The sequence below is a fragment of the Candidatus Symbiopectobacterium sp. NZEC135 genome (assembly GCF_025962695.1).
Window position 1 is genome coordinate 1 of record NZ_JAGFPF010000008.1, and the last position, 57671, is coordinate 57671.

40 protein-coding genes (1 of these 40 running past the window's edge) are annotated in these 57671 nt (G+C 53.5%); 17 read left to right on the forward strand and 23 right to left on the reverse strand.

The features are described 5' to 3' along the window. Positions 1 to 48 precede the first annotated feature (48 nt). Positions 49 to 1605 carry a ShlB/FhaC/HecB family hemolysin secretion/activation protein gene (locus J5224_RS06635; protein ID WP_264624609.1) on the reverse strand — a complete coding sequence of 519 codons (1557 nt, stop codon included), beginning with the start codon at positions 1603 to 1605 and terminating at the stop codon, positions 49 to 51. A gap of 406 nt (positions 1606 to 2011) precedes the next feature. Between J5224_RS06635 and J5224_RS06640 the strand changes: the two genes are divergently transcribed. Then, a complete protein-coding gene (locus J5224_RS06640) occupies positions 2012 to 3178 on the forward strand; it encodes a dienelactone hydrolase family protein (protein ID WP_264624610.1) in 1167 nt (388 codons plus the stop codon). Positions 3179 to 3221: 43 nt separating this feature from the next. Here the strand turns inward: J5224_RS06640 and J5224_RS06645 are convergent, their stop codons facing one another. Both J5224_RS06645 and J5224_RS06650 read right to left on the reverse strand, forming a co-directional pair. After that, positions 3222 to 4553, reverse strand: coding sequence for an MmgE/PrpD family protein (locus tag J5224_RS06645; protein ID WP_264624611.1), 1332 nt, complete (start codon positions 4551 to 4553; stop codon positions 3222 to 3224). Between the two features lie 368 nt (positions 4554 to 4921). Further along, positions 4922 to 5902: a helix-turn-helix domain-containing protein gene (locus tag J5224_RS06650; protein ID WP_264624612.1), complete on the reverse strand. Its 981-nt coding sequence runs from the start codon at positions 5900 to 5902 to the stop codon at positions 4922 to 4924. Between the two features lie 382 nt (positions 5903 to 6284). Here J5224_RS06650 and J5224_RS06655 point away from each other — a divergent pair, with 382 nt between their 5' ends. Next, a complete protein-coding gene (locus J5224_RS06655; RefSeq protein WP_264624613.1) occupies positions 6285 to 8555 on the forward strand; it encodes a TonB-dependent siderophore receptor in 2271 nt (756 codons plus the stop codon). Positions 8556 to 8629: 74 nt separating this feature from the next. Here J5224_RS06655 and J5224_RS06660 read toward each other — a convergent pair whose 3' ends face one another. Next, a complete protein-coding gene (locus tag J5224_RS06660) occupies positions 8630 to 10240 on the reverse strand; it encodes a methyl-accepting chemotaxis protein (RefSeq protein WP_264624614.1) in 1611 nt (536 codons plus the stop codon). A 586-nt stretch (positions 10241 to 10826) separates the two neighbouring features. On the opposite strand from J5224_RS06660, the gene acnB reads away from it, so the two are divergent. Together acnB and yacL are read left to right on the forward strand one after the other, a co-directional pair. Continuing rightward, entirely contained in the window at positions 10827 to 13424 is a 2598-nt protein-coding gene (gene acnB / locus J5224_RS06665) for a bifunctional aconitate hydratase 2/2-methylisocitrate dehydratase (protein ID WP_264624615.1), read from the forward strand. Positions 13425 to 13957: 533 nt separating this feature from the next. After that, positions 13958 to 14323 carry a protein YacL gene (gene yacL, locus J5224_RS06670; protein WP_264624616.1) on the forward strand — a complete coding sequence of 122 codons (366 nt, stop codon included), beginning with the start codon at positions 13958 to 13960 and terminating at the stop codon, positions 14321 to 14323. A 79-nt stretch (positions 14324 to 14402) separates the two neighbouring features. Here yacL and J5224_RS06675 read toward each other — a convergent pair whose 3' ends face one another. From J5224_RS06675 to J5224_RS06715, 9 genes are all read right to left on the reverse strand, one after another. After that, the gene (locus J5224_RS06675) at positions 14403 to 16040 is read right to left on the reverse strand and encodes an ABC transporter substrate-binding protein (protein WP_264624617.1); all 1638 of its coding nucleotides are present in this window, start codon (positions 16038 to 16040) and stop codon (positions 14403 to 14405) included. A 29-nt stretch (positions 16041 to 16069) separates the two neighbouring features. Further along, positions 16070 to 17767: a hydantoinase B/oxoprolinase family protein gene (locus J5224_RS06680; protein WP_264624618.1), complete on the reverse strand. Its 1698-nt coding sequence runs from the start codon at positions 17765 to 17767 to the stop codon at positions 16070 to 16072. Continuing rightward, entirely contained in the window at positions 17760 to 19925 is a 2166-nt protein-coding gene (locus J5224_RS06685) for a hydantoinase/oxoprolinase family protein (RefSeq protein ID WP_264624619.1), read from the reverse strand. The genes J5224_RS06680 and J5224_RS06685 overlap by 8 nt, the downstream gene beginning before the upstream one ends. A gap of 223 nt (positions 19926 to 20148) precedes the next feature. After that, complete coding sequence (locus tag J5224_RS06690) at positions 20149 to 20838, reverse strand: SDR family NAD(P)-dependent oxidoreductase (RefSeq protein WP_264624620.1); 690 nt, start codon at positions 20836 to 20838, stop codon at positions 20149 to 20151. Positions 20839 to 20870: 32 nt separating this feature from the next. Next, the gene (locus J5224_RS06695; protein WP_264624621.1) at positions 20871 to 21347 is read right to left on the reverse strand and encodes a YhcH/YjgK/YiaL family protein; all 477 of its coding nucleotides are present in this window, start codon (positions 21345 to 21347) and stop codon (positions 20871 to 20873) included. A gap of 52 nt (positions 21348 to 21399) precedes the next feature. Next, positions 21400 to 22578: a sialidase family protein gene (locus J5224_RS06700; RefSeq protein WP_264624622.1), complete on the reverse strand. Its 1179-nt coding sequence runs from the start codon at positions 22576 to 22578 to the stop codon at positions 21400 to 21402. A 6-nt stretch (positions 22579 to 22584) separates the two neighbouring features. Next, a complete protein-coding gene (locus tag J5224_RS06705) occupies positions 22585 to 24003 on the reverse strand; it encodes a sodium:solute symporter family protein (RefSeq protein WP_264624623.1) in 1419 nt (472 codons plus the stop codon). Between the two features lie 67 nt (positions 24004 to 24070). Further along, positions 24071 to 24952 carry a dihydrodipicolinate synthase family protein gene (locus J5224_RS06710; RefSeq protein ID WP_264624624.1) on the reverse strand — a complete coding sequence of 294 codons (882 nt, stop codon included), beginning with the start codon at positions 24950 to 24952 and terminating at the stop codon, positions 24071 to 24073. Between the two features lie 49 nt (positions 24953 to 25001). Then, positions 25002 to 26138: an iron-containing alcohol dehydrogenase gene (locus tag J5224_RS06715; protein WP_264624625.1), complete on the reverse strand. Its 1137-nt coding sequence runs from the start codon at positions 26136 to 26138 to the stop codon at positions 25002 to 25004. Positions 26139 to 26368: 230 nt separating this feature from the next. On the opposite strand from J5224_RS06715, the gene dtnK reads away from it, so the two are divergent. From dtnK to J5224_RS06730, 3 genes are read left to right on the forward strand one after another with little or no spacing between them, the layout of a single operon-like run. Continuing rightward, entirely contained in the window at positions 26369 to 27679 is a 1311-nt protein-coding gene (gene dtnK, locus J5224_RS06720; RefSeq protein WP_264624626.1) for a D-threonate kinase, read from the forward strand. After that, positions 27672 to 28652, forward strand: a complete 981-nt coding sequence (locus J5224_RS06725) for a D-threonate 4-phosphate dehydrogenase (RefSeq protein ID WP_264624627.1) — start codon at positions 27672 to 27674, stop codon at positions 28650 to 28652. The genes dtnK and J5224_RS06725 overlap by 8 nt, the downstream gene beginning before the upstream one ends. A 20-nt stretch (positions 28653 to 28672) precedes the next feature. Next, positions 28673 to 29488, forward strand: a complete 816-nt coding sequence (locus J5224_RS06730) for a DeoR/GlpR family DNA-binding transcription regulator (protein WP_264624628.1) — start codon at positions 28673 to 28675, stop codon at positions 29486 to 29488. Here the strand turns inward: J5224_RS06730 and J5224_RS06735 are convergent. From J5224_RS06735 to J5224_RS06745, 3 genes are all read right to left on the reverse strand, one after another. Further along, on the reverse strand, positions 29485 to 30471 hold the full coding sequence (locus J5224_RS06735; RefSeq protein ID WP_264624629.1) for a hypothetical protein: 987 nt from the start codon (positions 30469 to 30471) through the stop codon (positions 29485 to 29487). The genes J5224_RS06730 and J5224_RS06735 overlap by 4 nt on opposite strands. An 81-nt stretch (positions 30472 to 30552) precedes the next feature. Continuing rightward, complete coding sequence (locus J5224_RS06740; RefSeq protein ID WP_264624630.1) at positions 30553 to 31542, reverse strand: LacI family DNA-binding transcriptional regulator; 990 nt, start codon at positions 31540 to 31542, stop codon at positions 30553 to 30555. Between the two features lie 69 nt (positions 31543 to 31611). Continuing rightward, the gene (locus tag J5224_RS06745; protein ID WP_264624631.1) at positions 31612 to 32532 is read right to left on the reverse strand and encodes an ROK family protein; all 921 of its coding nucleotides are present in this window, start codon (positions 32530 to 32532) and stop codon (positions 31612 to 31614) included. Positions 32533 to 32857: 325 nt separating this feature from the next. Here J5224_RS06745 and J5224_RS06750 point away from each other — a divergent pair, with 325 nt between their 5' ends. The 5 genes from J5224_RS06750 to J5224_RS06770 all read left to right on the forward strand — a co-directional run bounded on the left by J5224_RS06750 (position 32858) and on the right by J5224_RS06770 (position 40457). Next, positions 32858 to 35995: an alpha-mannosidase gene (locus J5224_RS06750; RefSeq protein ID WP_264624632.1), complete on the forward strand. Its 3138-nt coding sequence runs from the start codon at positions 32858 to 32860 to the stop codon at positions 35993 to 35995. Positions 35996 to 36177: 182 nt separating this feature from the next. Continuing rightward, positions 36178 to 37464, forward strand: coding sequence for an ABC transporter substrate-binding protein (locus J5224_RS06755; protein WP_264624633.1), 1287 nt, complete (start codon positions 36178 to 36180; stop codon positions 37462 to 37464). Between the two features lie 67 nt (positions 37465 to 37531). Then, a complete protein-coding gene (locus J5224_RS06760; RefSeq protein ID WP_264624634.1) occupies positions 37532 to 38416 on the forward strand; it encodes a carbohydrate ABC transporter permease in 885 nt (294 codons plus the stop codon). 27 nt (positions 38417 to 38443) lie between these two features. Beyond that, positions 38444 to 39283 (forward strand): carbohydrate ABC transporter permease, encoded by an 840-nt coding sequence (locus tag J5224_RS06765; RefSeq protein ID WP_264624635.1) that lies wholly within the window; start codon positions 38444 to 38446, stop codon positions 39281 to 39283. Between the two features lie 91 nt (positions 39284 to 39374). Further along, positions 39375 to 40457, forward strand: a complete 1083-nt coding sequence (locus J5224_RS06770) for an ABC transporter ATP-binding protein (RefSeq protein WP_264624636.1) — start codon at positions 39375 to 39377, stop codon at positions 40455 to 40457. Here the strand turns inward: J5224_RS06770 and J5224_RS06775 are convergent. Next, positions 40454 to 42046 (reverse strand): EAL domain-containing protein, encoded by a 1593-nt coding sequence (locus tag J5224_RS06775; protein ID WP_264624637.1) that lies wholly within the window; start codon positions 42044 to 42046, stop codon positions 40454 to 40456. The genes J5224_RS06770 and J5224_RS06775 overlap by 4 nt on opposite strands. Positions 42047 to 42500: 454 nt before the next feature. Between J5224_RS06775 and J5224_RS06780 the strand changes: the two genes are divergently transcribed. After that, complete coding sequence (locus J5224_RS06780) at positions 42501 to 43832, forward strand: D-serine ammonia-lyase (RefSeq protein ID WP_264624638.1); 1332 nt, start codon at positions 42501 to 42503, stop codon at positions 43830 to 43832. Positions 43833 to 43853: 21 nt separating this feature from the next. Here J5224_RS06780 and J5224_RS06785 read toward each other — a convergent pair whose 3' ends face one another. From J5224_RS06785 to J5224_RS06795, 3 genes are read right to left on the reverse strand one after another with little or no spacing between them, the layout of a single operon-like run. Further along, on the reverse strand, positions 43854 to 44732 hold the full coding sequence (locus J5224_RS06785; protein ID WP_264624639.1) for a metal ABC transporter substrate-binding protein: 879 nt from the start codon (positions 44730 to 44732) through the stop codon (positions 43854 to 43856). A gap of 30 nt (positions 44733 to 44762) precedes the next feature. Beyond that, positions 44763 to 45614 carry a metal ABC transporter permease gene (locus J5224_RS06790; RefSeq protein ID WP_264624640.1) on the reverse strand — a complete coding sequence of 284 codons (852 nt, stop codon included), beginning with the start codon at positions 45612 to 45614 and terminating at the stop codon, positions 44763 to 44765. After that, positions 45611 to 46318 carry a metal ABC transporter ATP-binding protein gene (locus tag J5224_RS06795; RefSeq protein WP_264624724.1) on the reverse strand — a complete coding sequence of 236 codons (708 nt, stop codon included), beginning with the start codon at positions 46316 to 46318 and terminating at the stop codon, positions 45611 to 45613. Before J5224_RS06795 ends, J5224_RS06790 begins: the two co-directional genes overlap by 4 nt. 348 nt (positions 46319 to 46666) lie before the next feature. On the opposite strand from J5224_RS06795, the gene J5224_RS06800 reads away from it, so the two are divergent. Continuing rightward, positions 46667 to 47713: a LacI family DNA-binding transcriptional regulator gene (locus tag J5224_RS06800; RefSeq protein ID WP_264624641.1), complete on the forward strand. Its 1047-nt coding sequence runs from the start codon at positions 46667 to 46669 to the stop codon at positions 47711 to 47713. Positions 47714 to 48000: 287 nt separating this feature from the next. After that, positions 48001 to 48525 (forward strand): hypothetical protein, encoded by a 525-nt coding sequence (locus tag J5224_RS06805; RefSeq protein ID WP_264624642.1) that lies wholly within the window; start codon positions 48001 to 48003, stop codon positions 48523 to 48525. Positions 48526 to 48628: 103 nt separating this feature from the next. On the opposite strand, the gene J5224_RS06810 is transcribed toward J5224_RS06805, so the two are convergent. Continuing rightward, positions 48629 to 49171: a single-stranded DNA-binding protein gene (locus J5224_RS06810; RefSeq protein WP_264624643.1), complete on the reverse strand. Its 543-nt coding sequence runs from the start codon at positions 49169 to 49171 to the stop codon at positions 48629 to 48631. A 307-nt stretch (positions 49172 to 49478) separates the two neighbouring features. Between J5224_RS06810 and uvrA the strand changes: the two genes are divergently transcribed. Further along, positions 49479 to 52310, forward strand: a complete 2832-nt coding sequence (gene uvrA / locus J5224_RS06815; protein WP_264624644.1) for an excinuclease ABC subunit UvrA — start codon at positions 49479 to 49481, stop codon at positions 52308 to 52310. 828 nt (positions 52311 to 53138) lie between these two features. Beyond that, positions 53139 to 54815 carry a methyl-accepting chemotaxis protein gene (locus tag J5224_RS06820; RefSeq protein ID WP_264624645.1) on the forward strand — a complete coding sequence of 559 codons (1677 nt, stop codon included), beginning with the start codon at positions 53139 to 53141 and terminating at the stop codon, positions 54813 to 54815. Positions 54816 to 55033: 218 nt separating this feature from the next. Here the strand turns inward: J5224_RS06820 and J5224_RS06825 are convergent, their stop codons facing one another. Both J5224_RS06825 and J5224_RS06830 read right to left on the reverse strand, forming a co-directional pair. Continuing rightward, positions 55034 to 56650 (reverse strand): sensor domain-containing diguanylate cyclase, encoded by a 1617-nt coding sequence (locus J5224_RS06825; protein WP_264624646.1) that lies wholly within the window; start codon positions 56648 to 56650, stop codon positions 55034 to 55036. A gap of 353 nt (positions 56651 to 57003) precedes the next feature. Beyond that, on the reverse strand, positions 57004 to 57671 hold the 3' portion of the coding sequence (locus J5224_RS06830) for an aromatic amino acid transaminase (protein WP_264624647.1). Its footprint extends 526 nt past the window's final position; only the last 668 of its 1194 coding nucleotides appear in the window; the start codon falls outside the window, past its right edge — the gene reads right to left on this strand; it ends in the stop codon at positions 57004 to 57006.

Below are 57671 nucleotides of genomic sequence, written 5' to 3' on the forward strand. Positions count from 1 at the left end.
CCTTTCAGTGTTGTCCATGTTGTGTCGGGTTGACGTAACCTGTTGAAACTAGAAAGCGAGTGTGGTTTGCCAGTAAAATGCCCAGCGATCGGGGGCTAACGTATCGGGGTAGAGCAGGGGTTTACCCAGCGTGACGCTGTGAGATAAATGGCGTGCATTGAGCGTCAGACCTACTGCGGCACCAGCGATGCTGCCGCCCTCGGTGCGGCCACGCTGTTTTTTCACCCAACCAGCGTCAAGCGCGGCAATCAGCGTCATATCGCCCAGCGCGGGGAAGAGGCCCGGTTGCCAGTTGATCTCGTTACGCCAGTAAGCACCCTGTACGCCGTTTAGCGATTGCGCTTTAAATCCACGCACCGAGTAATGGCCGCCAACCGCAATCTGCTCGTTGATAAAAAGGTTATGCGGTGAGGTCTGAGCATAGGCGGTGGTGAGGTAATAGAGGGAGGGGGCGAGGGGATAGAGATAGCTGGCACTGAGGCTGTATTTAAGGAACTGACTGCGCGGGACATCCTGTGCGTGCGGTCGATCTCTTGTGGCACCCAGACCGCGCAACCCCCAGCTCACGGTGGGATTAAACGTGGCATACCCCTGGCCGATTCGGCGGCTGTAATGTGGGCCGAGGGTGAGGCTGTTGACCAAGGCGCTGCTGTTAGTCAATACCTGTTTGGAGAGCCGATTTTCTGTGCGTCTGCGGGTAAACGCGATATCCAATGCCAGCTTCTGATGCCCATCGCGAAACAACGTGCGGTTGATACCAAAACGCTGTGACTGTGATTTACCCTGATAATGCCAGAGGCTGCTGGGAATGGGCTGATGAAAATCATTCCAGTGATTTTGATAGCTAAACAGCCAATAGCCATAAGGCAATGTGACGCCGCCGGTGAGGGTACGATTCCATTTTTCTCGCTGAAATGCCGTATCGTGCGCGGCTGAGAGGTTCCAGCGTTCGGCAAGCTGGAGCGGGTTATCCAGCGTGAGTGAGCTACTCATCAGCGTGGCACAGGTACATCCACTGTTGTCGGCACTGAAATTGATACTGGCGGGAAAGGCTTTTCCCTTGTTCACAATCTGTATTCGCGAGTAGCCGGGTTGATGACCGGGTTGGATGTCGATCGTCACCGGTTGTGATGTCAGGCGATTAAGCTGTTCCAATCCCTGTTCGAGATCGCGCAGGTTTAACAGACGTCCCTGACTGCCGGGAAAAACCATCGCCAGCGAATGCGGTGTTTTTCCCTGCTGAGTAATCGATTCGATACGGCCTTCGGTAATAGCAATGCGTAAGACGCCAGTGGAAACATCCTGTTCCGGTAACCACGCCTGAGAGGTGACATAGCCGCGTTCCAGATACTGTTGAGATACAGCGCGCACCAGTTGGCGCATGTGAGAGACGGTCAGACAGCGATGCTGCCAGGGCGCAACGATGGTTTTTTGGGTTCGCAGAGAAAGAACGGAACTTCCCTCTAAGGCGATGTGGCGCACATTGTGGCATACACCGTCATCGTCTGTGGGCAGCGCTTCTGGTGCTGAAAGAGGCTGCTGCCGTTGCAGTGATTCACGCTGCTGTTCTGCCTGCTCTAACAGCGCTTTTTGCTGCTGCTCCACCTCTGTTCTGTTAATAGGTAAGGGCTCTGCGGCGAAGAGCGCCGATCCGTAAACACTTGTGACTAATACCACCCATATCCGTGATGTTCTGCTCAAAATGCGCAACTCCCTTGCATCGGCTTACATTTTGAACAGTGTACTCATGGCTAATTTTCAGTCTTTAATATGATTGACTTGTATATTTATGGTTTAAAATATTGCAAATAATGATCATTATGAGATTTGTTATCGATTCTTTCGAATGTGTTGTATGTGACGTAACAGTGCGCCTAATACAACATATTCGCCTGCGAAGAGATGCTCGAAGCAATTGCTCATAGTGTGGCGAGCGCACATTTATTTTTCTTCCAGCGCCTTACAATAAATTTTCAAAAAGAAACGGTGTTTTATTTTAAGGGCTATTATCATGCGCATTCCGGTACGCTTCTGCGCTGCGCTTATGGCGGCGTGTTTGTGTAGTGCTTCAGCGATGGCGAACGACATGACTTACCAAACGTCTGCGGTAACCGAAGAAGGGTTGCCAGTGTTCTATCCCGAACTCAAACAGCAGCTCACCTATCCGGGCTCTTGGTTGTCAGGTAACGTGAAGGATTTTGCCGTTTGGAAAAGCGAGGCGCGTCAGAAACTGCGTGCGATGTTGCTGACGCCGGATTCACACCGTGATTTTGCGCCAGTGACCATTGAGCGCGAAGAGCGGGATGGCTATGTCGCCGAGAAGGTGGCATTCAATATCACCGATCAAAGCCGGGTGGCAGGGCTGCTGTTAACACCTAAAACACCGGGTCCGCATCCGGCGATTATCCTGTTGCACGATCACGGCTCGAAATTCGATATCGGCAAAGAGAAGATGATCAAGCCGTGGGGCAACGCGGAGAAACTAGCATCGGCACAGGCGTGGGCCGATAAATTTTTCACCGGGCGTTTTGTCGGTGATGAGTTGGCGAAACGCGGCTATGTGGTGTTGGCGGTAGATGCTATCGGTTGGGGCGATCGCGGCCCACTGAAGTATGAGCAGCAACAGGCGCTGGCGAGCAACTTCTTTAATCTGGGGCGCTCACTGGCGGGCGAGATGGCGTATGAAGATATGCGCGCTACCGATTTTCTCGCGTCGCTCAAGCAGGTGGATGCCAAACGTGTTGGCGTCGTCGGGTTCTCGATGGGCGCTTACCGCGCCTGGCAGTTGGCGGCGCTGTCCGACAAGGTAGCAGCAACGGCCGCTGTTTCGTGGATTGGCACCTATGACGGACTCATGACACCGGGCAATAACGTGCTGCGTGGTCAGTCTGCCTTCTATATGTTGCACCCCGGTTTGCCTGCGCAATTTGATTTCCCCGATGTGGCAAGTGTCGCGGCACCTAATCCGATGCTGTTCTTTAACGGTGGCAAAGATAAGCTGTTCCCTGAAAGCGCGGTACAAGGTGCCTACGATAAGATGCACCGCGTGTGGAAATCACAAAATGCTGACAACAAGCTGGAAACTAAAATATGGCCTGAGCTAGGACATGTGTTCTATCAGGAACAGCAGGCGGAAGTGTTTAATTGGCTGGATCGTTACTTAATGCCAAAACCGTAATATCGCAGGCGCGGGGGATATCACCGCGCCTGTGCTTTCGCGGTTAGTTGAGCAAAAGTCGATTCAGATAAGCGATATCGCCCGGTGTGTTCAGTGCGCAGCTTGCCTGAATCCGCGCAACCTCCAACTGCGGCAGCGACTGGATGTTTTGTCGCAGCTTGGCATTCAGGTCTGTTTTGTGGGCCACAGTCTGTTGGCGCGTGACCGTCACGGTAAGGCTTTCACCGTCGGTCAGGTGCAGCGTTACACGGTGGAAGCGCGCGTCAGGGTTCAATTCATCCGGCGGTGCGCTGGCATCCGGCTGACGTTTCACTTTATCTGCCAGCGCTGCGATAGCGTCATCAACCGGGCCTTCAGCAAAGCGCGCCAGCGTCAATTCGCCTTCCAGCAGACCCGCCGCAATCACATACTCCAGGCTAAAACGCCCTTCCATACCGGTGGTGGCTTTATGAATAAACGGCGCAACATCTCCGCCGGGGGGAAACGCTACCGTAATGCTCTCAACGCGAGCGATCAGCGAAGGAATATCACCGTGCTGCGCCAGCCATTGCTGGCGTAGTGCAAAAGCGGCTTCCCCGGCGCTGTGTGTGCCGCCACAGGTGGGATAGCTTTTAAATTCCAGACCGGGCGTGACAATGCGCCAGGGCGCGCCCCAGTTTTCACTCAATTTCTCCGGGTGCTGCTGCCCATCGCCGTGTGATGACAGAAAATCATCCAGTACCTGCGTGGTGTTTCCACTAAACCCCGCCAATGTCAGCTTGGTGGCGGTTAACCCGGCACGGGCAGCCAGCCCGGCGTGCAGCGGTTTTACTGCCGATCCAAACTGTGCGCGCAGCCCTGCGGCCTGCGTTGCCGCCAGTCCGAGGATGTTCTGTGTTTGTGTCACCGAGGCACCGAGCAAACGTGCCGCCGCCGCCGCCGCGGCAATCGCACCCAGCGTCGCGGTGTTGTGATAGCCGAGGCCGTAGTGACGTGCGCCCGCCGCGAGCCCGATGCGCCCGGCAACTTCTACGCCAATCACATAGGCGGCGAGAAAATCCGCTTCATGCAAACCCGTGTCTTCGGCGCTCAGCGCAAATAGCGCAGGCAGAATCACCGTGCTCGGATGGCCGCGAAAGGCGGGATGATAATCATCAAAATCGAGCGCGTGCCCCACATAGCCCAATATTACACTGCGCGTCAGGCTATCTGATGCGGAAAATACCTGACGCAGTGGTGCCAGATTGCTGTCGTGAATGGCGCCTTGAGCAATGGGGAGGGCGGTGGCGACAAAATCCATCACGCCGTCGCGTGCGGCGTCGAGTGCGGCAGTATCCGGTGTGGTATTAACGATGTGATGAGCGAGTGTAGCGGTAATATCCTGCGATGTGGTCATGTGAAAAGGCAATCAAGTAAATGCATGAATGCCTATAGGTATAATTGAAAGCACCGTACGCTGTATAGCGCAAATTTTGCATTATACCCGTCATACTTCAAGTTGCAGGTGCGTTGGCTGCCCTCGTTATTCGGCCCATCCCTGGGCCTCACCTCTTACGAGGCCGCCGCACACGGCGTTCAAATCTGCTCCCGGCAGATTTGTCACCCGAATCACTTACCTGAGTAAGCTCATCGGGATTCATTCGCTTGCCGCGTTACGAGACTCATAAATGAGCCTCGCCCTAAAGGGCCAGCGCACGCGCTGTTCAAAACGTAAACGTTTTGTCCTGCAACTCGAATTATTTTGGGTATAGCAGTGCATCACCGTCAGAAACGGTCTTTGAGCTGTCCCGGCGTGATGCCAAAGGCGCGGCGAAATGCCGTCGAGAAGTTCGCCGGGCTGTTGTAGCCTGCAATATGGGCGGCCTGCGCAATACCCAGTCCCTCTTTTTGCATGGCGACCATGGCGCGTTGCAGTCGATTGCGGCGCAGGTACTCAAACACGCTCATGCTAAACGCCTGGCGAAAATGGCGCTGTAAGGTGCTTTCACTCATGTTGACCTGCTTGGCGATCTCTTCCATCGACAACTGATCCGCAGCTCCACTTTCCAACATATCGCGAACTTCCTGTACCCGATGGTAGATGCGCAGCGGTACACGCGCATTTTTTTCCTGCGCGGTGCTCAGCAAAGCGCTGAAGGCTTCAACGATCAGGCTCAGGCATTGGGATTCCAATTGCAAACGCTGCAACGGCGTGGAGCAGGGATCTGAATTGAGGATCTGCATAGCGATCGCCATTGCCTGACGCGACGGCATCCAGTGGTGCACCGCTAAATGCGTTTGGGTGAAATCATAGAGGGGGCGCCACTCATCAACGGAGTCCAAAAGATTACCGTACAACCACTCGCGGCTAAAGGTGAGCGACAGGGTGCGTTCGTACTCGTCACGCTTACCGATGCGGGTAAATAACACCGGAGACATCAGCGACACCAGCGAGGCGGGCTGTGCCTTGTTGAGATGCAACTGCTGGTGGTCATAGCTGACCTGTGCCTGCCCATTGACCACGATAGCCAGTTTGATCGCATCTTCCAACTGACCCTGGGTTTTCATGTTGTGCAAATTGATCACATCAGCGGTGTGCAAAATCAGGTGGCGATTGAGCGGCATCACGCTAAAGCTGCCGTACAGCACCGGTGTTTCATCAATCAATCGCGGCCCGACAAAGCGGTACTGGTTAGAGACCAGACTGGATTGTTGAACGATATGATCTTTGTAAATCGCCTTGGAGGATGGAACGCTGCTGTGCACGAGTCTCTATCACCTATGGTTAACGTGGTTTTTTACCATCCATATTGGCGCTTATGCAAAAGACTTTGCGTCTGGCGCAAACCCTTTCCAGAAGCACAAATGTAACAATGTCGGCGTCAAATTGGTAATGCAAATACTTCTCAGTAGCATTTTTCGTCTTTATGATGTCGGATTACAGCAACGAGAGTGGCGCATGCCTGACAAGCGGAGAGGGTAACGCCATACAGAAGACCATGACGCACTGCGCACCTTCCCGATAAACCGCCGCTCCCGCCGGTTTTCTCTCCGACTTCGACAACTATTTTCCGATGCCACCCATGAGCACATTTGCCATGGTTGAGGGCATTTTTCTTACTTATGACAGCATTACAGGGCGACTCTGATGAAAAAACGATTTTCCCGCCATACTCTGGCGACCTTGATCGGTGCCAGCTGTGGCGCTGCGTCTTTGCTGGTTTCAGCGCAGGCGGCAATTCCCACTGAAGCAGAACAGAACAGCGGCGACACCATGGTAGTGACGGCGGCGGAACAAACGCGTCAGGCACCGGGCGTGTCGGTCATCACCCAGGAAGATATCCAGCGTCGTCCGCCGGCGAACGACCTCTCCGAGATCATCCGTACCATGCCGGGCGTGAACCTGACCGGTAACTCTACCAGTGGCTCTCGCGGTAACAACCGCCAGATCGACATTCGCGGCATGGGGCCGGAGAACACCCTGATTCTGATCGATGGCAAACCGGTTTCCAGCCGTTCGTCAGTGCGTTACGGCTGGCGCGGTGAGCGCGATACGCGTGGTGACACCAACTGGGTGCCGAGCAACATGGTTGAACGCATCGAAGTACTGCGTGGCCCGGCAGCGGCGCGCTACGGCAACGGTGCGGCGGGTGGCGTGGTGAATATCATCACCAAGCAGCCTACCGGTGAGTGGCACGGCGGGTGGAACAGCTATATGAGCTTCCCCGAGCACAAATCGGAAGCGGCCACCAAGCGTACCGATTTTAACCTGATGGGCGGCCTGACCGATACATTGAGCATGCGTCTGTACGGTAACTACAGTAAAACGCAGGCCGATGCCTGGGATATTAATAATGGTCACCAGTTGTCTCCCAATGCTGCTATTCCGGCAGGGCGCGAAGGGGTGCGTAACAAAGATATTAACGGCCTGTTGCGCTGGGAGTTTATGCCGCAGCAGACGCTGGAATTTGAAATGGGTGCCAGCCGTCAGGGTAATATTTATGCGGGCGACACTGAGAACAACAATGGTAATACGGATACCCGAGCACTGTTTGGGCAAGAAACCAACCGTATGTATCGCCAGAAGTATGCGTTAACCCATCGCGGTTACTGGGACAGCGGTGTGAGCGCGTTGTCCTACTTCCAATATGAAAGAACCGACAACTCACGCATCTTCGAACAGTTGGCTGGAGGCCCTGCTGGACGCCCAACGGGAAATTATTATACCAATATCAAACTGGATGCCTACACGGCTCACAGTGAAGTCAATATTCCGTTTGAGGCGTTGTTTAACCAAACGGCGACTATTGGTGCGGAATGGGTAGAGCAGAAGATGCACGATCCTTCTTCCAATACCCAAACCACAACGGAAGCAGGCAGCATTGGCTCGATCGCGGATACTAATCGCAGCCAGGATATTTCTGCGCGTATCGCCTCTGTGTTTGTAGAAGACAATATTGAAGTGACGGACAGCACCATGCTGACGCCAGCGCTGCGTGTGGATAACCACAGTGTTGTTGGTACCAATTGGAGTCCGTCACTCAACCTGTCACAACAGTTAGGTGATGATTTTACCTTGAAGATGGGGATTGCACAGGCTTATAAAGCACCAAACCTTTACCAGTTGAACCCGAACTATCTGCTCTATAGCCGTGGTAACGGTTGCTATGGCGGTGGTGCCTGTTATCTGATGGGTAATGATGACCTCAAAGCTGAAACCAGTGTTAATAAAGAAGTTGGCATTGAATTCAAGCGTGATGGTTATCAGGCGGGTGTGACTTACTTCCGCAATGATTATCGCAATAAGATTGAATCCGGTTGGGTTAAAACGGGCAATGCGAGTGGCGGGAGTAATGCAAGTTATGCTAATGCCAATGTCTACCAATGGGAAAATGTCCCCAAAGCGCTGGTAGAAGGACTTGAAGGTTCTCTGACGGTACCCGTAACAGATACGATCAACTGGAATAACAACATTACCTGGATGTTGCGCTCCGAAAATAAAACCACCGGCGATTATCTGTCTATTACGCCAGAGTTTACGCTGAATTCTTCCGTTAGTTGGCAGGCGACCGAAGATCTTTCTTTCCTTGGAACGATGACTTGGTATGGCCGTCAAAAACCGAAGAAATACAACTATCAGGGCACACCAGTGGCATCAATACCTCTCAGTGCTGCCTATGATACTCATGAAGTAAGTCCGTATGCGGTGTTTGGTTTAAGTTCAACCTATAAAGTTAACAAAAATCTGAGCATCACCGGTGGGGTAGATAACCTGCTTGATAAACGTCAGTTCCGTGCTGGCAACGCTCAATCGTTATTAAATACGGCAGGAACGGCGGTTTCGTCTTACGGCGCAGGCGCAGCCACCTTTAACGAACCGGGTCGTACGTTCTATGTAAGCGTCAACACCTCGTTCTAAGTGGTATGAAAGACCAAACCCGGCACAGGTTGACTGCGCCGGGTTTTTAATTGCATTACATATCGTGTTTTGTTTCAGGAAGAGGCCGCCAGACGGGGAATAAACGCCGCTGCTTGCTCCTGATAGCGTGGTACATCGTTGACCTGGAAAATTGCCACCGCCTGCGTAAGCTGGCGTGCCTGTTCTTCCAGTGAAGCCGCTGCGGCCGCGGATTGTTGCACCAGCGCGGCGTTTTGTTGCGTAACGCCATCGATATCATTAATTGCCTGACTGACCTGATGAATGCCCTGACTTTGTTCATCGGACGCGGTGGCAATCTCTTCGATCAACGCATTTACCTGACCGATGGCCTCAATAATGCTATCCATCACATCGCCGGTGCGGGTGACGTGCCGCGCACCGGCATCGACGCGCTCGACGGATTCGGCTATCAGGGTTTCGATGTCTTTGGCGGCCTGCGCGCTTTTCTGCGCCAGATTGCGCACTTCACTGGCAACCACGGCAAAACCGCGCCCTTGTTCACCGGCGCGTGCCGCTTCGACCGCCGCGTTCAGCGCGAGAATATTGGTCTGGAACGCGATGCTGTTGATCATGCTGGTGATGTCAGTGATTTTATGCGAACTGGCGGCGATGCTGTCCATAATACCACCCAGCTCTTTGCCCATTTCCCAGCCCTGTTTCGCCACGCCGGTGGCTTTTTCTGCCAGACGCGTGGCTTGATGGACATTGTCGGTGTTGTGCTTGAGCGTGGTGCCCAGCTGTTCCATGCTGGCCGCCGTTTGTTGCAGAGCCGCCGCCTGCTGCTCGGTACGGCTGGAGAGATCGTTATTGCCCGCGTAGATCTCCGACGTCCCCACATAGATGGCATCGGCGCTGCCGCGAATGGCAATAACGGTCGCCTTCAGGCTGTCCTGCATTTCCCGTAAATAGGGCACTAACTGCCCGGCATCGTTGCGACCAAAGCCGTCCAGATTCTTCTCTAGCTTGCCTTCGGTCAGGGTGCGGAAGTGGTGGCGGATTGCCGTGAGTGGCTTGATGACGCAGCCGACCAGGTAGCGATCGGTGAGCAGCAGGATCACCGCCCCGGCCAGCAGTGCCATCATCAGGATGTTTTTACACCATGACACCAGACGATCGATGGTTTGCACCGTCTGGTTATCGGCGGCGACCGCTTGATAGCCATTGACGGCCGCAATGAACTTTTCATTCAACGGATGAAAATCATCGCGGAATACGCGCCGATATTCGGCAAATTTTTTCTCTTGCAGCGCGCTCATCATTGGTTGCAGGCCCTGTTGCAGGACGTTCTGCCAGTTTTGCACGGTTTCATCGACCGTTTGCTGTGTAACCTGCGGGTGAGGCATGACTTTGAAGGCCTCCAGACTGGCGGCACTGTTTTTATATTCATCAACAGCTTGCGCCAGCGTGGCATCCACATCGGTCAGTTTGCCGCTTTGCATGAGCGTCACCACCTGATTCAAGCGGATTGCGGTGTTCATGGATTGATTCGCGCCTTTGGTCAGCGTGTTCAATCCTTCCACCTGGGTATTACCCACGATCAAATAGTGCGTTGCTTGATTAAGGGCGGAGAGCGTAAACCACGCCACCCCCCCCCACAGCAAAAGAAACAGCGTCAACACCATCAGCAGCACCTTCCTGATGGTCATATTGCGTAAAAAAGACATGATGATACCTATCCATTTTCCAACCCCTGGTGATGTTAAGCTACGGCAAGATACGGGAATTCTTACATACGTCTTTTTTATAGGTCGAGGGCAGTATAACAAGCTGAAATTGTTGAAAGTTACCCAATGTAAACCCCAAACGCGCACAGGGGATATGTCGACAAGGGGCGCTCGTGGTATGCTCAAGTAAAAAACGCTTATTCCCATATCATGGTTTACAGGGTGTGTGCCCTTGCGCGACCAGCAATGTTGCATTATTTATGTTGATTTTATGTAAACGGAATTAACAAAACGTTCAAAAATTGATATGCTGGAGTGCATAACGATCTTACTGCCGGGTACGCCACCCTACATTTTCACAGGCGAAGGACACATCGCCTAACGCGTAACCGGGTATATACCCGTCATACTTCACGTTGCAGGTGCGTTGGCTGCGCTCACTCACCCCAGTCACTTACCTGAGTAAGCTCCTGGGGATTCGATCCCTTGCCGCCTTCCTGCAACTCGAATTATTTTGGGTATGGATATCACAACCGGGAGCGAGAGCGCCGGACATAACGAAGACAATGAGAGCGAGGAGAGAATCGTGCTAGAAGAATATCGCAAGCACGTGGCCGACCGGGCTGCACAGGGCATCGTACCCAAGCCGTTAGACGCTTCACAGATGGCCGCGCTGGTGGATGCGCTGAAGAAACCGCCTGTTGGCGAAGAAGAGGTGTTGCTGGATCTGCTGGTAAACCGCGTGCCGCCGGGCGTTGATGAAGCCGCCTACGTAAAAGCCGGTTTTCTGGCGGCGGTCGCGAAAGGGGAAGCCCATTCTCCGTTGGTCAGCCCTGAAAAAGCCGTTGAACTGCTTGGCACCATGCAAGGCGGTTATAACATTCATCCGCTAATTGACGCGCTGGACAATGAGGCGCTGGCTCCCATCGCGGCCGATGCGCTGTCGCACACGCTGCTGATGTTCGATAACTTCTACGATGTGGAAGAGAAGGCCAAAGCGGGTAATGTACACGCCAAACGCGTAGTGCAATCCTGGGCTGATGCCGAATGGTTCCTGTCTCGTCCTAAACTGGCGGAGAAAATTACCGTCACTGTTTTCAAAGTCACCGGTGAAACCAATACCGATGATCTCTCTCCGGCACCCGATGCCTGGTCTCGCCCTGATATCCCACTGCATGCATTGGCGATGTTGAAAAACGCCCGCGATGGCATTACGCCGGATCAACCCGGTGCCGTTGGCCCGATCAAACAGATCGAAGCCCTCAGCCAGAAAGGCTACCCGTTGGCCTACGTGGGTGACGTGGTGGGAACCGGTTCTTCGCGTAAATCCGCCACCAACTCGGTGCTGTGGTTTATGGGGGACGATATCCCTCACGTGCCGAACAAGCGCGGTGGTGGCGTGGTGCTGGGCGGCAAAATTGCACCTATCTTCTTCAACACCATGGAAGATGCGGGCGCGTTGCCGATCGAAGTCGATGTAAACGAACTCAACATGGGCGATGTGATCGACATCTACCCCTACAAAGGCGAAGTTCGCCTGCACGACAGCGATACCGTGCTGGCAACCTTTGCACTAAAAACCGACGTACTGCTCGATGAAGTGCGTGCCGGTGGCCGTATCCCGTTGATCATTGGTCGCGGTCTGACCACCAAAGCGCGCGAAGCGCTGGGCCTGCCTGCGAGCGATGTCTTCCGTCAGGCGAAGGATGTGGTGCAGAGCACGCGCGGTTTCTCGCTGGCGCAGAAGATGGTAGGTCGCGCCTGTGGCGTTGCTGGGATTCGCCCGGATCAGTATTGCGAACCCAAGATGACCTCCGTCGGTTCTCAGGACACCACCGGTCCGATGACCCGTGACGAACTGAAAGACCTGGCCTGCCTTGGCTTCTCTGCCGACCTGGTGATGCAGTCATTCTGCCACACGGCCGCTTATCCGAAGCCGGTTGACGTCACCACGCATCACACGCTGCCAGACTTTATCATGAACCGTGGCGGTGTTTCCCTGCGTCCGGGCGATGGCGTTATCCACTCCTGGCTCAACCGCATGCTGCTGCCGGATACAGTAGGCACCGGCGGTGACTCCCATACCCGTTTCCCGATCGGTATCTCCTTCCCGGCGGGCTCTGGGCTGGTGGCGTTTGCCGCCGCCACGGGCGTGATGCCGTTGGACATGCCGGAATCGGTGTTGGTGCGCTTTAAGGGCAAGATGCAGCCGGGGATTACCCTGCGCGATCTGGTGCATGCCATCCCGCTGTACGCCATTAAACAGGGCTTGTTGACCGTTGAGAAGAAAGGCAAGAAGAACATCTTCTCCGGCCGCATTCTGGAAATCGAAGGGTTGCCTGACCTGAAGGTGGAGCAAGCGTTCGAACTGACCGATGCCTCCGCTGAGCGCTCTGCCGCTGGGTGTACCATCAAGCTGGATAAAGCCCCGATCATTGAGTACCTGAACTCTAACATCGTGCTGCTCAAGTGGATGATCGCTGAAGGCTACGGCGATCGTCGTACGCTGGAGCGTCGCGTGCAGGGCATGGAAAAATGGCTGGCCGATCCGCAACTGCTGGAAGCCGATCCCGATGCAGAATATGCCGCGGTGATCGATATCGATCTGGCGGACATCAAAGAGCCTATCCTGTGTGCGCCGAACGATCCGGACGATGCGCGCTGGCTGTCGGATGTGCAGGGCGAGAAGATTGACGAAGTGTTTATCGGCTCCTGCATGACCAACATTGGTCACTTCCGTGCGGCGGGTAAACTGCTGGATCAGCATAAAGGCCAACTGCCGACGCGCCTGTGGGTGGCACCGCCGACCAAGATGGACGCCGCGCAATTGACGGAAGAAGGCTATTACAGCGTGTTTGGTAAAAGCGGTGCACGCGTTGAGATCCCCGGCTGTTCTTTGTGCATGGGTAACCAGGCGCGAGTAGCCGATGGCGCAACGGTGGTATCGACTTCCACCCGTAACTTCCCGAACCGTTTGGGCACTGGTGCTAATGTGTATCTGGCGTCTGCGGAGCTGGCTGCGGTGGCCTCACTACTGGGCAAACTGCCAACACCGGACGAGTATCTGGCGGCGATGTCGCAGGTGGAAAAAACGGCGCAGGATACCTATCGCTACCTGAATTTCGATCGGCTGGACCAGTATACGGCGAAAGCGGACGGGGTGATTTTTCAAAGTGCTGTCTAAGTTTTCCCCCTTTCTCTGAAGATAAGGGCCCATAATAATATGGGCCTTTTTTTATGTTGGTTTTTGGGTCAGAAGGTAGAAGGGCTTGTATGTTATAAAATAAGTGCCAAAAGTTACGATTAAAAATAGCCTTTTCGTCCTCGGTCATAAGAGGGGCATTCATCAATGAGGTGTGTGTGTTGGCAACACCGTTGATTTTAGTTGCAATGCCTATCTTCCTTCCTTTTTTATTCCCATCGAAACGGTCAGTTATCGGAAAAATATCAACGATATCATATGCTCTATCTCTGTTTGTCCTTTCCATACAGTTCCTTTTATCTCCTTTGCGGAGAGTGTAAATCATTCCTTTTTCCCTGAGGCGATAAGTAGCGGACTTATTGCCAATGTATTTATTGTTTTCAGGGAAATATGCACGTTTTACTGAGATCGCAGGTATCATTCCCTCCTCATCACGTTTTTGCTGGATTATCACTGTGCGATGTAGTGTGGCCCGCTACAATTGATAGTAAGCACTACCATGGGAGGATGGCGTCATGGATTATGAATTTTTACGGGATGTCTCAGGCCAGGTCATTGTGCGTATGTCAATGGGGCACGAAGCCGTTGGCCACTGGTTTAATGAAGAAGTTAAAGAACAGCTTGCTCTGCTTGACGAGGTAGAAGAAGCGGCGCGCGATGTGGCAGGGAGTGAGCGCCAATGGCAAAAAGTCGGGCACGAATATACCCTGTTGCTGGACAGCGAAGAGGTGCTCATTCGCGCTAATCAACTCTCCTTCGCCATGGATGAGATGGAAGAAGGCATGAGCTATTACGATGAAGAGAGTCTGGCGCTGTGTGGGGTGGATGACTTTTTAACGCTGGTAACCAAGTACCGGGAGTTTGTGCAACATCCTCGATAATCAAACGCCTGCGTTGTTAAACGCAGGCGCTGTTTCCTCCAGGCAATGCGCGCTTCTGGTGCGCATCACTCCTCTTGCGTTACTTTTGTGCTTCCACCCAGACGTCAGACAGGGTGTTTTCAATGCCATCCGCCGTGAGTGAATGATCGTGTACGCGCCGGTTGTAAATCGTGATGTACTGCGGTGAAATCAGGCTGATATCCGGCAGTTCACGTCCGACAATCTTCTGAAATTCGATAAACTTTTGCTTTCGCACTGCGGGATTGTTCTCGGTTTGCGCCTCTTCCAGCAGGCGATCGACCTCGGCATTCTGGTAGTGAGAGGCGTTAGAGAACGGCACGCCTTTGCGGAAATTCTTCGACCAGTAAATGCGTTGTACGCCAACGGTAGGATCGAACAGATTACTGTGCCCGTTTAACGTGAACGAGAAATCGCGATCGGTATAAACACGTTTCACAAAGGCAGAGAGATCCTGAGAGCGCAGCGTGACGTCAATGCCAATCTTTGCCAGAGAGGAGCGCACAATCTCACCGGTGGGTTTCAGACCGTCAGATATCGGGTTGTAATCCAGCGTGGTTTTAAAACGAATGCCTTTGGCATCGCGCGGATAACCCGCTTCATCCAGCAACTGATTGGCACGTTTGATATCTAGCGCATAGGGTGAAGGGGAGGGATCGTGGAAATCCTTTAACCCCGGCGCGATGGGAGAGGTGGTCACCGTGGCATAGCCGTAATAAGCCACCTTGCGAATCAATTCACGGTCTAACGTGTGTGCAATGGCCTGACGCACTTTCAGGTTTTTGAAATGCTCATCATCCAGATTGAACTGGAGTGAGGAGACGTTATAGGAATAGCTGGTGCCTTTGGTTTCAAACGCCAGTTTTGGTATCGCTTTCAGGCGATCCAGATCGCTGAGCGCCACCGGAGAACGATAGCCAAGATCCACCGTGCCGGTTTCAAAGGCTACCGATCGCGATGAGGCGTCAGGAATAAAGCGGATCACAATCTGATCGACATACGGCTTTGCTTTATCCCAATAGTTGGGATTACGTTTGAGGATCAGATGGCTACCGCGCTCCCACTGGCTAAACAAGTACGGGCCGGTGCCGATCGGCGCGCTTCCGTTCGGGTTTTTAAGCGGATCGGTATTCTCGTAGATGTGCTTGGGCAATATCGGCGATTCTGCAGCGGTCAGCGCGCGTAACAGATAAGGCGCAGGCTGCGACAGCTCAATCACTGCGGTGTTGGCATCGGGCGTTTTCACCTCCGTCACGCTGGCAAAGGTGCTGGCGCCACGTGGATGATATTTTTTAAGCAGTTCTATCGAGTAAGCCACATCCGCTGAGGTGAAATCCTGCCCATCGTGCCATTTCACCCCCTTGCGCAGATGAAAGGTATAGGTTTTGCCATCGGGGCTGACTTCCCAAGCAGTGGCTAATTGCGGCTGGGGATTAAGATCAAAATCGTATTTCAGCAACCCTTCCGTCACCTTGCCGCTCACACTCAGGCTTGGCGTAGCCACGGTGGACAGTGCCACCAGCGTAGGTGGCTCGGCGTTCAAGACGATATTCAGCGTGCCACCGCGCTGTGGCTCCGGCGTTTGTGCGTATACGGTCGCGCCGCTGGTGGCTAACAGGGCGTACAACGCCAGCGTTGCCGCGAGCTTTACCGGACGCTGTTGACGCTTTTTCCCTAAACGAAAGTCTATCCAATTCATAAGCACCTCAACCTTGTCATGCGTTGTCGTTATTGGTTTTCATCACCGTAATGGTAATCACGGCTGGCCGCTTGCGCGCTGACCAGCCCGCTACGAACATCCTGGGCGATAGCGTGTGCAGAACGCTCGCGTGCGTCACCCAAACCGCCGCCGCCCGGCGTTTCTACCACCAGGTGTTCGCCCGGAGGGATCGCCTGTCTGCCTTTTCCTTTCAGCAATGCGCCGGAGGCCAGACTCACTCTGCCCGGCGCGCCGTCCGCACCGCCTTCTGCGCCACGGGCGGGATAAACGATGCGATCCCACGCCGCACCCAGTAACATTGGTGCCTGCTGCCCATGGGAAATTTCGATGATTTGCCCCAAGCCTCCGCGCTGCCGGCCTGCGCCGCCGGAATCCGGTCGGTACTCTTTACGCCAGAACACCAGTGGACTCATGGTTTCCAGAATTTCGATGGAGATATTGCGCACGCCGCTGGGGAATGAGGTGGTGGAAAGCCCGTCCAGCGTCGGGCGACCACCGGTGCCACCGGTGGAAAAGCTGGTGATGGTAAAGCGCTGTTCATTGACCAATCGCTCATTGGAGTAGCCCGCAATCGGATGGCCGCCCGACAGGCGGATATTCCACAGCGACGAAGAGCCTTCGGCAGGCACTGCGCCGGGGCGCGCCTGACGCAGGCAGCCAAACACCACATCCGGCAACAGCTGACCGATAATGTGGCGTGCGGCCACCGCCGCAGGGTAGGGCGCATTGACGATAGAACCCTCCGGTGCGTTCACGTGAATCACACCCAACGATCCGGCATTGTTGGGAATATCGGCACCGATCAGGCAGCGAATACCAAACGAGGTGTAGGCATCGGTGTAGGCTTTAACCACGTTAATGCCTTGCGGAACATAGGGATCGGTGCCGGTAAAATCGACCTCAATCTCGCCGTCGCGGATGTGCAACGTGGCGCGAAGGCGGATCGGCGCATCATAACCATCCACCAGCAGTTCGTTGCTCCAACTCCCTTGCGGCCACTGGCGCACCGCGTCACGCATTGCCTGCTCGGAGTGTTGTAAAATATGCTCGCCCACCGGCACCAGCGAATCGAGGGCGAATTCATCCATCATGCGGTTGAGGAAGCGGGCTCCGACGTCATTACAGGCCACCAGCGCCAGTAAATCGCCCTCGACCTGCTCCGGTTCACGCACGTTGGCGCGAATAATATCCAGCACCACCTGATTGATGTGCCCGCCATCGATAAAGCGCAGCAGCGGCAGAAATAGCCCCTCGTGATAGATCACCTGACCGTCGGGTCCTGGGCCTAAGCCGCCGATATCCGCGACGTGCAGCGTAGAGGCGAACAGGCCGACCGCCTGCTCCTGACGAAATACCGGCGTTACCATCGTCATATCGTACAAATGGCCAGTGCCTTTCCAGGGATCGTTGGTTAAAAACACATCGTCCGGACGCATCTGTTCCAACGGAAACGCACGTAGGAAGTGTTTGACCGATTCCGCCATCGAATTCACGTGGCCCGGTGTACCGGTAACTGCCTGCGCAATCATGCGTCCATCCGGCAAAAAGACGCCGGCGGACAAATCACCCGCTTCTCGGGTTGAGGTGCCAAACGCGGTGCGAATCAGCGCTTGCGCCTGCTCTTCCACCACGGAAATCAGCCGGTTCCACATCACCTGATACTGCAATGCTGTTACCGGTGCGGATGCTGCGGTTAGGTTACTCATGATGAAAATCCTCGCTGCCAAGCTCAAGAATCAGATGACCCTGCGGGCTGAGATGGGCATAAAAGCCGCTGTCCACCACGGTGGTGGTTTCCTCTTCCACCACCAGCGCCGGGCCGGATACGTATTGCTCCTGCGCGAGCGCTGTACGCTCATGGAGCGGCGTGGCGGTGAAGGCGTTGTCCTCAATCTGATACACCTGACGCTGATGTGGCGATGATGCGGTAGTCAGTGTGTTGCTTGGTGTCCAGCGAGCGGCAGCCGGAGCCAAATCATCTTGGGTCGAGGCGGCAACCGACCAACTGATGGCCTCAACCGGAACATGGTCGAGACTGCGACCATACAGCTCGCGATAGCGCTGTGCGAAACGGGTTTGCAGTGCGTGGACGGTGTCCTCCTGCACATCACCGTCCGGCAGTTCGATGGGTACTTCATGCCCTTGTCCGGCATAGCGCAGATAGGCGATACGCTGTACCTGAATATCCCCCAGCGGCGCGGCCTGACGCACGATGGCGGTCGCTTGCTCGGTCAATCCGACCAGCAGCGCGTTGACCTCATCGTGGTTCAACCGATCTACCCTTTGATAGAAACTGCGTACCGCCTGATAGGCTATCGGTGCCCAGAGAAAACCCAGCGCGGAACCGACACCGGCAGAACGGGGGATCACCACGCGGGTAATGCCCAACTTGCGTGCCAGTCGCGCCGCCTGAAGCGGTGCGGCACCGCCAAAGGCGATAAGGGTATAGTGCTCCACGTGTTTGCCTTGTTCGCTGGCATGCACGCGTGCCGCGTTAGCCATGTTCTCTGCCACGATCTCCGCCACAGAGAGTGCCGCCAGCTCGGCGGAATAGCCCAGCGGTGCACCAATCTGCACGGCGAGTGCCTGCTGTGCGGCTTCAATATTTAAGGCCACTTTACCGCGCGCGAAACGGCTTGGGTCCAACCGGCCTAATACTGCGTTAGCATCGGTTACCGTGGTCTGCGTGCCGCCTAATCCATAGCTGACCGGCCCTGGTTCAGAACCGGCACTGTCCGGCCCCACCTGAATGCGTTGCAGGGTATCCACGCGGGCGATCGATCCGCCGCCTGCGCCGATCTCCACCATTTCGATCACTGGAATGCGGATCGGCAGTCCCGATCCTTTTTGGTAACGGTGCACGCGGCCAAATTCGAAGTTGCGGGAAATCTGCGGCTGATAATCATCGATAAAGCAGATTTTCGCCGTGGTGCCGCCCATATCAAACGACAGCGCTCGGGTTTCACCCAATTCTGCAGCTACACGCTGGGCGAGAATCGCGCCACCCGCCGGGCCGGATTCCACCAGACGCACTGGCTGTTCGATGCCGGTTTGCAGCGTGGTGATCCCGCCACCGGAGGTCATCAGAAACAGAGGGATGTGCAACCCGCGCGCGGTTAAAAGCTGCTCCAGACGTGACAGATAGCCTGCCACCTGTGGCTGCACGTAAGCGTTCGCGCAGGTGGTAGAGAGTCGTTCGTATTCGCGCACTTCCGGACACACCACGCTGGAAAGCGACACCGCGAGGTGAGGTAATTCTTGTTGCAGAATCTCGGCAATGCGTTGTTCATGCTGCGGGTTGCGATAGCTGTGTAGCAGCACCACGGCAACGCTGTCGATATCTTCATCGCGCAGTGTCTGTGCGATGCGCGTTACGTCGTCCTCATTGAGCGGCAGCAACACCTCACCCTGCGCATTAATGCGTTCGGTGACGCCAAAGCGCCAATAGCGTGGCACCAACGGCGTGGGTTTTTGCAGGAACACATCGTACTGTGCGAAACGGTCTTCCAGACCGATTTCGACCAGATCGCGAAACCCCTGGGTGGTGATCAATGCCGTGCGCGCCCCTTTGCGTTCAATCAGCGCATTGGTGGCAAGCGTGGTGCCGAGGATCAACAGGTCCACATCGTGCAGCGTTCGACCTGCGAGCTTCAGGTTCTCTTCGATACCTTGCAGCACGCCCTGCTCTGGTTCAGCCGGGGTGGTCAGGGTTTTGGAGGTGTAACGTTGTTCACCCTCGAGCAATACCACATCGGTAAAGGTGCCTCCGACATCAACGGCCAAACGTATCGTGGGCTCTGGTTTATCTTGCGAGGAAAGCGGTAATTCAGACATAACGCGAACGTGTTCCAATACTGTTGCCAAACCATCACCGCGCCGCATGTCAAAACGCGCAGCGAACGGCAATGCTCAGGGGAGATGACGAGATGGAAGCACTATCGGGCGATATAACGGACAAAACAATAAAGTATATTTGCTAACCATATGCAGAATAAGCAATAGGGTGCTACGGGGTTTGCCGCCCTCCGCTGGGTATCCCGTGAGGAGCCAGCGCAGGGCGGCAATCAGGTTGGTCGGTGTTGAGAAACTACAACGATGCTCCGCCGCATATCACCAACTGCTGGCCGGTGATGGCAGCCGCAGAGGGCGAGAGCAGATAGCACACCAGGTCGGCCACTTCCTGCGGCTGGATAAAACGCCCGATCGGGGGCAATTTCGGCGGTGAACCCTGTCTGCCGGGCTGGTTTAGCATCGGGGTTTCCGTGGCGCCCGGTGTCACGATATTGACCGTGATACCGCGCGGTGCCAATTCTGCCGCCCAGCTTCTCACCATACCGATCATGGCCGATTTGGTGGTGACATACTGGCTGCGTCCCGCCGCACCGCTGGAGGTTCGACTGCCCAACAGAATGATGCGGCCACCGCTCGGCAGTTTATCGACCAGCCTATCGGCCAGCACTTCGGCAACCTGCACATGCAAGCGCCACAGCTTTTCACTGTCAGCCAGAGTGAGTTGACCCAACGGGGCCGCTTTCATCATGCCTGCTGCGTGAATCACGGCATCGACCTGGGTGATGTGCGCCAGATAACCTTGCAGCGCGTCGAGGTCGGTGACGTCCAGTGCCTGATGGGTAAACTGCGGATGCGCGAGCGCGCCGGGTTGACGCGACAGTCCTGTCACTTTCCATCCCTGTTCCAACAGCGTTTGGGCAATCGCGGCACCAATGCCGGAGCTGGTGCCGGTAATCAGCGCATGTTTGCGTTCGCTGACAGCCATAAGGTGCTCTCCTGTATTAAGACTCGTCAGGGTTACGACGGGGTAAAATAGCTGACGGGCACTTTAAACACCGCTTTTTTCACCGGTGCAGGAATATCGCCTACTGCACACAGCGCCTGATGCGGTTCTCCGGGGTAAAACGTGACGAAATCTCCGGCGCGTAAATGGATCTGATGCGGCACCTGCGGGTTGTCCAAAATATAGAGATCCGGCTTACGCTCGGTTGCGGGTTGTCCAATCACGCTATTCAGCCCATAACCGATGATCTCTTCCCCGGACAGAATCAACTGAATATCCAGAAAGTTGTGGTGGAACTCGGTGTGACGTTCTGCCTGCGGTGCGGTAGATACTGTGCCAATACTGTAAAACCAGTCTGCCCCTTCCGGTTGATATTTCCCTTCCGGCTTGGCGTTCAATTCATCCAGCGTCATGCCGGGTGAGGAGAGAATCGCTAACAGCGGCGCGGGCAGCGTCGCCAGCGGCAGATGCTGCAAATTGCCTGCAATCATGGTGTAGCTCCTGATAAAAAGAGACACCGCAAACGCGGTGTCTCTCGGTGTATCAACCTTTTACCCATGCCTCATCGACACATACGTACTTGATGGCCTGACGGAAATAGGTGAAGGCCACATGCAGTTTCCCTTCCGGCCCCTGCTTGATGCTGGGATAGGAGAACTCGCGGTTCAGCTTCTGCTGCGAGTTGTTGGTCATGCAATAGCCGTCGCCCACTTCGATATTGCGCTGCCACGGCCAGGTCTTGCCGCCATCTTCCGAAATGGCCAGCGTCATGGGCGCGCGCGGTGCGCCCCAGAAGGCGCTGCGCCCTTCGGTAATTTCCGGCATCTTGGCGTCATTGCCGCCTTCTTCATCTTCGATTTCGTCATACAACGACACGCGGCGCTCGGTGGCATCGGCGGCGCTCATGTGGTTGAACACCAGCGCCAGATGGCCGTTTTGCAGCGTCGTCACCTGAATCGACGAGTTATTGTTTGGCAACGTGGTGGGTACCGGCACCGACCAGGTTTTGCCGCCATCCGTAGAGTGGCTACGATAGATAAAGTCAGCCCAGCGGCTGCGGAACAGCGCCAGCAGTGAACCGTCTGCCAGCGGCGTGATGTTCATGTGCACGCAGCCCGTGCTGTTTGGCACCGGGTATTCCTGCCAGGTTTTACCCTGATCGCTGGAGATTTTTACCGCGCTGTCATCGTTGTTACCTACCCACTTCTCACCCGGCTCTACGCGGCAATAGAACACCGGCAGCAGCCAGTCGCCGTTCGGTAGTACGGTGATCGGCTGGCGGATAAAGGTGCCCGGCTGATCAAGCAGTGTGCCGATTTTCCCCCAGGTGTGACCCTGGTCGGTCGATTGACGGTAACGCACAATGGCGGTGTCCTGATTACCGGATTTCTGCGCGGTATACAGCAGCCACAGGACGCCATCCGGTGCCAGAAACAGCACCGGGTTCTGCTCGGAGCGCGTGGCATCTTCCGATAACTTCACGGCATCCGACCATTGCGTGCTGCCGTTAGCCAGACGTGACTGGTAAATCGAGATATCCGCAATCCCTTCCTGCGTACCGCCAAACCAGACGCACAGCACATCGCCATTCGGCAAATGCAGCAGGTTGGCCGCGTGGTTTTGCGGGCAGACGGAAGGCAGGTAGGCATCAATGCGCTGCGCATCCCCTTCGGCTTGATGAATCACGCCGGTACGTTCTACGGTGATGGTTTCAGTCGTCATGACGAACTAGGCTCCTGTTTGAGAGGCAGATGTTTTCTTTTCTGCTCGTGTTGCATTCTTGTTTGGAATCAGGCGATCCAGCAGCATCACGATAGCAGGGGTTGCCAGCGCAACGTACATGTTATCGATGCCAAACGGATTACCCATCACATACCATACCGATGTCACCACACAAGCGGAAATCAGGCTGGCATTGGCACCACGGGTGCTGTTTAAGAACGGCAGGTAGAAGGCGATCATCGCGACCACAGAGATGGACAAACGAATCGCACGGGTAAAGAACGACAGCTTCAACACTTCAGGCACCAGCAGCACGAAGACCAGCGGCAGGAAACCGATGATGAGCGAGAACACGCGCGTCATCTTCATCTCTTTTTCTGGCGTCGGGTTGTAATACGGCACGTAGAAGTCTTTCACGATCAGAGAAGCAATCGCCAGTGCTACGGTACTTACGCTGATAAAGATGGATGCCACCAGCGACGTCGTTACCAGGCCAGCGACCCACGGGTTCATGTCTTGCAGGAACACCGGCAGAGCGTACAGGCTCTTGATTTCCGGGTGAACAAACTTCGCTGCTACACCGATCACGGCGATAGCGATGGCGATCGGCATACAGAACAGGAACGCAACCCAGGTAGCACGTTTGGCAGAGGCTGCATCTTTGGTCGCGGAAATCGCCTGAATCACAAACTGGGTACAGAAAATAGAACCAATTGTACCGATCATCCAGGCGAAGATAGTGCTGGCACCAATGCTACCGTCCCAGGTCCAGTAGAATTCTGGCATCTGCTGAACCATCGGGGTAATCCCGCCGGTCATTTTCAGGGCTACGTACAGGATGATCATCACGCCGATGTACTTCACGCCGCTGTGGATCAGGGTAACGTACGCTACGCCTTTCAACCCACCGAAGTAGAAGTAGAAGGTACTGACGATCGCGGTGATCAGCGCCGCCACCGGTAATGAGATTTTCAATACCGTGGAGATAGCCGCCGCGCCGCTGACGTAGTTACCCACGTTCACCAGCAGCAGAGCGTAGATCATAATGATCGAAATAATGTTTTTGGTGGAGGTGCCGTACTTCTCGGCGATCGCACCGGAAATGGTGACTTTACCGGTGTTGTAGATCTTCTTCACCAGGATCATGCCGAACAGCAGGAAGCCGATGGCGGCGCCGATCACGGACCAAGAGGCGGCGATGCCGCTTTCAAACGCGGCCTGCGCCGTACCTACCGTGGATTTTGCGCCGATAAACTCGGTCATCAGCAAAATACCGACGATAAACGCGGGCAGCGCGCGTGACCCTTCCATAAATTCGGAGCTGGATTTACTGCGTAATTTCAGCGTCAGCCAGGAGGTGAACGCAATATAGAACACTATCATCCCGATGATGATGAGGGTATCTGTCAGATCAAAATGGTTCATATCTTTCGACCTATCGTTGTCGTTGTTGTCGCAGGGTGGTTGTTATCAAACAGGGTAATCAACGTTGTTATGCAAAGGCGCTGACGATACGACGGATAGCCGCTTCATCCTGTTCGGAGAACTGGATGGGGTAGCGGCTTACGCCAACGTCATGGCCCATTAATGTCAGTGCCTTTTTCACCGCAGCGGGTGAGAATGCAATGGCGTACAGCGTTTTTCTCAACTCGCTAACCTGTTCCTGTGCCTGACGGGAGCCTTCGATATCTCCAGCGTGGAAACGGTGCCAGATTTGGCTGATCGGCTCTGGTGCCACGTTGGCCAGCCCGGAAATACAGGCGGAGCAGCCTTCGACGAAGCCCTGATGAATCAATGAATCCGGCCCGTTAAGCACGTCAAAGTTAGGAATACCTTTGGCGGCTTGCAGGAAGCCATTCAGGCTTTCATAGCTGCCTGCACTGTCCTTGATGCCGATGATGTTGGGGTGATCGGCGAGAATGCGCACGGTTTCCGGCGTAAGCGTATTGCCGGTACGTGCAGGAATGTTGTAGAGGAACACCGGAACCGTTAACGCATCCGCCACCGCGCGGTAGTGGGCGATCAATTCTTCTTGTTTCAGCGGAATGAAATAGGGGGTGATAACGGAAACCGCGTCGACACCCAGTGCGGCGATCCGCTTGCCGAGCTTGATGGTTTCACGCGTAGAGATTTCACCGATATGGCCGACCACCGGCACCTTACCTGCCACTTCATCGACGCAGGTTTCGGTGACCGCGACTTTTTCATCGGTATGGAGTACGAAGAATTCACCGTTGGTACCGTTGCAGAAGATACCGTTGCCATACTGCATCTGGCGCTGAATCTGTGCGCGCAATGCCGTTGGATTGAATTCACCCTGACCGTCAAAGGGCGTGACGATTGCCGTCAACACGCCAGTAATACGTTTGCTCATTGTTTTTCCTCGTTACTGCGTAATCAAAAAAGAACACCAAGTCTGTAAATCAGAACAGCGTCAGATAAATATCGCGCACGTCGTCCGCTTTCACCGTAGCGGGCACGTTTTTCATAAGGCGCTGAACCTGCAAAGCCCCTTCGACCAGATCGGGCAAATGCGTTTTTTCAATACCTAATTGTTGCAGTGAGCTGGGCAGCGCCAGGCGCTGTACCAGGTCGGTGAAATAGGCAACCAGTGCGTGCGATTTCTCCGTGATGGAGAGCGACAGGTCGGCGTCGGGCAGCAGGTCATAGGCCTGTGCAAATTTCTCTTCCGCCGCGGGGCGCACAAAACGCATGCAAGGGGCCAGCAAAATGGCATTCGCCACGCCGTGGGGAATGTGATACTTGCCGCCGAGTGGGTAAGACATGGCGTGCACCAAATGTGTGCCCGCGTGGGCAATGGCGGCACCGCCGTAATAGGAAGCCCACAGCATGTTCAGTCGCGCTTCCAGATTCTCGGGTTCACGGATGGACAGCTCGATATTGGCAAACAGCTTTTTCAGACCGATCAGCGCGTAGTTATCACCCACCGGGTTGGCGATGGTCGCAGTGAAACATTCGATCAGGTGGCACAGTGCATCGATGCCGGTGGAAGCCGCGATGTGAGACGGCATACTGGTCGTCAGTTCCGGCACCAGAGCAACATAGTCCGGCAGCATTACTGGTGTGATGATGCCCACCTTGGTAGCTTTCTCAGGGATCGCCAGAATGGCGTTTGGCGTTGCTTCGGAGCCGGTGCCCGCCGTCGTCGGGATCAACAAGGAGGCGGTGCGGCGCGTCGGTTTTTCACCGGCCAGCAAGGTATCAAGGGAGACCGCGTCATCACCGACACACAGCAGAGACAGCAGCTTGGCCACATCCAATACGCTGCCGCCGCCGACGCCAATCACCAGCTCGGTGCGGGCATTGGGCAGCGCTTCCAGAATATGAGCGACATCGTGCTGGCTCGGCTCCGGCGGCACATTATCAATCAGGGTGATGGCCGGCACGCACGCTTTAACCTGATTGAGCAGCGCCTGTACGCCGGGCTGCTGCACGATATTGCGGTCAGTCACGAACAGAACGTGCTGGCGTGAGGTTAACAGGTAGCGGATATCGTTAATGGCCTGGCTGCCGCTGATGATAGTGCTATTGATGTTCATGGCGTTCCTTTACAGTGTTCACGCAGTGAAAGTGATTTTTATCAATCAATACGTGCTTTAAGATCGTGTGTTGACGTAATGACGTCATTTTGTAGCGTAATTTATAGGCTAGATTGCTTTTAAATAATTTGATGTTGCTCACATATAATCAAATATGATTCAATATAATCATTATCAGGTAATCGAGACACAATCGTCGCTATACCGTTATCGATAAATAAGGGGTGGGTATGCCACAGCGGCAAGATGTCAGCCTGGAATTTACTGCTCACCAGGTGTTGGTCGTCGCGGATGACTTCACCGGTGCTAACGATGCCGGGGTTGGACTGGCGCTTCAGCAGGCACAGGTCAATGTGATTCTGGAGTTGGATGCATTGACGACGGGAGCCTTGCATGAGGTGACGGTCATCAATACCGACAGCCGGGCGCAGGCTGCGCAAGACGCCGCGCTGCGCGTAGTGCACGCCATCACCCGTTGGCGTGAAGCGGGCGGCAACGGATGGGTATTCAAGAAGATTGACTCCACGCTGCGCGGCAACCTCGGCGCGGAGATTGCCGCAGCCTTGACGGCCAGCGGCGCTGAAATGGCGTTGATTGCCCCCGCCGTTCCTGCGCTTGGGCGTGTCACGCGTGAGGGGAAAGTGTGGGTCAACGGAACATTGCTGACCGACACCGAATTTGCCAGCGATCCGAAAACGCCGGTGCGCAGCGCAGAAATTGCTGAACGTCTCGCTGAACAAAGTGCATTGCCCACGGCCACATTGCGTGTGAGTGAAGATAATCATTTTGCACTTGCCGAGACGCTGCTGCATTTGCGCGACGCCGGTATCAAGGGCGTGATTATTGACGCTGAGACGCCACAGACGTTGGCACTGATCGTGGCGGCAGCGCAGACGTTGCCAGTGAAACCGCTGTTGGTTGGCGCCGCCGGCCTCAGTGATGCGTTAGCTCAGGCTCTGCGCTTCACACCGCCACCACGTCCCGCGCTGCTGGCGGTGGTGGGATCGATGAGCGAAATGACGCAAAAACAGATCGCTGCGGTGAGCGCGCTATCGCAGGTGACGCTGCTTGATGTGGATGTTCGCCCTTTGCTTACGCCAGCGGGAGCCACATTGGCGCAAGACACCGCACGCGCTGCTGCCGCTGCGCTGCTGGCAGGCAGACATTGTCTGATTCGTACCTGCCGTGACGAGCAACAGCGCCACGAGATTGCGCAGCTCTGCCAGCAGCACGGCCTTAGTCGGCAGCAATTGGGCGAACGGATCAGTGATTTTCTGGGGGAAATGGCCCGTTGCACGGTGACATTGTGCCGTCCGGCTGGGCTTTATCTTTCTGGTGGCGACGTGGCGATTGCCGTGGCCGCTGCGCTCGGTGCTACCGGGTTTCATATCAAAGGACAGCTTGCGTCCTGTGTACCTTGGGGACGCTTCATCGACAGCATCGTCGGCGATATCCCTGTCATGACTAAAGCAGGCGGCTTCGGTGATGAAGCCACCTTGCATCACGTTTTACGCTTTATTGAGGAGAGAGTCAGTGAGTAAAATTATTGCAATAACCATGGGTGACCCGGCGGGTATCGGTCCTGAGATTATTATCAAATCCCTGGCAGAAGGGGAATTGTCTGGCGCATCTGCCGTGGTGGTGGGCTGCGTGCAAACGCTGCGTCGCATCCTCGCGCTGAACATTGTGCCGCAGGTTGAGCTGAATGTGATTGATGAGCCGGCTCAGGCGCGCTTTGCCCCCGGCATTATTAATATCATTGATGAGCCGCTGGCCGACCCACAAGGGCTTATCCCAGGTGTGGTGCAGGCGCAGGCAGGGGATCTGGCCTACCGCTGCATTAAAAAAGCCACTGCGCTGGCGCTGGCGGGGGAGGTTCATGCGATTGCGACGGCGCCGTTGAACAAAGAAGCGATGCACTCTGCGGGGCATATTTACCCAGGGCATACCGAACTGCTGGCGAAGCTGACCAACAGCCGGGATTACGCCATGGTGCTGTATACAGAAAAACTAAAAGTCATTCATGTGACAACGCACATTGCATTGCGCAAATTCCTGGATACCCTAAACCGCGACCGTGTAGAAACCGTAATCGGTATGGCGGATACCTTCCTGAAACGTGTGGGCTACACCAAACCGCGCATCGCTGTCGCTGGGGTTAACCCGCACGCAGGCGAGAACGGCTTGTTCGGTGATGAAGAAATCACCATTGTTGGCCCTTCCGTTGAAGCGATGAAGGCGAAAGGGTTGGACGTCTACGGTCCTTGTGCGCCGGATACCGTCTATCTGCAAGCCTATGAAGGGCACTATGACATGGTGGTGGCGATGTATCACGATCAGGGTCATATTCCGCTCAAGCTGCTGGGCTTTTATGATGGGGTGAATTTAACCGCAGGCTTGCCGTTTATTCGCACCTCGGCCGATCACGGTACGGCATTTGATATCGCCTGGACAGGTAAAGCGAAGTCTGAGAGCATGGCTATCTCGATTCAACTCGCCATGCAGCTTGCCTGACAGGGGAGTGGATTCAACTCATGGACATCGTTGTGGGGCAAACAGTGAGTGATGCTTTCCGCGTTAGCGGAGATAGAGTAAAAGGGCAGAGCCGTCTCGATCAGATTATGGATTATTTGAAAAGCCATAATCTGGTGACGGTAGACGAACTGGTTGCCGTGATCGACGCCTCGCCGGCGACGATCCGCCGCGATCTCATCAAGCTTGATGAACAAGGCGTGATCAGCCGCAGCCATGGCGGCGTCACGCTCAACCGTTTTATTCCCTCGCAGCCGACCACCAATGAGAAGCTGCATCGTAATCTGGCAGAAAAGCAGGCGATTGCCCGCTACGCGGCGTCACTGGTGCAACCGGGTGATGCCGTGGTGTTGGATGCGGGCACCACCATGCTCGAACTGGCGCGTAACCTGACGCACCTGCCGCTGCGTGTGATCACGGCGGATTTGCAGATTGCGCTGTTCTTGTCGGAATTTAAACAGATCGAAGTGACCATTATCGGTGGTCGTATTGATGACAGCAGCCAGTCTTGCATTGGCGAGCATGGTCGCCGCTTGTTGCGCAGCATTTACCCGGATATTGCCTTTATTAGCTGCAACTCCTGGAGTATGGAGAAAGGCATCACTACGCCAACCGAAGAGAAAGCCGGGGTGAAACAGGATCTGGGCATGAATGCCAGCCGCCGCGTGCTGCTGGCTGACAGCAGCAAGTACGGTGCCTATTCGCTATTTTGCGTTACGCCACTTACGGCACTGACCGACATCGTTACCGACAGTGCACTGGCTCCGGAGACGCAACAACTGCTGCACGCGCAGCCAGTGCAATTGCATTTAGTTTAAGCGCGTTGGCAATGCAGTTGGTAATCGATCGTGAGTGGTTTTTCTGGCGTAATGTTCTGGCTGGTGGCATAGCCTTGTGCAGCGATAGGATTGTCCCTGAGGCTTTTGGGGCCAAGATCCCAGGCTGAACAAACCGGTTCGACACCCAAACAGCGATTTCGCCCATTCCAGGGAGCATAGGCGCGTCCGCCATTGCTAAACCACAGCAAGCAGTGAGGAAGTGACTGCGTGTCCCAACGCAGAGTGACGCGACGCTGTTGGGTGGGATAATGAAGGCTGATGGCTGATACCGGGTTCAGTAGCTGGACTATCTCTTCTGTGGTTTCAGCCAGTGGAAGACGTTGTAGGTTCATGATACTGCCCGTTATTGTGGGTACGGCAGCCAGACTGTTGAACCGCGCCAAGGGGGCCAATTGGCTGATGCCCGGCTCAGGGGCTTGCGGATACACGATGCCACCTTGCATATTTTCTGCAGTCAAGATGACATCCCCCTCGTCATTATCAATCGGAAATATCGGGTGCAGACCGATGGGAAAACGGGATTCTTGACGAGCCTCAATAGTCAGTCGAAAACACACTTTTCCTTCGTCTTGCAACGTTATTTCACGCGTTAAGCGTGCGAGTGGAAAATCCTCAGGAAACAGGAACTGGAGTTGAATGGCGTTGTTTTTGTGAGCGGTAATCTGCCATTCACCATTAACGGGTAAACCATGTGAGGCGTGATGAAAAAAACCCATACCATCCTGTAGGCTGTGGCCGAACGGAACGGCGACCCATTCTCCCGCGAGACGCTGCATAAGCGGCGCAAGACCGGCACAGGCTGCCGCATCATCCAGCCAGGGGGCGCGATAAAGTACCTCTCGGGGCGGCAGCCCGGTGGCATTATGACGCAGTGAGGTCATAATACCGCCCGCCGTACTCAGCGTGGCGGCAAGTTGGCCATCGTGGCTGACCAAAGAGAACAGGCTGGGTTGTGAAGACATACTGTCTCCTAAGCAAAGGGAATACGACTTCTCACAATACGACTTTTCACACGACAATTTTTCACACAGCAGCGCTGTACATTACTGCTCCTCACCTGCACTTTTACGTATCACCAACTGTACGGCGAGATGCTGTGCTTCTACGCGTCGTTCGGCGTCGAGTAACAGAGTGAGCGCTTGATGGCCTAACTGTGCTTTATCGATCGCCACCGTGGTCAAAGGCGGGTGGGCCAAACGAGCAGAATCAATGTCATCGAACCCGACAATCGCCATATCTTGCGGCAGAGTAAGCCCCTGTTTTTGACAGACGCGCATCGCAATCAATGCCGCTGAATCATTATAGGCAAAAATTGCGTCAGGACGTTGCGGCAGCGCCAGCAACTCTTCCACCGCTTGCGTCAGCGCTGCCTCAGTATCCAACAAGGGAGGGGCGATTGCTTCATACTCTGGCGGCATCAGCAATTGTGCTTCGTATAGCGCCTGGCGGTAACCTTTTTCGCGTTGGCGAATACTGTAGTGGGCCAGGCTGCTTGCCAGATAAGCAATGCGTCTGCGGCCTTGCGCTATCAGATGTTGAGTTGCCAGATAGCCGCCTTGCACATTATCCGGGTTGACGCTGGGCAAATCAGGTGCCCAAAGGTCTACCAAGGCAAGCGGCAGTTGCATCTTGCGCAGCACGGCGAGCAGTTCTGGTTCGAAGAAACCGGCACACAGCAAGGCGTCTGGTTCGTGCAGTCTCACCTGCTCCTCGACAGGATCCATTGGACCGAGTGCAAGAAAACTCAGGGCTATGCCTTCCTGACGACATGCGTTTTCAACACCGAGTAACAGCGGGGAATAGAAGGATAACGCACTGGTGATGTTGTGCTGACGGTGTAACAGAAATAGGACTCGACGAATTTTGTCTGTACGCAACCGAGTAAAATCATAACCCTGTTGTTGGGCGATAGAGAGAATGCGCTGCCTCGTCTCTTCTTTTAGCCCCGGTTGCCCTTTAAGGGCCCGGGACACTGCTCCCGTGGAAACTCCGGATGCGGCGGCGATATCTCTGATCCTGATCCGCTTGGTCATGCGTTACCTTACGCTGCGTATAAAAATGAATTCCGTGATGATTGCGTCATGGTATCACAATGCTTCATCCTACGGCATGGGGCAACCTGCTTTTGCTCCGAGCCAGGCGGCACCTCGAACACCGCTGCTGTCACCGTATCTGGCTTGTACTATCGGTGTGGTAAAAGTATTGCTAAACACATAGCGAGCAATACGATCGCCAAGATCGGTGTAAATAGCCTCGCTATTTGACAGTCCACCGCCCAGCACGATCACGTCTGGATCAACCAGATTGACGACGCTGGCCAATGCGCGAGCCAATTGATCCTGATAACGCTGGAAGTAAGCCAGGGCATCGTTTTCCTTGAACGCTACCGCGTCCATAATCTCTTTGGCGCTCAGCGCGGTACCATAAAACTGGTTGTAACGTTGAGCCAGACCGGTACCGGATACAAACGATTCGATGCAGTTGCTCTGTCCACAATAGCAAGTGACTGACGGGCCGTCATACTCTGGCGTATAGCGTGGTAGCGCATTGTGACCTAGCTCACCTGCACAGCGATTGCGGCCATCCAGCACACGCTGATGAATGGCGATACCGCCACCGCAACCGGTGCCAAGAATGACACCGAACACGGTATCGTAGCTTCGACCTGCGCCGTCGATAGCCTCAGAGAGTGTGAAACAGTTGGCATCGTTGCTAATGGCAATAGGTTGCTTAAGGTGCGCTTCCAACATCTCGGGTAAGGGTTGTTGGTTAATCACCAGAATGTTGGAGTTCTTGATACACCGGTTACTGGCTTCTACGGTGCCGGGTAGACAGATACCAATGGTAAACGGCTGCTGTAAGGCATCTCGCACCTGTTCAATCACCTCACACAGACGGTGAAAGAAGGCGGCATAGCTCTGTTTTTCCGTGGCGTAGCGCTGTAGATAGACGACCTCTCCTGCTGTGTTCAGCACCACGGCCTCGATTTTAGACCCACCAATATCAATGCCCAAGCTCAACATGATGTTCCGCTCCTGTGCCGCCCGCTAGCGACAGCGACGCGCCATAAATCAGAGGCGCTATAAATTGTAATTTTCGATTAGGGTACGTTTTTTGTTTACTAAACTCAATTGATGTTTTGGAGCGTTATGCGTTTATGTTAGACTTTAAATCATTATTAATCATGGTGTTATATTTTTTTCTTGTAATGTGGTGTGAAAAAATAACGCCATATTGTGAATCACATCACGGATGTTTAATTAAAAAATTCATTTTGTTTACTAAAAAAATAGTGAGTGTTATTACATAGGAGCCGCATTTATCCCCTATGATTACAGTGAGCACGTTATGTTTTTTACCGAGGAAAAGTTAAGCCAGCGTTTGGACGAAGTAGCCCAATACCGATTGCGACAGGTTCAATCGGTGCAGCAGGCGGAAATTTGCTTTGATCGTGAAGGAAAAAACGGTGCTTACCCACCGGGAAAAGACGCTGACTGGCAGCCCTGCCAGCAGGGATTCCGCTGGCAGGAGCGGGATATTTATGCCTGGCTGAAATTACGTGTGGCGTTGCCACAGATGGGCCCACAACATACTGTCGTCGGGCAGTTTGATTTTGGCCTGGGTGTGCAACGACCTGACTTTGAAGCACTGTTATATATTGACGGTCTGCCGTTTCATGGCATCGACCAAAACCATGCACAGGTCGTTTTCCCCGAGGCGTATCAGGGGAAAACCATCGAACTCTGTTTCCGTCTCTGGTCGGGGATCCTTGAAGGCAAGGTTCGTAAACATTTTCAGGCATTTCATGTCGGAAATGGGTTTGAAAAGGCCCAATTTGCCGTGCTGGATAAACCGACTGACACGCTCTATTACACCACGTTGGCCATCTTGCAAACGCTGGCGTTGTTGCCAGAAAACGATCCCTGGCGTGTGACGCTGTTGACCGCGACTGATGCTGCTTACCGTCTGATTGATTGGCGAGATCCCGGCAGTGACAATTTTTACTGCTCTATTGCCGATGCTTCCGCTCGGTTGGAGCGTGACTATGCACAACCGAATAAATCACATCCGGTAACGGTGCACTGTGTCGGGCATACGCACATCGATGTCGCCTTTTTATGGCAACTCAAGCATACGCGTGAAAAATGCGCCCGTTCTTTCTCCACGGTGCTGCGCTTGATGGAACGCTATCCGGAATACACCTTCTTCCAGTCTCAGCCCCAGTTGTATGACTACATTAAACAGGATTACCCCGACCTTTATCGTCAAATAAAACAGCGCATCAAAGAAGGGCGCTGGGAAGTAGACGGAGCGATGTGGGTTGAAGCGGATTGTAACTTACCGTCGGGTGAATCTTTTGTGCGTCAGATTCTGCTGGGCAGTCGCTTTATGCAGGAGGAGTTTGGCGTCACCCCACACTGTCTGTGGCTGCCGGACGTTTTCGGTTATTCGTGGGCACTGCCGCAGATTCTGAAGAAAAGCGGTATCCGCTACTTCATGACAACCAAGATAAGTTGGAATGAATTCAATAAGATGCCACACGACACATTTACCTGGCGCGGCATTGATGGTAGCGAAGTGTTGGCACACTTCATCACCACGCCGGAGGCTGGTCACCCTCGTTATACCTATAACGGCATGGTGAATGCTGAATCGGTACAAGGCATTTGGGACAACTATAAAGACAAACCGCTCAATCAGGAATTGCTGCTGGCCTACGGTTACGGCGACGGTGGCGGCGGCCCAACGGAAGAGATGCTGGAACTGTTGCGCCGATTTGAAAAAATGCCTGCACTCCCGCAGATCCAAATGGGGCGCGTAGATGATTATTTTACGCGTCTTGATGCGCGCTTGCAGGCCAGTGATGAGTATCAACATACCTGGGACGGCGAACTCTATTTTGAGAGCCACCGAGGGACTTACACCAGTCAGGCTCAGGTGAAGAAAGCGAACCGCCAGGCGGAGTTACGCTACCGCCGCGCAGAGTGGGTGCAGGTGCTGAGCGCCTTAACCGATGGCGGTTGGTCACAGTACTGTGCTGACGCCTTAACGCAAGGCTGGAAAATTCTACTGCGCAATCAGTTCCACGACATCATTCCCGGTTCTTCCATTGCTGAGGTGTACCGCGATGCTGAACAGGAATATCAAGCGGCTGACGACATTGTTACTGATGTGCTGAATGCCAGTTGGCAGCAACTGGTTGTACCGAGATCGGATGCGGTTAGCATCGTCAACAGTGGCTCCTGGTCACGTGAAGAGATGGCCTTTATTCCCGGTGCCAGTGACGTAGCCTGGCAAGATGCTCAAGGGCACCGGCTATTATCCCAGTCCGTGGCGGGCGGGAGTCTGGTGCAGGTAAACAAACTCCCTTCGCTGTCAGGAACGACGATCTTCGCTGCGCCGTTGGAAACGAATGTTGAAGATAATACTCCGTTTGTGCTCGGTGAACATCAGTTGGAAACGCCGTACTACCTGATTGTTTGGAATGAACAGGGCCATTTGACGCGCATTTACGACCGACAGTATCAACGTGAAGTGTTGGCAGACCATGGCAACGTATTGACGGTGTATGAAGATAAACCGTTGAAATATGACGCTTGGGATATTGAGATTTTCTACTTCCAGAAACAGCGTCCGGTAACCGAGTTGAAATCAGTACGCGTTGTTGAACAGGGGGCGTTACGTTGCACCATTGAATTTGTGTGGCGTTATCATCATAGCCGCGTGGTACAGCAGATGCAGGTTTATAGCCAATTGCGCCGTATCGATTTCCATACCCGCGTCGACTGGCAAGATTTTAATCAACTGCTTAAGGTCGTTTTCCCAGTAGCGGTACGTGCTACAGAGGCTACCTATGACGTCCAGTTTGGTAATGTCAAACGCCCTACCACCTGGAACACCACTTGGGATGCTGCACGCTTTGAAAGCGTGGCACACCAGTGGGCCGATCTCTCGGAGTACGGCTACGGCGTCAGCCTGTTGAATGACTGCAAGTACGGTCATGCTATCAAGGATAACGTGATGCAACTGACCTTGATCAAATCAGCCGTCAGCCCGGATGCCCATGCCGATCGTGGCGAACATGAGTTTACCTATGCGTTGCTGCCACATGCCGGAGACTGGCGTGATGCTGCCGTAGCGCAGCAGGCCTTTGCGCTTAATGAACCGTTGCAGGTGTTGCCAGGAGAGTGGCGTGAGTCGGCGAACGGTGTGATTCGCTGTGATCATCCTTTTATTGCGTTGGATGCGATTAAAAAAGCGGAACAGAGCGAGTGGGTTATCGTTCGACTGCATGAGTTTGCGGGGGGCCGGCAGCACGTCACGTTGGAGAGCCGGTTACCGATTCGTGAGTGGGTGGAGTGCGACCTATTAGAGGTGCCGGAAAGCGATAAAACACCGCAGCAAGGGCCGCTGGTGTTAACGTTCGCACCTTATGAAATCAAAACAGTTGCGATCTCTTTTTCCAACACCGATGCGGTGAAGTGAGGGAAGAAAATGACATATCGATCTCAATCACAAATCGCGATCTGTTCAATTTACTCTGTTGATTTTTTGTTTACTATAAATTCACTTGTTTAGTAATCATTTGATGCGGGTCGGTATCGCCATAAAGAATCACTCTTTATGCGTCTGACACCAGGGCCATCCGAAAACGAGGAACAACCATAATGAAAAGAGTCGCCAAGGTCGTTGCGACGGCACTGCTGGCAGGAAGTTCGCTGGCGGCGCACGCGGACGAAACGCTGAATGTCTGGATTCGGGCCAACAATAATGCCCGTGTCATCTATGAGCAGGAAGCCGCAACGTTCGAAAAGAATACGGGCATCAAAGTGACCTATTTCAGTGCCAGTACCGATTTCGAACAGCGTCTGGCTCGTGCTGCGGTGGGCAATACCCTCCCGGATCTGATCATCAATGATGCGGCTTACATGGGGCAACTGATCCAACTGAGCGTGGTTGATGCTATCGATCCAGCACAACTGAGCAACGGTAAAGACCTGCAGCCTGTTGCGCTAAACAGTCTGAAGTACAGTGATGGTAAATATTACGGTATCCCAACCTCCGTGCAGGCTTCTGCGCTTTATATTCGCAAAGATTGGCGCGAAAAACTCGGGCTGCCGCAGCCAAAAACCTGGGAGGATCTAAAAGCACTGGCCCAAGCCTTTACTGAAAAAGATCCCGATGGCAACGGCAAAAACGACACTTACGGTTTTGGTATGCCGGGTTCTGCCACACGTGGCTATACCAGTTGGATTCTCTCTTCCTTTATCTGGCAGGCGGGGGGCGAATTCGTCCATCGTGAAGGGGAGACGTTTAAAGCCTCTCTGGATGATAAAGGCGTGGTCGATGCCGTGACCTTTATGCGTGGCATGGTGTGTGACAAAGTGGTTCAACCCGGTGCTATCAATGCGGTGACCTCCGATATCTCCAATGCGTTCCGTTCAGGGCAAGTGGGGATGGTGCTTTCTGGTCCGTACAGCATGCCGGTGTTTTCTGACGAACCGGGGCCGGACAAATTTGAGGTGGTTAAACCGCCGCGCGGCCCGGTCAGCAGTGCCAGCCTGGCGGAAGGTGAGGCTATCTTCCTGGTGAAAAACAGCAAGCAAAAAGCGCAGGCGCTGAAATTCATCGACTTCTTTATCTCGCCGGAAGGGCAGAAAATTGGTACTGCGGTGGGCACACCGAATGAACCTATCGTCCGGTTACCCGTGAATAAAACGGTGGATGCTAATGCCATCTATCAGGATCCGCGCTGGGGCGTATTTGCCGAGCAGTACGCTTCCGATGGACACTATGTGCCAGCTGTGCCTAACTGGACGCCGATCCGTCAGGTCACCGCTGATGGTTTCAACAAAATCCTCTCTAATTGCCAATCCGATATTTCGGCTGAGCTGAAACAGCTTAATCAGAAAGTGAATATTGAACTGGGCAAACAAAAAGTATTAGCGAAATAAGCAATTCCATCCCATCGCGTCCACCTGCTGTTGGCGGCCGCGATGGCGATGCATTCAGGCGGTGAATATGAGTATCCTTTCCCCACGTACCAAACGCTGGTTAACGCCCTGGCTGTTCTTGGCACCGGCATTGATCGTTTTTACCTGGTTTAAGTTCATCCCAATGGTGCAGGGCATGGTGATGAGTTTTTATCAGATCAACTTTGGTCAGCCCGATGACTGGGTTGGTCTGACGAACTTTTCACGCATATTAAGCGATGGTGATCTCCACGATGCCACGCTTAACACACTGCTTAACGTGGTGGTGACCGCGCTGGCGTCCGCGTTTATTGCGTTCTTTATCGCCATTGCTCTCGAAGGGCCAGCACGGCATTTGCGTTTTATCCGTACCGCGATTTTTCTGCCCGCAATTACCAGTGCGGCTATCGTGGCGGAAATGTGGAAAATCATGTTCAACCCGACGCCCAACGGCGTGATTAACCACATGTTGTCATGGTTTAGCATTGATGCGCAGGGCTTTCTCACCGATCCGAATCAGGCGATGCCGATGGTGATGCTGCTGCAAATCTGGAAAGCCGTCCCGTACAACATGGTGATCTTTATTGCCGGGCTCGCCACCATCAACCGCGAACTGTATGACGCAGCCAACGTTGACGGTGCCAGTCGCTGGAATCGTCTGCGCTATGTGACGTTGCCGGGTCTGATTCCTGCCATGTCGGTGATCATTATGCTGTCCTTTATTCGCGGTTTTCGCGTGTTCGCCGAAATCTACGCCTCTACCGGTGGCGGACCGTCTGGCTCGACAGAAGTGGTCATGACGCAAATTTATAAGGCCGGATTCGTTCAGTTTGATTACGGCTATGCCTCGGCGGTGTCGTTTGTGCTGTTCATCTTTACCGTGTTGCTGACGCTGGTTCATTTTGCCGTCAAGAAACGCTACGTGAAGTATTAATTTGAAAGGCACCAGAGGTATTAGCAGATGAAAATGAAACTGTGGGATCGTATCGGCTGCGGCATTATTTATGCGGCGGTACTGATTGTTTTCGTGGGGCCGTTTATCGGTATCGTCATGACCGCGTTCAGTGGTGTCACGGTGAAACCGGGAGAGCTGGTGCTGTGGCCCTCACATTTTACCCTGGAGAACTTCCGCCGCGCCTGGTTTGAGGTTGGGGTATGGAAATTTTTGTTCAACTCGCTGGTGGTGGTCGCGTTTGGCTTGATCTTACAAGTCGGGGTGAGCGCGCTGGCGGCCTATGCGCTGTCACGTAAAAAGTTTCGCGGCGCATCCGTTGTCGGGCTGATTATCCTGTCTACGATGATGCTGCCGGAAGAAGTGATCGCCATTCCGTTGTACGTGATTATCAACTGGAAGTTACCGCTGCTGGATGCGTCGATTGCCAACAGCTACATGGGCATGATCTTGCCGATCGTTGGTTGGGCATTCTCGATTTTCGTGTTGAGTGAATTTATGTCTGCCATTCCCAAAGATCTGGAAGATGCAGCGCGCGTTGACGGGGCATCCGAATGGCAAATTTTCTGGAATGTGATTCTGCCGTTGGTGCGTCCCGCACTGGGGACGGTGGTGATTTTTGGCTTCATCATGATTTGGGATCAGTACCTGCTGCCGTTGATCGTGGTGAACCAGGAGAGCATGTACACCATTCAGGTGATGTTGCGTGTACTCAGCTCCGATGAAAACAGTTCACCTAACGTATTTATCGCCATCACCCTGCTGGCCATGTTGCCGAGTGCCATTGTCTATCTGGGACTGCAAAAATATTTCAACCGCGGGCTGATGTCCGGTGCGGTAAAAGGGTGATTTCCCGTTGGGTTGCGGCGTGCAGGCAGTACGCCGCCGGTTGTCTCTGGCGGCAGTCATGCGCGCCCTGTGAAGTAGACTGAGGATTATTATGGGTTCTGTCATTCTTAAAAACGTCAGCAAATCTTTTGATAGCACGAAAATTATTCGCGATGTGTCACTTGAGATCCCTGACGGGACGTTCTGTGTGCTGGTCGGCCCCAGCGGTTGTGGTAAATCCACCTTGTTGCGCTTGATAGCAGGGCTGGAGGAGGTGAGCTCGGGTGAGGTTCACATCAACGGCCTGGATGTGACCGAGCAGGAGCCCAAATTGCGCGATATCGCTATGGTGTTCCAAAGCTACGCGCTCTATCCGCAGATGACGGTGCGGGAAAACATGGGCTTTGCGCTCAAATTGGCGAAGATGCCGAAAAAAGAGATTCACCAGAAAGTGGATGACGTTGCCGTTCTGCTTGGGCTGGAAAAATTGCTCGATCGTCTGCCGAAGGAACTGTCTGGCGGTCAACGCCAGCGTGTGGCGATGGGACGCGCGATTGTGCGCAACCCTCAGGTGTTTTTGTTCGATGAACCACTCTCCAATCTGGATGCCAAGCTGCGTACTCAGGTCCGGGCCGAAATTCGTGAGTTGCACCAGCGTTTACACACCACGTCGGTCTACGTCACCCACGATCAGATTGAAGCCATGACCATGGGCGAAATGATAGTCGTGTTGCGCGATGGGGTGATTGAACAGGTAGGGTCGCCACTCGAACTGTACGATCGTCCAGCCAACCGGTTTGTGGCCGGATTTATTGGCTCGCCCGAGATCAACCAATTGTCTGGCTGGGCGGTTGAACACGAGGGAAAATGTGTGCTGCAACTGGATGAGCACACCCTGATGCCTGTGCCGCAAGATGTCACGGTAACAGTGGGTCAACAGATCGTCTATGCCGTGCGCCCTGAACACTTTGAATGGGTAGAAGAGGGCGGAGACACCATCGCCGCCACGGTTGAAACCGTGGAAAATACCGGCAGTGACCTGCATGTTTTTTGCTTGTTGAGCGATCGCCGTCGCATTACTGTCAGCCAGAAAACACGCTTGGCGTTGCACGCGGGCGATCGGGTTTATCTACGGCCCAAAGCCAATACGGTTCACGTCTTCGATCAAGCCAGTGGCAAACGCCTTAATGCCTAAACGTCTGCCCGCCTGTTTTCTTCAATGGGTGGGCAGCGGTACTGTTCAGGTGCGACAAACTGATCGATGCTCGACGGTCGGCCAAAATACCACCCTTGCACAATCGCATTCGGGCAGTGTCGCGCGACATAAGCGGCCTGCTCCTGCGTTTCCACCCCTTCGACCACGATGCTGGCATCCAGTTTTTGCACCAGTGAGAACAGCACATCCGTGAAGGCGGCGTTGACGGAATCCGTGCCAATGGCGCCCACAAAAATCTTATCTATCTTCACCAGATTGAATGAGAAGCGGCTCAGGTAATCCAGATTTGAATAGCCGGTGCCGAAGTCATCCAGCGCGATTTTATGCCCTTGCTGCTGCAACGATTGCAGCGCAACCTCCAGCACCTGCGGCGATGCGGTAGAACGCTCCGTCAGTTCTAAAATCACCCGCTCGCGCATCACCCCATTGCGCTCGCACTCACGCTGCAAAAAGCGGTGGTAGTCGGGAGAGATGATGTCGCTAACCGCGAGGTTGATGCTGAGCGTAAAGGACGATGGCTGTGTCAGATAGGGCCGCATCTCCCGAATCGCACAGCGGGTGATGGCACGGGTTAACTCATCGATCATGTCGTTTTCTTCAGCGATGCGCACGAACACTTCTGGCGAAATTTCCTCACCTGCGCCGTTGCGCCAGCGCGCCAAGGCTTCAACGCCAATCAGCGAGCGTGTGGTAAGGCTGACCAGTGGCTGGTAGTGGGCACGCAGTTGATCGTTCTTCAGCGCCCGTTCCAGTTGGCAGGGCAGGGAGCGCCGCTTTTCACGGTAAAGTGAGTAACACAGCGTGAAACTGCCGCCCAACGCCGCCCCCATCAGAATGATGCCCGCTATTACATACCACGGGCGATATATCACACCCGCATCTTCAAACTGCGCCAGCACACAGATATCAAAGCTGTTTGAGCAGGTGAAAAAATGGCGTGTGCCCAGGGTGAGCCAGCCATTTTTTAATCTGCTTAAGTCTTCTTTACGGGGGAGTGTCAGGGAACCGAAGGTTTGGTAGGGATGGTCGAGATTTTTATTGATTAAGGTGGCACTGTATCCCTGCGGAGGTTGTGAATAGCGGCGAAAGGCAACCGAAGCGGTGATTGTCGCAACCCCTCCGCTGCTGGCAATATCGGCGGTGATCCTGGGATCGACCAGCCTTTCCATGGCGGTCCACAGCTGTGTGCCCGTCGGGGTGGTCAGATCGGGCGGCAACAGCGCGATAGGGGGATTCAGCCTTCCCCATCCCGCAGAGCAGATCAGGCGATCGTTTTCGATGCGACCTACGTCACGCAGATTAAGCGCGTAAAAGGACAGCAGGCGTAGTTCGCGCAGGTCGGCATCAGAGCAGGGTACATTGCCCAGTAACAGTATGCGATGCATTGTGTCCTGGCTCTCTTGTGCGACGGCAACCCCTTGCGCCAATACTTCTTGCGCGTAGCTTACCAAACGCTTTTGCTCTGACTGTGCAATAAAGGATTGACCAATGAACAGCGCCAGTACCGCGCTGAGCAACATGAAAATGATTAATCTGAACCATAATCCGGCGTTGTTGGAGGATAGCATCGTTATTATCCAATCAGTGGTGATGAACATAACTCGGCATGTGGATTCAGATATCGCATCCTTGCCAATCTGGTGAAGTTATCGGCCATATCTACCGTGGCTTGAGAAAAGGTGTTTCAGTTTGCCGCATGACGCAATGTTTAACCTGTATGTGTTGAACCGGTTGCAAGATAACGCAGTGGGGAGGGGCTATAAGCCACTGAATACCGTCTCTGAATCCTGCCATGCTATCGACGCTGCTGAGAATGATAATTATAAATGCCGATTATCAATCAGGGTAATTTTTTAATTAATATAACTTACTTGAAGTGTTAGGTTTTTTATACAGATATCCGTACCGACATCATGCATTGGTACATTTTTTGGCAACGCAGGTGTTGCCAACGCAGGTGATCCCGATTGGGATTCGGCGTATGGTTGGCGAAGCATTAGGCGAAAGAGAGACAGGGATACCATGGTTGATATTCACATCAAAACGTTGATTGAGCGCGATCCGCTCATGGCCAGCTTGGTTGCGCTGCGTGAGGTGACCTGGTTTAACCCGGAGAGCACCACGCTTGCCGAAGGGTTGCCCTACGTTGGGCTTGGGCTCGCGGATGTGCAGGCGGCGGATGCGCGCTTACGCCGTTTTGCTCCCTATCTCCGCCAGGTTTTTCCCGCGTTGGCGGCGAGTGAAGGCATCATTGAATCCGATATGGTTGACATCGCCGCGATGCAAACCGCACTGGATGTTCGATACGGCAAGGCATTGCCTGGGAAACTGTGGCTGAAAAAAGACAGCCACCTGCCAATTTCCGGCTCGATCAAGGCGCGCGGCGGTATCTATGAAGTGCTGGTGCACGCGGAACACTTGGCGTTACAGGCGGGGTTGATTAGCGCCTCGGATGACTATTGCCAACTGGCGAACGAAGACGCGCGGCACTTTTTTAGCCAATACCGCATTGCCGTGGGGTCGACCGGCAATCTCGGTATGTCGATCGGGATTATGGGGGCGATTCTGGGCTTCAAGGTTTCGGTACATATGTCGGCGGATGCGCGCCAATGGAAAAAGGACAGATTGCGCGCACACGGCGTTGATGTCGTGGAATATCAACAGGATTACGGCGTTGCCGTTGAACAAGGGCGCAAAGCGGCGCAGGACGACCCCTACTGCTTTTTTATTGATGACGAGAACTCTCGCTCGCTGTTTCTGGGTTATGCGGTTGCCGGTGACCGACTCAAAGCCCAGTTTGCTGAACGCGGCATGGTGGTAGATGCGGAGCATCCCCTGTTCGTCTATCTCCCGTGCGGCGTGGGTGGGGGGCCGGGTGGGGTGGCGTTCGGTCTGAAACTGGCGTTTGGCGATCACGTGCACTGTATTTTTGCTGAGCCGACGCACTCGCCCTGTATGTTGCTGGGCGTGTATACCGGCTTGCACGACGGCATTGCAGTGCAGGATTTGGGCATCGATAACCTGACCGCTGCCGATGGATTGGCGGTGGGGCGTCCATCCGGTTTTGTCGGGCGTGCCATGGCGCGACTGATTGACGGTTATTACACCCTAAGCGACGACGAAATGTATCGGTTGCTGGTGATGCTGGCGCAAACGCAAGCGCTCTGTCTGGAGCCCTCGGCGTTGGCCGGAATGGCCGGGCCGTGGCGCGTGGCAGGCAACGCGGAATACCTGTCGCGTTTGTCGTTATCCGCGTCGGCGATGCAACAGGCAACGCATCTGGTGTGGGCCACGGGCGGTGGCATGGTGCCGGACGCGGAGATGCAGAAATATCTGGCGCAAGGGACGAAATAGCCCGTACGCCAGATGCCCTGTTTACTTCATGCTGGCGGCAAGGGTGTCCACATTGTGTTTGAATGCAGCGGTGTAGCTGGCGGCCGGGCCGGTGCTGTCGGTTAACGCTTCCGGGTAGAGTTCACCGCCCGGCTGCGCGCCGCTGGCGTTAGCAATCTGTTTCACCAAACGCGGATCGGTCTGGTTTTCGATAAAGTAGCTGACGATCTTCTCTTGTTTGATCTGACGAATAAGCGCAGCAACCTGTTTGCTGCTGGCCTCTGCTTCCGTTGAATAACCTAGCGGTGCCAGAAAGGTCACGCCATAAGCCTGGCTGAAATAGCCAAACGCATCGTGGCTGGTGAGTACTTTGCGTTTTTCTGGCGCAATGGCGGCAAAGGTTTTCTTGGCATAATCATCCAGTGCCTGAAGTTGCTGAATATAGGCTTTTCCCTGCTGGCGAAAATAGTCAGCATCCTGCGGTGCCGCGCTGGCTAACGCATCGATGATATTCTGCGCGTAGATAACGCCATTCGCCGCGCTGTTCCAGGCGTGCGGATCGGTCTGGGTTTTTCCCTCTTCTTCCATCGACAGCGTGTGGATGCCCTGCGAGGCAGTGACCACTTTCCCTTGATAACCGGAAGCGGATACCAGACGCGTTAACCAGCCCTCCAGGCCCAGTCCGTTAACCACAACCAGATCCGCGCTCGCCAGCGTTTTGCTGTCTTGCGGCGAGGGTTCGAATTCATGGGGATCGCCGTTGGGCTTGACCAAATCGGTGACGACGATGCGATCGCCACCAATGTGGCTGACCATATCGCCTAAAACGGAAAAGCTCGCGACAACCTGCAACGGTTTTGCCATTGCAAACGTGCTGAATAACAGGCTGGAAAGTGCCAGTGCGATAACAGGATGTTTCATGATGTCCTCATTGATGACATGTGGATGATATTAGCGGCGCAGGCGAAGCATGCCGCCCTCAGCGCCGAAAGCGACCGAGAACGCGAAAAACAGCGTGGCGGTCAGGATGATGGCAGGCCCGGCGGGCAGTGAGGTATAGTAGGACCACTGCAGGCCGATAAGGCTGGATGCGATGCCCACCAACACCGAAACGGCCAGCATGACGGGCAAGCGCGTTGTCCAGAAACGGGCGCAGGTCGCGGGTAGCATCATCATACCGACCGTCATCAGCGTGCCCAGCAGTTGAAACCCCGCCACCAGATTGAGCACCACCAGCGCGAGAAATAACGCGTGGATCAGCGTTCTCCCTCGCGGTGAGGCGAGCTGCATAAAGGTGGCATCAAACGACTCGATCACCAACGCACGATAGAGCCACGCCAACAGCAGTATCGAGACTGAACAGATCAGGCCGATATCGATCAGTGCGCCGCGATCGACCGCCAAAATCGATCCAAACAGCACGTGGAGCAGATCGACGCTGGAACCGCGCAGTGACACTAACGTTACGCCGAGCGCCAGCGAACCCAGATAGAGTCCGGCGAAGCTGGCGTCCTCTTTTAACGCTGTCTTACGACTGACAAAACCGGAAAGCAGCGCCACTGTCAGCCCAGCAATAAACCCACCGGTCCCCATTGCCAACAGCGACATGCCGGAGAGCAGATACCCGATGGCAACGCCTGGCAATACCGCGTGCGACAGCGCATCGCCGATCAAACTCATGCGGCGTAGCAACAAAAAGCAACCCAGCGGCGTGGCACTGAGTGTGAGCGCGATACACCCGACCAGCGCGCGCCGCATAAACCCGAACTCCACCAGCGGTGAAAGGAGACTTATTGTCATCATACGACCGCCCTGATCCGCGCCTGTGCGCCGTGGGACACGGAGCGCGCTGAGGCGAATATATCGTGGGTTGCCCCCCAGCGATGGCCTGCGGTGCTGAGTTGTAGCACCAGCGGAAAATGGCGTTCGACAATGTCACGATCGTGCAGCACCGCCAGAACGGTACATCCTTGCTGGTGACGTTGGTGGATCAAGGCCAGCAGAGCCTGCGTTGTTTCGGCATCTACACCGGTAAACGGCTCATCCAGCAGCAGCACCGGTGCGTCCATCAACAGCAAGCGGGCAAACAGGACTCGCTGGAGCTGGCCTCCCGACAAATGGCCGATAGGGCGGGTGGCGAACGCGATCATCGCGACCGCCTCCAGCGCGGCATACGCATTGCGCCGCCAGATACTCGTGAGCCCACCGAACAGGCCGCGCTGCGGCAGGCTGCCCATCAACACCAAATCCATGACGCTCAACGGAAACTGGCGATCGAATTCTGACAGCTGTGGCAAATAGCCAATGCGCGGCAGTGTGTTGCCATCGTGCGCCAGCGAGCCTGCCAAGGGAGGAATCAGTCCGGCAAGGGTTTTTAACAGTGTCGATTTGCCACTGCCGTTTTCACCGACGATGGCCGTCAGTGAACCCGCGCTGAAGCTGCCGCTCAGCGTGCCAAGCGGTGAAGCTGCGGTGTAGCCGAAAGTAAGGTTGTGCAGCGCGATCATGGTAGCGATACCGCCCAGGCGACCAGCGCCCACAACAACGCCAACAGTGCCAGTGCGATGCTGATACGCGCCCAGGCGGAAAGAGAATAGAAGCTCACTCGTGAGTGCCATACAGAGAGAAATTAATTGTTATGTTATAATATAACAATTAAAACGCCAACAGAAAGGCGTAAGAGAATGTGACATGGCGGCTTTGGCCCTTGTCAGCGTGCAAATGTTCTTGTGGTTGTTATTGCGTTAACCCTCAACAGTGTAGAGATAAACGGTAGGAAAGGGGGCTGATGCGTTGAGTGCTTTTTTGCTAAAACCGTCTATCGTGAGCCTCGCAAACACAGGGATGAAGGAACAATGGCAACATTAAAGGATATAGCGGAGTGTGCAGGCGTCTCTATCAGTACAGTTTCTCGTGTATTAAATGGTACTGCGCCGATCAGTGCCAAAGTCAAACAGCAGATACTGGCGATTGCCGCTGAACAAGGCTACCCGCTGCATAAACTGGCGAAACCGGTGGCCGAAGCCTTGGATCCCTTGCGCCATGTTCTGTTGGCAGCGCCACGTAACCTGATGCTGGAAAGTGATTACAATCTGGTTTCCCTGTCATTGATCAATGCCCTTAAAACCTTGTGCGTACAGCGTAATATCCGACTGCGTCCATTTCCCTCGGATCATGATGCCATAACGGAAGATCAAATGAGCGCATCGCTGCAAGGTATGCGGCAGAGTGGCATTGTGATCGTCAATGACGAGCGTATCCCCTTGTTGCAGGCGGTGGTGAAAAGTGGAATACCTGCCGTGCTGATCAACGGTGAAGATCCCGCGATGCGTTTAAACCGTGTTACCCCCGCTAACCATGCCGCCGCAGCCTGTGCCGTTCGCCATCTGATAGAACACGGACATCGGCGAATTCTGCATTTAACCTGGTCGTCTTGCTCCACCATTAAACAACGGGAGCGCGGCTACCGTGATGCCTTGCTGGAGGCAGGGATTGCCGTCGATGAGTCGCTGATTCTTGCTTTGCCTGATTTTCATCCCCTCACTGCGCGCGACGCCATGCTGTGCTGGCTTTCCGCACATCCTGACCGCCTTGGCGTGACCGCGATTTTTTGCGCGGCGGACAATCAGGCGGTGGGCGTGGTGGATGCGCTGGCACAGCGTGGGATTCGCGTTCCAGATGATATGTCGTTGGTGGGCATGGATAATATTTTGCCACTGGATATGCTGCCGGTATCACTGACCACGGTGCACATGCCGCTTGATGCAGTTGCCAGAGCCGCACTGCAATTATTAACCCAGCAATTGGTTCCCGCACAGTCGCTGGGGGTGACGCAGCATGTTGAATTGGCGGGACATTTGGTGGTGCGAGAATCGGTAAAGTGCCTCAGCGCACTCCCTTGATTGCCGACTAAAATCGTGCAGTGGTGGCCTCGACCAGTACGCTAACCAGCTCGCCGCGCTCTAGCTACTGAATACCTTTATCAACATGATGTTGGGCTCTCCCGCTTGCGCGAATAATGCAAAAAGCAGCAAAAGCACAGGTAGCAGAGCGGGAAACACAGCACGCGTTGCGATAATCGATTCAGACGCCGGACGGGGCCCTGATAGCGAACTGTAAATGGAAGATTATCCGTCGATCACCTTATAGCATTTCCGCTGAATTTAATAACGCAAGGGTATCAGCGGTAATGATAAGTATCTCGACAGCAAACAGTAATCAAACCAGTGCGGCCAATAGAGAAATTACAACCAGCGCCAAAACGGTCCGTATGAAGGATATCCTGGGATTGAGAAAGGCCGTGAAATACGTTGAAAATCAGGTGACGACGTTTAATCGCAATTTGCGAAATCCGACACTCTGGCAGCGTCCTAGTGCAAACAGTCTTATGCAGGTGTTAACCGATATAGATACGGTAAGCGCGCGTGTAAAGCAGCTGACAGGTAAAATAGAAACCTCTTCTTACCCACATCATGCATCAAAAATGGCCAACCTGGAAAATATCAAGGCAACCATTGATACGTTGAGTAAAAGAGCCTGTGCCAGCTTTAATCGGTCACAAAAAAACATGCAAGTGATGCGCGAACGAGAAGATCAATATCTGGAAGATCGCGCTCAGAGTGCGAGAGTACGCTCTGAGCGTCGGCAGTATGCTAATGGAATGATTAATTCGGGAAGGGGCGATGAGCTGTATAACGGGGGAATGGTGAAATAGCGGATGGTGGTTGGTGTCGTGCCATTATGAATATTTCAACATGAATCCTTCAACCATAACGTCCTGCTAAAGCAGGGCGTTATGGTTTTGCTGAACCAACAACTTAGAACGGAATATCGTCGTCAAAGTCCATCGGAGGTTCATTGCCGCCAGGCATCGGCGCATTGTTCTGTTGGCGCGGTGCTTGCTGTGCGCCGCCGCTGAAGGCTTGACCACCCTGAGGCTGCTGCGGTTGTCCCCAGCCACCCTGCGGTGCGTTGTTGCCTGCGTTGCCGCCTGCCGGTGCACCACCGCCTTGGCGACCGCCCAGCATCTGCATGGAGCCAGAAATGTCTACCACCACTTCCGTGGTGTAACGATCCTGCCCACCCTGATCCTGCCATTTACGCGTGCGCAGTTGACCTTCAACATACACCTGTGAGCCTTTGCGCAGGTATTCTCCAGCTACTTCAGCCAGCTTTCCGTACAGGGTAACGCGGTGCCATTCGGTGCGCTCTTTCTGCTCGCCGGTCTGCTTGTCGCGCCAGGTATCTGACGTGGCCAGAGTCAGGTTAGCAACGGCACCACCGTTCGGCAGATAACGGACTTCCGGGTCTTGCCCCAGATTCCCGACAAGAATCACTTTATTAACGCCTCTGCTGGCCATGCTTGTGTCTCCTGATGAGTCAATACGTAAAGTCTAAGCCAGAAATCATAACATGCCAGCACTGTGCTGAGTACCCGCGATGTTGCATCCACACTTTTTTTATTGGTTACATTGTTGCATTAGAATACTGGATATTTATTCAGTTTTTTGTTAGCGTATTTCTCCTGCTTGTCCCCCCCCACTGCGCCGCCCTCTGCGGTGCTAAAAAACGCAGCGGGTGTTTTTTTGTGTCATAATTGCACGTTTCGTACCGGTTATCTCCGCCTGCGGGATGATGAAAATAGCGTTAACTCCGGGATGTATGTGAATGGATAAGATCGAAGTTCGTGGTGCCCGTACTCATAACCTCAAAAATATCAATCTGGTAATTCCGCGCGATAAACTGATTGTGGTCACCGGGCTGTCGGGGTCCGGTAAGTCGTCGCTGGCGTTTGATACCCTGTATGCGGAAGGGCAGCGGCGCTACGTTGAATCCTTGTCTGCCTATGCGCGCCAGTTTCTCTCTTTAATGGAGAAACCGGACGTCGATCATATCGAAGGGCTGTCACCGGCGATTTCCATTGAGCAAAAATCCACGTCGCATAACCCGCGCTCAACCGTGGGCACCATCACCGAGATTCACGACTATTTGCGTCTGCTCTTTGCCCGCGTGGGTGAGCCGCGCTGTCCGGATCACGATGTACCGCTGGCGGCGCAGACCGTCAGCCAGATGGTGGATAACGTGCTGGCACAGCCGGAAGGGACTCGCCTGATGCTGCTCGCCCCCATTGTTAAAGATCGCAAAGGGGAGCACACAAAAACGCTGGAAAACCTGGCGACACAGGGCTATATCCGCGCGCGTATCGACGGCGAGGTGTGCGATCTTTCCGATCCGCCCAAGCTGGAATTACAGAAGAAACACACCATTGAAGTGGTGGTCGATCGTTTCAAAGTGCGTGACGATTTGGCACAGCGTCTGGCGGAATCGTTTGAAACCGCGCTGGAGCTTTCCGGCGGTAGCGCCATTGTGGCAGATATGGATGACAGCAAGCAGCCTGAACTGCTGTTCTCCGCCAATTTTGCTTGCCCGCAGTGTGGCTACAGCATGCATGAGCTGGAGCCGCGCATGTTCTCCTTCAACAATCCGGCTGGTGCTTGTCCGAGCTGTGATGGGTTGGGCGTGCAACAGTTTTTCGATCCGGCACGTGTGGTGCAAAACGGCGAGCTGTCCCTGGCGGGTGGCGCGATTCGCGGCTGGGATCGACGCAACTTTTACTATTTTCAGATGCTGCGTTCACTGGCGGAGCATTACCGTTTTGATGTCGAGGCACCTTACGACAGCCTGAGTGAAAAAATTCGTCACGTTATTCTTTACGGCTCCGGGAAAGACACTATCGAGTTCAAATACATCAACGATCGTGGCGATACGTCCGTGCGACGCCATCCTTTCGAGGGCGTGTTGAACAACATGGAGCGGCGTTACAAGGAAACTGAATCAAGCGCGGTGCGCGAAGAGCTGGCCAAATTTATCAGTAACCGTCCTTGTGCCAGTTGCAGCGGAACACGCCTGCGTAAAGAAGCACGCCATGTGTTTGTGGAAAAGACTACGCTGCCACAGATTTCCGACATGAGCATCGGCCATGCGATGACGTTCTTCCAAAACATGAAGCTAAGCGGGCAGCGCGCGCAGATTGCTGAAAAAGTGTTGAAGGAGATCGGCGATCGCCTGAAATTCCTTGTGAACGTAGGATTGAACTACCTGTCGCTGTCGCGTTCTGCCGAAACGCTTTCCGGCGGTGAAGCGCAGCGTATCCGACTGGCGAGCCAAATCGGTGCCGGGCTGGTGGGGGTGATGTACGTACTGGATGAGCCTTCCATTGGTTTGCACCAGCGGGACAACGAACGCCTGCTGGAGACATTGATCCATCTGCGCAATCTGGGCAACACGGTGATTGTGGTGGAACACGATGAAGATGCTATTCGTGCAGCGGACCATGTGATCGATATCGGGCCGGGTGCGGGGGTGCATGGCGGTCAGGTGGTAGCGGAAGGGTCGGTAGAACAGATTATGGCGGTGCCAGAATCGTTGACTGGCCAGTACCTGAGCGGTGAGCGAAAAATCTCAGTGCCGTCGCAACGTGTCCCTGCAGATCCGACCAAAGTGCTGAAGCTGGTGGGAGCCAAAGGCAACAACCTGAAGGATGTTACGCTGACGCTACCCGTCGGGCTGTTCACCTGTATCACCGGTGTCTCTGGCTCCGGTAAATCAACGCTGATTAACGATACGCTGTTTCCGCTGGCTCAACGTCAGCTCAATGGCGCAACGCTGGCGGAACCGGCACCGTACCGTGAAATTCACGGTCTGGAACATTTTGATAAAGTGATCGATATCGATCAAAGCCCGATTGGGCGCACACCGCGTTCCAACCCGGCGACCTACACCGGCGTGTTTACGCCAATTCGTGAGCTGTTTGCCGGTGTGCCAGAGGCAAGAAGCCGCGGATATAACCCCGGGCGCTTTAGTTTCAACGTGCGCGGCGGGCGCTGTGAGGCCTGTCAGGGCGATGGGGTCATCAAAGTGGAGATGCACTTCCTGCCGGATATTTATGTGCCGTGCGATCAGTGCAAAGGCAAACGCTATAACCGTGAAACGCTGGAAATCAAATACAAGGGTAAAAGCATTCACGAAGTGCTGGAAATGACCATTGAAGAGGCGCGTGACTTCTTTGATGCCATTCCAGCGTTGGCGCGTAAGCTGCAAACCCTTATCGACGTCGGGCTTTCTTATATTCGTCTTGGACAGTCGGCGACCACGCTCTCCGGTGGTGAAGCACAGCGTGTGAAACTTTCCCGAGAGTTATCCAAGCGAGGAACGGGTCAAACCCTGTATATTCTTGACGAACCAACCACCGGGCTGCATTTTGCTGATATTCAGCAATTGTTAGACGTGTTGCACCAGTTGCGCGATCAAGGGAACACCATTGTGGTGATTGAGCACAATCTGGATGTGATTAAAACCGCAGATTGGATTGTGGATCTTGGTCCAGAAGGGGGCAGCGGTGGCGGTCAAATACTGGTGTCTGGCACCCCGGAGACAGTAGCGAACTGTGAGTTATCACACACTGCCCGTTTTCTTAAGCCAATATTGATCCGTAGCTAGTATGACTTGCGATACCTGGTGCAAACTGGGTATCGTAATTTTCCTTACAGAGTCGTTTGGAAAATTCACTCTCATGCTCTCTCAGGTTTGCATAAACCACCTCATTAAGTGAGGGCTTTCGTTATATTTCTCTCTAAAAATGGCATGATTTTATAATCACGCATTTCCTATGCAACTTTCTATTTCCTCTTTCGTGGATATATCATTTCCACATTGTTAAATATAGTTAATCAGATTATTGCTAAATACTTTGATATTGTCGATCAATTATCCCCTATTGATAGGCAAATCCTTTTAATTGTTTGTTTTTAAATGATTATAACGATCAATAGGTAAAGATGGTGATGCTGCTGCCGATACTCTATGTAGTATCTTGGGGCGAGGTAGAACTAACGGGCTAATCAATAAAATGCTGTGAGAGTATTTACTTATGAAATACAGAGTAATGCCTATGATCTGTTGCTTAACGTGAGTTTCAGGATAAAACATGATGTTTTACGCCTGGTGTGGAGCTTTCCTTTCAGAATGTGAAGGACGCGTGCAGCTAGCGTTTTGACCATGTTAAGCGTATGAAAAAATAGCATCAGATTATTATTTTATGATGATAGCACCGTATTTATGGTGAGGGGGGGCTATTCCCCTTAATTCTGACAACAGTTCTGTAATATTTTTAGTTGGGTATTTTGCTTGATTTTATATTCCTCTGTGTTTGCACGGTATTCATTTTTTTTCTGAATCTGTTAAGGAAAGGCCCATTACCCGCTCTGATGATATCTGGCAGTAAGCAGCAATCTGACTATGGTTCTCAATATCAAAAAGGAGTAGTTGATGAATATAAAGAACTGGCGTATTGGCTATCGTCTAGGCTTGGGGTTTGCATTTTTGGTGCTGATGCTCTTTGTTGTAAATGGATTATCGATTGCAAAATTATCTTTGTTTCATGAGGATACCAAAACCATTGTGGCAGATGTATATCCAGATACCGTTGTCGCAACGGATTTGATTGATGTCGTAAACAGCACATTAATCGCGTATCAACGTTTGTTGTTGGTGACCGATCCCGATCTCATGCGCAGTTCCATTGAATTGGCCAATAATTATCGAAAACGTGGTGGCGAATTGATGGATGCGTTATCGTCGAACGAAGGTTCCGACGCCTATAAGAAAATTGTGCAAGAGATCCAGCTGATTCGTCCACGCTTTCTGGCATCAGGAGACAAAATAGTGGCTCTTGTGCAATCAGGGGATCGTGACGGTGGCACTCAGGAATTTATTTCTACAATGAACGAGGTTCAGCGTGAATACCGTACGCGTGCTCGTGAGCTGGTTGCTCTTGAAAATGACATTATGACGCAGACGCTTGACACGATGACGGGGGTTTATAATCAAACGCGTTTGTTATTGGTGGTTATTGGGCTTATCGCTGCCATTGCTGGAGGAATCATTGCCTGGTTAATCACGCGTAGCGTTACCCGTCCTATTAATCAGGCACTCGCGCTGGCTGGCCGCGTTGCCCAAGGCGATCTGACATCGGTAGTCCATGCCTCAACACAGGATGAAACCGGGCAGTTGCTTAAAGCACTGGACAATATGAACAGCAATTTACGTCATATTGTCGGCCAAGTGCGCGATGGGGCGGAAGCCATTTCTACTGCGGCTTCTCAGATTGCAGCAGGCAATCAGGATCTCTCAGCCCGCACGGAGGAGCAGGCCAGTTCATTGGAACAAACGGCCTCTTCAATGGAGGAGCTAACATCAACCATTAAGAACACTGCGGACAACACACGTCAGGCAACGTCAGTCTCTTATCAGGCCTCGGATGCGGCGAAAAATAGTAGCGAAGTGATGCTATCTGTTACGCAAAAAATGCGTGGTATTCAAACGTCATCACAGCGCATGGCAGAGATCATTGGCGTGATTGACAGCATTGCTTTTCAAACCAATATATTGGCGCTGAATGCGGCAGTCGAAGCGGCGCGTGCGGGTGAACAAGGACGTGGTTTTGCGGTGGTAGCAAGCGAGGTGCGTTCATTGGCGCAGAGAAGTGCGACCGCCGCTAAGGAAATCAAAGAACTGATTGATGACTCCGTCAGCAAAATTCAGGATGGTATGCATTTGGTCGACAATGCCGACGAAACAATGGGGCGTTTGAGCAATCATGTGCAGGAAGTGAATGCCATTATTGCAGAGATTTCACAGGCGAGCCAGGAGCAAAGCGATGGCATCAGCCAGATGAATATCGCGGTTGGGCAGATTGACACAACGACACAACAAAATGCTGCCCTGGTAGAGGAATCTGCCGCCGCTGCGCTATCGCTGCAAGCGCAGGCCTCTGCTTTAACGGAAACGGTGAGAGCATTTAAACTCAGCGTAGGGGCGATGACGTCGACACCGTCAACGTCAACGCAATGTGCACCCCATATTAGTGCACGAACAGTGAAACCTGCGCTGGCATTGACCTCAAATTCTTCTGCTTCAAATAATCAGAACTGGACATCTTTCTGATTTCTCTGTAGATGCCGCCGATGCGGCATCTCTATATTTAAGCGACCTATTTGGCAAAGAGCTAATAAGCCGACAGTCGGCAATCTTCCCAACTTTTCTTCGCTGTGTATAGACAGATAAGAAAGGGTTATTGGTGAGAGTCTGCTGGGTGTATTTTAACGTCTCCTGAGGATGTGAGTTACCCGTAATTTGTGTAATCTGCTGCGCATCGCTTAGCACTAATCCTTCTGCTTATGCAGCATTAGCCCCAAGTCCTCCGGGATATCCTGTACAATCACTTTGTTACGCCCTGCCTTTTTAGCGCGATACAGCGCGTTATCAGCGGTTTTAAGGGCAGCGTCGATAGGTACTTCTTTCGGTAGGAACGAGGTTACGCCAATCGAAATGGTGATGTGTTGGCAGATGGGAAAACTCATTTCCGCGACATTTTTGCGTAGCCGCTCAGCAATGACCACGGCCAGGTGGATATCAATGCCGGGCAGCAGCATTAGAAACTCTTCCCCGCCGGTTCGGCACACCAGATCCGTTTTGCGCGAGTTGGTTTTTAAATGGCGCCCCAGCATTTTAATCACTTCATCACCCACATCATGTCCGTAGGTGTCGTTCACATTTTTAAAGTGATCAATGTCGATAACAATCACTGAAACCACGCTGTTGTTGAGCAGCGACATTTCGATATTTTCATGCAATCCACGCCGGTTGAGCAGGCCGGTGAGCGGGTCGGTGTGAGCCTGTGAACTGAGTTTTCCGATACGTTTATGCAGCAGAATCGTGCCCCATAGGATGACGCGCTTAAGGTGCTCGACTTCGAAATACCACGAGGACACCGCACGAATTTTACTGATGACATCGGGATCGTCCATGCGGCTGGCTGCCAATCCCAGCATTCGCAGCGGTTTGGCGATGTAGATCGTTAGTAAAGTGATCATGAACAGGGTGATGAGCAGCACGGGAGCACTTTTCTTTGTCACATCAATCATTACGTTATTTAATGCCTGCGTGACAATTTGTTCTGTTTGTAGCGTAAGAATAATCCAATCTGCGCGTTTAACTTTGGCGAATCCGGCTAGAAATGTGGCTCCTTGTGAATCGGTCAAACGAAAATTACCTTTATTTCCCAATAGCGCCATGTGCTTCAATGACGTATCGTCTATTTTTTGCCCAATTCGACTTTTATCATGATGATAAATAATGGTGCCATCTTTATTGAGGACAAAGGTGTCGTAATTATTATCATCAAACTGCGAATTCATAAATTCATTTGTTGCATTGCGATTGTTGAGATAAATAGAGCCGCCGACGTATCCTAGTTGTTCTCCCTCGGCACTGTGGATAGGAACAGAAATATAGACAATCAGGTTACCAATCAGAGAAACATAGGGCTGACTGATAAAAAAGGTGTTGGCCTGAACGGCGGCCGCATGGGAAGGGGATGTCAGGTGCGCATCAATGACCCCAGGCTGCAATGGGGAGAACGCACGAATGTAGCCTTGTTTATCAATGACCGAGACAGAATTGAAACGATGACCAATCTGCCGAATGCGATCAACTTCTTTTTGCAGCGTTTCGGCATTTTTCATGTTATCGGCGAGCAGTTGAGCGCTAAAACTGAGCTGTGATTGGGAAGAAGAAAAAAAAGTCTCGACAGTATTAGCGAGTTTTAATGAATAGTTGAGGTTTATTTTAAAAAACTGATCGGTCAATAATTTTTTTTGTGTGTCGTAGACGGCGAAATAGCTATTTATAAAAATAACTGACATACCTGAAAGTGCGATGAAAAGAATGAGACGTCGTAAATTGACCTGAAGAATAAAATGCTTCTGAAATGGTTTCATTTATTATCTTTCTGCTTATTATTGTTGTCGCAAATCAGCGAGCGATCGGCTGTTCAACATCATGATGTAAGTTAGTGATTAAGAAGGTAAATGTTAAATATACCCTTTCTCTTTCACAGTAGGGGGAGACGTGCTCCCGTACACCTCAGACTCAGCTGAGGACTGCGCCCTATCCATCGAAATCTGTTGAGTAATAAATTATGGGATATGTCTTAAGTAGTAGTTCAGCGCAAGCGGAGTGTCAATGTTGCGCTATATAAAAATTTCTTATGAATCACGGCGAAAGGAGAATAGTGAGATCAGTGGAAGGGTAAAAAGAAGAGGCTTAACGATGGCGTTAAGCCTTTGATAGGTTATTGAACCGCAGCGAACGCTTTGGCAACGCGTGCGACGTTACCCGAATTCAGGCCCGCAACACACATTCTGCCGCTGGCGATCAGATAAACACCAAATTCGTCGCGCAGGCGATCTACCTGTAGCGGGCTGAAACCGGTGTAGCTGAACATGCCGCGCTGCGTCAGCAGGTAGTCAAAATTGCGCGTTGGCAGTTCTGCTTTCAGCGCCTCCACCAGCGCTTTACGCATGGCGAGAATGCGTGAACGCATTTCTTCTACTTCTGCCTTCCACTCCGCATTGCGCGCTGCATCGTTCAGCACGTTAGACACTATCTGAGCGCCGTAATTCGGTGGTGTCGAGTAGTTACGACGCACCGTGGCTTTCAACTGCCCCAACACACGATCTGCGCTTTCAGCATCTTCACACACCACGGAAAGCCCGCCAACGCGTTCACTATAAAGAGAAAAAATCTTGGAGAAGGAGTTGGCAATCAAGGCGGGAACGCCCGCGCTCGCAACGGCGCGCAGTGCATAGGCATCGGCGTCAATACCGCCGCCAAAGCCCTGATAGGCGATATCCATAAACGGAATCAATTCGTGTTTGATCACCGTTTCAATAATGCGATCCCATTGCGCATTGGTCAGATCGGAGCCGGTCGGGTTATGACAGCACGGGTGCAGCAGTA

Excerpts from the sequence above, each read along its gene's own strand:
- J5224_RS06640 (WP_264624610.1), top strand. The coding sequence starts at position 2,012 with ATGCGCATTCCGGTACGCTTCTGCGCTGCGCTTATGGCGGCGTGTTTG.
- J5224_RS06645 (WP_264624611.1), bottom strand. The coding sequence starts at position 4,553 with ATGACCACATCGCAGGATATTACCGCTACACTCGCTCATCACATCGTT.
- J5224_RS06655 (WP_264624613.1), top strand. The coding sequence starts at position 6,285 with ATGAAAAAACGATTTTCCCGCCATACTCTGGCGACCTTGATCGGTGCC.
- J5224_RS06660 (WP_264624614.1), bottom strand. The coding sequence starts at position 10,240 with ATGTCTTTTTTACGCAATATGACCATCAGGAAGGTGCTGCTGATGGTG.
- yacL (WP_264624616.1), top strand. The coding sequence starts at position 13,958 with ATGGATTATGAATTTTTACGGGATGTCTCAGGCCAGGTCATTGTGCGT.
- J5224_RS06675 (WP_264624617.1), bottom strand. The coding sequence starts at position 16,040 with ATGAATTGGATAGACTTTCGTTTAGGGAAAAAGCGTCAACAGCGTCCG.
- J5224_RS06680 (WP_264624618.1), bottom strand. The coding sequence starts at position 17,767 with ATGAGTAACCTAACCGCAGCATCCGCACCGGTAACAGCATTGCAGTAT.
- J5224_RS06690 (WP_264624620.1), bottom strand. The coding sequence starts at position 20,838 with ATGGCTGTCAGCGAACGCAAACATGCGCTGATTACCGGCACCAGCTCC.
- J5224_RS06695 (WP_264624621.1), bottom strand. The coding sequence starts at position 21,347 with ATGATTGCAGGCAATTTGCAGCATCTGCCGCTGGCGACGCTGCCCGCG.
- J5224_RS06700 (WP_264624622.1), bottom strand. The coding sequence starts at position 22,578 with ATGACGACTGAAACCATCACCGTAGAACGTACCGGCGTGATTCATCAA.
- J5224_RS06705 (WP_264624623.1), bottom strand. The coding sequence starts at position 24,003 with ATGAACCATTTTGATCTGACAGATACCCTCATCATCATCGGGATGATA.
- J5224_RS06710 (WP_264624624.1), bottom strand. The coding sequence starts at position 24,952 with ATGAGCAAACGTATTACTGGCGTGTTGACGGCAATCGTCACGCCCTTT.
- J5224_RS06715 (WP_264624625.1), bottom strand. The coding sequence starts at position 26,138 with ATGAACATCAATAGCACTATCATCAGCGGCAGCCAGGCCATTAACGAT.
- dtnK (WP_264624626.1), top strand. The coding sequence starts at position 26,369 with ATGCCACAGCGGCAAGATGTCAGCCTGGAATTTACTGCTCACCAGGTG.
- J5224_RS06730 (WP_264624628.1), top strand. The coding sequence starts at position 28,673 with ATGGACATCGTTGTGGGGCAAACAGTGAGTGATGCTTTCCGCGTTAGC.
- J5224_RS06735 (WP_264624629.1), bottom strand. The coding sequence starts at position 30,471 with ATGTCTTCACAACCCAGCCTGTTCTCTTTGGTCAGCCACGATGGCCAA.
- J5224_RS06740 (WP_264624630.1), bottom strand. The coding sequence starts at position 31,542 with ATGACCAAGCGGATCAGGATCAGAGATATCGCCGCCGCATCCGGAGTT.
- J5224_RS06745 (WP_264624631.1), bottom strand. The coding sequence starts at position 32,532 with ATGTTGAGCTTGGGCATTGATATTGGTGGGTCTAAAATCGAGGCCGTG.
- J5224_RS06750 (WP_264624632.1), top strand. The coding sequence starts at position 32,858 with ATGTTTTTTACCGAGGAAAAGTTAAGCCAGCGTTTGGACGAAGTAGCC.
- J5224_RS06755 (WP_264624633.1), top strand. The coding sequence starts at position 36,178 with ATGAAAAGAGTCGCCAAGGTCGTTGCGACGGCACTGCTGGCAGGAAGT.
- J5224_RS06760 (WP_264624634.1), top strand. The coding sequence starts at position 37,532 with ATGAGTATCCTTTCCCCACGTACCAAACGCTGGTTAACGCCCTGGCTG.
- J5224_RS06765 (WP_264624635.1), top strand. The coding sequence starts at position 38,444 with ATGAAAATGAAACTGTGGGATCGTATCGGCTGCGGCATTATTTATGCG.
- J5224_RS06770 (WP_264624636.1), top strand. The coding sequence starts at position 39,375 with ATGGGTTCTGTCATTCTTAAAAACGTCAGCAAATCTTTTGATAGCACG.
- J5224_RS06775 (WP_264624637.1), bottom strand. The coding sequence starts at position 42,046 with ATGCTATCCTCCAACAACGCCGGATTATGGTTCAGATTAATCATTTTC.
- J5224_RS06780 (WP_264624638.1), top strand. The coding sequence starts at position 42,501 with ATGGTTGATATTCACATCAAAACGTTGATTGAGCGCGATCCGCTCATG.
- J5224_RS06785 (WP_264624639.1), bottom strand. The coding sequence starts at position 44,732 with ATGAAACATCCTGTTATCGCACTGGCACTTTCCAGCCTGTTATTCAGC.
- J5224_RS06790 (WP_264624640.1), bottom strand. The coding sequence starts at position 45,614 with ATGATGACAATAAGTCTCCTTTCACCGCTGGTGGAGTTCGGGTTTATG.
- J5224_RS06795 (WP_264624724.1), bottom strand. The coding sequence starts at position 46,318 with ATGATCGCGCTGCACAACCTTACTTTCGGCTACACCGCAGCTTCACCG.
- J5224_RS06800 (WP_264624641.1), top strand. The coding sequence starts at position 46,667 with ATGGCAACATTAAAGGATATAGCGGAGTGTGCAGGCGTCTCTATCAGT.
- J5224_RS06805 (WP_264624642.1), top strand. The coding sequence starts at position 48,001 with ATGATAAGTATCTCGACAGCAAACAGTAATCAAACCAGTGCGGCCAAT.
- J5224_RS06810 (WP_264624643.1), bottom strand. The coding sequence starts at position 49,171 with ATGGCCAGCAGAGGCGTTAATAAAGTGATTCTTGTCGGGAATCTGGGG.
- uvrA (WP_264624644.1), top strand. The coding sequence starts at position 49,479 with ATGGATAAGATCGAAGTTCGTGGTGCCCGTACTCATAACCTCAAAAAT.
- J5224_RS06820 (WP_264624645.1), top strand. The coding sequence starts at position 53,139 with ATGAATATAAAGAACTGGCGTATTGGCTATCGTCTAGGCTTGGGGTTT.
- J5224_RS06825 (WP_264624646.1), bottom strand. The coding sequence starts at position 56,650 with ATGAAACCATTTCAGAAGCATTTTATTCTTCAGGTCAATTTACGACGT.